At 73.7% G+C, this 57671-nt stretch carries 47 protein-coding genes and 1 pseudogene (1 of these 48 running past the window's edge); 14 read left to right on the plus strand and 34 right to left on the minus strand.

The window, feature by feature from the left end:
* A pseudogene (locus IE170_RS10375) lies at window positions 1-83 on the plus strand (ATP-binding protein); the annotation flags it as partial.
* A gap of 175 nt (window positions 84-258) precedes the next feature.
* On the opposite strand, the gene IE170_RS10380 reads toward IE170_RS10375, so the two are convergent.
* Window positions 259-462 (minus strand): acyl-CoA carboxylase subunit epsilon, encoded by a 204-nt coding sequence (locus IE170_RS10380; protein ID WP_189809035.1) that lies wholly within the window; start codon window positions 460-462, stop codon window positions 259-261.
* Window positions 463-481: 19 nt separating this feature from the next.
* The gene (locus IE170_RS10385; RefSeq protein WP_125541144.1) at window positions 482-2065 is read right to left on the minus strand and encodes an acyl-CoA carboxylase subunit beta; all 1584 of its coding nucleotides are present in this window, start codon (window positions 2063-2065) and stop codon (window positions 482-484) included.
* A 242-nt stretch (window positions 2066-2307) separates the two neighbouring features.
* Between IE170_RS10385 and IE170_RS10390 the strand changes: the two genes are divergently transcribed.
* Complete coding sequence (locus tag IE170_RS10390; RefSeq protein WP_189809036.1) at window positions 2308-2922, plus strand: YceI family protein; 615 nt, start codon at window positions 2308-2310, stop codon at window positions 2920-2922.
* 31 nt (window positions 2923-2953) lie between these two features.
* Here IE170_RS10390 and IE170_RS10395 read toward each other — a convergent pair whose 3' ends face one another.
* The 6 genes from IE170_RS10395 to ureA all read right to left on the minus strand — a co-directional run bounded on the left by IE170_RS10395 (window position 2954) and on the right by ureA (window position 10403).
* Window positions 2954-4255 (minus strand): hypothetical protein, encoded by a 1302-nt coding sequence (locus IE170_RS10395; RefSeq protein ID WP_189809037.1) that lies wholly within the window; start codon window positions 4253-4255, stop codon window positions 2954-2956.
* Window positions 4256-4324: 69 nt separating this feature from the next.
* Window positions 4325-5947: a citramalate synthase gene (gene cimA, locus IE170_RS10400; protein ID WP_189809038.1), complete on the minus strand. Its 1623-nt coding sequence runs from the start codon at window positions 5945-5947 to the stop codon at window positions 4325-4327.
* A 283-nt stretch (window positions 5948-6230) separates the two neighbouring features.
* The gene (locus tag IE170_RS10405) at window positions 6231-6839 is read right to left on the minus strand and encodes a TetR/AcrR family transcriptional regulator (protein ID WP_189809039.1); all 609 of its coding nucleotides are present in this window, start codon (window positions 6837-6839) and stop codon (window positions 6231-6233) included.
* A gap of 28 nt (window positions 6840-6867) precedes the next feature.
* Window positions 6868-7914 carry an agmatine deiminase family protein gene (locus IE170_RS10410; RefSeq protein WP_189809040.1) on the minus strand — a complete coding sequence of 349 codons (1047 nt, stop codon included), beginning with the start codon at window positions 7912-7914 and terminating at the stop codon, window positions 6868-6870.
* Window positions 7915-7944: 30 nt separating this feature from the next.
* A complete protein-coding gene (locus IE170_RS10415; RefSeq protein WP_189809041.1) occupies window positions 7945-9678 on the minus strand; it encodes an urease subunit alpha in 1734 nt (577 codons plus the stop codon).
* Window positions 9675-10403: an urease subunit gamma gene (gene ureA, locus IE170_RS10420; protein WP_189809042.1), complete on the minus strand. Its 729-nt coding sequence runs from the start codon at window positions 10401-10403 to the stop codon at window positions 9675-9677. Before ureA ends, IE170_RS10415 begins: the two co-directional genes overlap by 4 nt.
* 157 nt (window positions 10404-10560) lie before the next feature.
* Here ureA and IE170_RS10425 point away from each other — a divergent pair, with 157 nt between their 5' ends.
* Both IE170_RS10425 and IE170_RS10430 read left to right on the plus strand, forming a co-directional pair.
* On the plus strand, window positions 10561-11991 hold the full coding sequence (locus IE170_RS10425; RefSeq protein ID WP_189809043.1) for a cytosine permease: 1431 nt from the start codon (window positions 10561-10563) through the stop codon (window positions 11989-11991).
* A 43-nt stretch (window positions 11992-12034) separates the two neighbouring features.
* Window positions 12035-12187 (plus strand): hypothetical protein, encoded by a 153-nt coding sequence (locus IE170_RS10430; RefSeq protein ID WP_189809044.1) that lies wholly within the window; start codon window positions 12035-12037, stop codon window positions 12185-12187.
* Between the two features lie 78 nt (window positions 12188-12265).
* Here the strand turns inward: IE170_RS10430 and IE170_RS10435 are convergent, their stop codons facing one another.
* From IE170_RS10435 to IE170_RS10445, 4 genes are all read right to left on the minus strand, one after another.
* Complete coding sequence (locus IE170_RS10435) at window positions 12266-13351, minus strand: branched-chain amino acid aminotransferase (RefSeq protein ID WP_189809045.1); 1086 nt, start codon at window positions 13349-13351, stop codon at window positions 12266-12268.
* Window positions 13352-13585: 234 nt separating this feature from the next.
* Complete coding sequence (locus tag IE170_RS10440; protein ID WP_189809046.1) at window positions 13586-14626, minus strand: 3-isopropylmalate dehydrogenase; 1041 nt, start codon at window positions 14624-14626, stop codon at window positions 13586-13588.
* Window positions 14627-14780: 154 nt separating this feature from the next.
* Complete coding sequence (locus IE170_RS33160) at window positions 14781-14915, minus strand: hypothetical protein (protein ID WP_263407036.1); 135 nt, start codon at window positions 14913-14915, stop codon at window positions 14781-14783.
* A 260-nt stretch (window positions 14916-15175) separates the two neighbouring features.
* Entirely contained in the window at window positions 15176-16075 is a 900-nt protein-coding gene (locus tag IE170_RS10445) for a LysR family transcriptional regulator (RefSeq protein WP_189809047.1), read from the minus strand.
* Window positions 16076-16177: 102 nt separating this feature from the next.
* Here IE170_RS10445 and IE170_RS10450 point away from each other — a divergent pair, with 102 nt between their 5' ends.
* Entirely contained in the window at window positions 16178-17191 is a 1014-nt protein-coding gene (locus IE170_RS10450; protein ID WP_189809048.1) for an NADP-dependent oxidoreductase, read from the plus strand.
* Window positions 17192-17213: 22 nt separating this feature from the next.
* Here IE170_RS10450 and IE170_RS10455 read toward each other — a convergent pair whose 3' ends face one another.
* Window positions 17214-17756, minus strand: a complete 543-nt coding sequence (locus IE170_RS10455; protein WP_189809049.1) for a GNAT family N-acetyltransferase — start codon at window positions 17754-17756, stop codon at window positions 17214-17216.
* Window positions 17757-18201: 445 nt separating this feature from the next.
* Here IE170_RS10455 and IE170_RS10460 point away from each other — a divergent pair, with 445 nt between their 5' ends.
* Window positions 18202-18903, plus strand: a complete 702-nt coding sequence (locus IE170_RS10460) for a nitroreductase family protein (RefSeq protein WP_189809050.1) — start codon at window positions 18202-18204, stop codon at window positions 18901-18903.
* Between the two features lie 85 nt (window positions 18904-18988).
* Here IE170_RS10460 and pruA read toward each other — a convergent pair whose 3' ends face one another.
* Together pruA and IE170_RS10470 are read right to left on the minus strand one after the other, a co-directional pair.
* Window positions 18989-20620, minus strand: a complete 1632-nt coding sequence (gene pruA / locus IE170_RS10465) for an L-glutamate gamma-semialdehyde dehydrogenase (protein ID WP_189809051.1) — start codon at window positions 20618-20620, stop codon at window positions 18989-18991.
* A gap of 20 nt (window positions 20621-20640) precedes the next feature.
* The gene (locus IE170_RS10470; RefSeq protein WP_189809052.1) at window positions 20641-21567 is read right to left on the minus strand and encodes a proline dehydrogenase family protein; all 927 of its coding nucleotides are present in this window, start codon (window positions 21565-21567) and stop codon (window positions 20641-20643) included.
* Window positions 21568-21767: 200 nt separating this feature from the next.
* On the opposite strand from IE170_RS10470, the gene IE170_RS10475 reads away from it, so the two are divergent.
* Window positions 21768-23255, plus strand: a complete 1488-nt coding sequence (locus tag IE170_RS10475; RefSeq protein ID WP_189809053.1) for a helix-turn-helix domain-containing protein — start codon at window positions 21768-21770, stop codon at window positions 23253-23255.
* A gap of 84 nt (window positions 23256-23339) precedes the next feature.
* Here IE170_RS10475 and serA read toward each other — a convergent pair whose 3' ends face one another.
* The 6 genes from serA to IE170_RS10505 all read right to left on the minus strand — a co-directional run bounded on the left by serA (window position 23340) and on the right by IE170_RS10505 (window position 33072).
* Entirely contained in the window at window positions 23340-24932 is a 1593-nt protein-coding gene (serA, locus tag IE170_RS10480; RefSeq protein ID WP_189809054.1) for a phosphoglycerate dehydrogenase, read from the minus strand.
* A gap of 271 nt (window positions 24933-25203) precedes the next feature.
* A complete protein-coding gene (gene ilvC, locus IE170_RS10485; RefSeq protein ID WP_125543393.1) occupies window positions 25204-26205 on the minus strand; it encodes a ketol-acid reductoisomerase in 1002 nt (333 codons plus the stop codon).
* Window positions 26206-26299: 94 nt separating this feature from the next.
* Window positions 26300-26824: an acetolactate synthase small subunit gene (ilvN, locus tag IE170_RS10490; RefSeq protein WP_189809055.1), complete on the minus strand. Its 525-nt coding sequence runs from the start codon at window positions 26822-26824 to the stop codon at window positions 26300-26302.
* 31 nt (window positions 26825-26855) lie between these two features.
* Window positions 26856-28742: an acetolactate synthase large subunit gene (locus tag IE170_RS10495; RefSeq protein ID WP_189809056.1), complete on the minus strand. Its 1887-nt coding sequence runs from the start codon at window positions 28740-28742 to the stop codon at window positions 26856-26858.
* A 204-nt stretch (window positions 28743-28946) separates the two neighbouring features.
* Window positions 28947-31787 (minus strand): putative bifunctional diguanylate cyclase/phosphodiesterase, encoded by a 2841-nt coding sequence (locus IE170_RS10500; RefSeq protein ID WP_223857018.1) that lies wholly within the window; start codon window positions 31785-31787, stop codon window positions 28947-28949.
* A 337-nt stretch (window positions 31788-32124) separates the two neighbouring features.
* Window positions 32125-33072, minus strand: coding sequence for a 2-hydroxyacid dehydrogenase (locus IE170_RS10505; protein ID WP_189809058.1), 948 nt, complete (start codon window positions 33070-33072; stop codon window positions 32125-32127).
* A 72-nt stretch (window positions 33073-33144) separates the two neighbouring features.
* Here IE170_RS10505 and IE170_RS10510 point away from each other — a divergent pair, with 72 nt between their 5' ends.
* From IE170_RS10510 to IE170_RS10520, 3 genes are all read left to right on the plus strand, one after another.
* Complete coding sequence (locus IE170_RS10510; protein ID WP_189809059.1) at window positions 33145-34152, plus strand: aldo/keto reductase; 1008 nt, start codon at window positions 33145-33147, stop codon at window positions 34150-34152.
* 172 nt (window positions 34153-34324) lie between these two features.
* Complete coding sequence (locus IE170_RS10515; RefSeq protein WP_189809060.1) at window positions 34325-35566, plus strand: PQQ-dependent sugar dehydrogenase; 1242 nt, start codon at window positions 34325-34327, stop codon at window positions 35564-35566.
* Window positions 35567-35605: 39 nt separating this feature from the next.
* Window positions 35606-35785, plus strand: a complete 180-nt coding sequence (locus IE170_RS10520; RefSeq protein ID WP_189809061.1) for a DUF6191 domain-containing protein — start codon at window positions 35606-35608, stop codon at window positions 35783-35785.
* On the opposite strand, the gene IE170_RS10525 is transcribed toward IE170_RS10520, so the two are convergent.
* From IE170_RS10525 to IE170_RS10540, 4 genes are all read right to left on the minus strand, one after another.
* Window positions 35748-38804: a helix-turn-helix transcriptional regulator gene (locus tag IE170_RS10525; protein ID WP_189809062.1), complete on the minus strand. Its 3057-nt coding sequence runs from the start codon at window positions 38802-38804 to the stop codon at window positions 35748-35750. The two genes, IE170_RS10520 and IE170_RS10525, sit on opposite strands and share 38 nt — an antisense overlap.
* Before the next feature lie 47 nt (window positions 38805-38851).
* Complete coding sequence (locus IE170_RS10530; protein WP_189809063.1) at window positions 38852-39019, minus strand: hypothetical protein; 168 nt, start codon at window positions 39017-39019, stop codon at window positions 38852-38854.
* Between the two features lie 402 nt (window positions 39020-39421).
* Window positions 39422-41662 carry an MMPL family transporter gene (locus IE170_RS10535; RefSeq protein WP_189809064.1) on the minus strand — a complete coding sequence of 747 codons (2241 nt, stop codon included), beginning with the start codon at window positions 41660-41662 and terminating at the stop codon, window positions 39422-39424.
* 205 nt (window positions 41663-41867) lie between these two features.
* Window positions 41868-42263, minus strand: coding sequence for a cupin domain-containing protein (locus tag IE170_RS10540; RefSeq protein WP_189809065.1), 396 nt, complete (start codon window positions 42261-42263; stop codon window positions 41868-41870).
* Window positions 42264-42318: 55 nt separating this feature from the next.
* On the opposite strand from IE170_RS10540, the gene IE170_RS10545 reads away from it, so the two are divergent.
* The 4 genes from IE170_RS10545 (at window position 42319) to IE170_RS10560 (ending at window position 46423) form a co-directional block, all read left to right on the plus strand.
* Complete coding sequence (locus IE170_RS10545) at window positions 42319-43155, plus strand: GNAT family N-acetyltransferase (protein WP_189809066.1); 837 nt, start codon at window positions 42319-42321, stop codon at window positions 43153-43155.
* Entirely contained in the window at window positions 43152-43673 is a 522-nt protein-coding gene (locus IE170_RS10550; RefSeq protein ID WP_189809067.1) for a DinB family protein, read from the plus strand. Before IE170_RS10545 ends, IE170_RS10550 begins: the two co-directional genes overlap by 4 nt.
* A gap of 87 nt (window positions 43674-43760) precedes the next feature.
* Complete coding sequence (locus IE170_RS10555; protein ID WP_189809068.1) at window positions 43761-45824, plus strand: penicillin acylase family protein; 2064 nt, start codon at window positions 43761-43763, stop codon at window positions 45822-45824.
* A complete protein-coding gene (locus tag IE170_RS10560; protein ID WP_189809069.1) occupies window positions 45821-46423 on the plus strand; it encodes a GNAT family N-acetyltransferase in 603 nt (200 codons plus the stop codon). Before IE170_RS10555 ends, IE170_RS10560 begins: the two co-directional genes overlap by 4 nt.
* Before the next feature lie 101 nt (window positions 46424-46524).
* Here IE170_RS10560 and gatB read toward each other — a convergent pair whose 3' ends face one another.
* The 9 genes from gatB to IE170_RS10605 form a co-directional block, all read right to left on the minus strand.
* The gene (gene gatB, locus IE170_RS10565; protein WP_229884685.1) at window positions 46525-47976 is read right to left on the minus strand and encodes an Asp-tRNA(Asn)/Glu-tRNA(Gln) amidotransferase subunit GatB; all 1452 of its coding nucleotides are present in this window, start codon (window positions 47974-47976) and stop codon (window positions 46525-46527) included.
* A 72-nt stretch (window positions 47977-48048) separates the two neighbouring features.
* A complete protein-coding gene (locus tag IE170_RS10570; RefSeq protein WP_189809071.1) occupies window positions 48049-48297 on the minus strand; it encodes a hypothetical protein in 249 nt (82 codons plus the stop codon).
* Window positions 48294-49793, minus strand: coding sequence for an Asp-tRNA(Asn)/Glu-tRNA(Gln) amidotransferase subunit GatA (gene gatA, locus IE170_RS10575; RefSeq protein WP_223857022.1), 1500 nt, complete (start codon window positions 49791-49793; stop codon window positions 48294-48296). The genes IE170_RS10570 and gatA overlap by 4 nt, the downstream gene beginning before the upstream one ends.
* Before the next feature lie 5 nt (window positions 49794-49798).
* The gene (gatC, locus tag IE170_RS10580; protein ID WP_114054294.1) at window positions 49799-50095 is read right to left on the minus strand and encodes an Asp-tRNA(Asn)/Glu-tRNA(Gln) amidotransferase subunit GatC; all 297 of its coding nucleotides are present in this window, start codon (window positions 50093-50095) and stop codon (window positions 49799-49801) included.
* A gap of 161 nt (window positions 50096-50256) precedes the next feature.
* Window positions 50257-52455 (minus strand): putative bifunctional diguanylate cyclase/phosphodiesterase, encoded by a 2199-nt coding sequence (locus IE170_RS10585; RefSeq protein ID WP_189809072.1) that lies wholly within the window; start codon window positions 52453-52455, stop codon window positions 50257-50259.
* Between the two features lie 387 nt (window positions 52456-52842).
* A complete protein-coding gene (gene ligA, locus IE170_RS10590; RefSeq protein ID WP_189809073.1) occupies window positions 52843-55065 on the minus strand; it encodes an NAD-dependent DNA ligase LigA in 2223 nt (740 codons plus the stop codon).
* A gap of 31 nt (window positions 55066-55096) precedes the next feature.
* Complete coding sequence (locus IE170_RS10595; protein WP_189809074.1) at window positions 55097-56080, minus strand: methionine synthase; 984 nt, start codon at window positions 56078-56080, stop codon at window positions 55097-55099.
* A complete protein-coding gene (locus tag IE170_RS10600; RefSeq protein ID WP_189809075.1) occupies window positions 56077-56766 on the minus strand; it encodes an SDR family oxidoreductase in 690 nt (229 codons plus the stop codon). The genes IE170_RS10595 and IE170_RS10600 overlap by 4 nt, the downstream gene beginning before the upstream one ends.
* A gap of 53 nt (window positions 56767-56819) precedes the next feature.
* Window positions 56820-57671: the 3' portion of a GlxA family transcriptional regulator gene (locus tag IE170_RS10605; protein WP_189809076.1), read on the minus strand. The gene runs 180 nt beyond the window's last position; the window shows 852 of its 1032 coding nt (coding positions 181-1032); the start codon falls outside the window, past its right edge; the stop codon is at window positions 56820-56822.

Genomic DNA, 57671 nt, shown 5'->3' on the forward strand with positions numbered 1-57671 from the left:
CCACCGACGCCCGCCACCGCGCCGACGCCAAGAGCGCCCTCATCACCCTCGTCGAACACGCCCTCATGGCACGGCTGCGGTAGTCCCCGCGGAGTACGCGCACGCGAAAGGCCCCCGAGTCCACCGCCGGACCGGGGGCCTCCGCCGTATCCGGGCCGGGTGGCCCGGTGCCGCACCGCGCGCCGCGCAGCCCGGCGGGCATGCAGTCAGGCCCCGCACCCTTTGCGGGTGCGGGGCCTGACGGGGGGCTCGGCGGGGTCAGCCCTGCCAGCTGTGCGGGGCGCGGAAGCCGGGGGTGCGCTCCAGGCGGCGCCAGCCGGCCTGGGAGCGCAGGCGGCCCGGGCCGTCCTGGGCGGGCACGGAGGCGGCGCGGGCCAGCAGGATCGCGGTGATCGCGGCCAGCTCCTCGGGCTCGGCGTTGCCCTTCTCGACGCGCAGCAGGGTGTCGGCGGTCATGCTCATCGGCGGCAGATCTCCTTCGTTACTGCGGCGGGTTGCCGTGCTTGCGGGACGGCAGGTCGGCGTGCTTGCTGCGGAGCATCGCGAGGGCGCCGATCAGCGTCTCGCGGGTCTCCGCCGGGTCGATGACGTCGTCGACGAGGCCGCGCTCGGCCGCGTAGTACGGGTGCATCAGCTCGGCCTTGTACTCCTTGACCATGCGGGCGCGCATGGCCTCGGGGTCCTCGGCCTCGGCGATCTGCTTGCGGAAGATGACGTTCGCGGCGCCTTCGGCGCCCATGACGGCGATCTCGTTGGTGGGCCAGGCGTAGGTGAGGTCGGCGCCGATGGACTGGGAGTCCATGACGATGTAGGCGCCGCCGTAGGCCTTGCGCAGGATCAGCGAGATGCGCGGCACGGTGGCGTTGCAGTACGCGTACAGCAGCTTGGCGCCGTGGCGGATGATGCCGCCGTGCTCCTGGTCGACGCCGGGCAGGAAGCCGGGGACGTCGAGCAGGGTGACGATCGGGATGTTGAAGGCGTCGCACATCTGGACGAAGCGCGCGGCCTTCTCGGAGGCCTCGATGTCGAGGACGCCCGCGAGGTGGGCGGGCTGGTTCGCGACGATGCCGACGACCTGGCCGTCGAGGCGGGCGAGGGCGCAGATGATGTTGCGGGCCCAGCGCTCGTGGATCTCCAGGACGTCGCCGTCGTCGACGAGCTCCTCGATGACCTTGTGCATGTCGTACGGGCGGTTGCCGTCCGCGGGGACCAGGTCCAGCAGGACGTCCGAGCGCCGGTCGGCGGGGTCGGTGGTCTCGTGGACGGGCGGGTTCTCGCGGTTGTTCGAGGGGAGCATCGAGATGAGGTAGCGGACCTCGGAGATGCAGGTCTCCTCGTCGTCGTACGCGAAGTGCGCGACGCCGGAGGTCTCGGCGTGCACGTCCGCGCCGCCGAGGCCGTTCTGGGAGATCTCCTCGCCGGTGACGGCGCGGACGACGTCGGGGCCGGTGATGAACATCTGCGAGGTGTCGCGGACCATGAACACGAAGTCCGTCAGGGCCGGCGAGTACGCGGCGCCGCCGGCGCAGGGGCCGAGCATGACGGAGATCTGCGGGATGACGCCGGAGGCCCGCGTGTTGCGCTGGAAGATGCCGCCGTATCCGGCGAGGGCCGAGACGCCCTCCTGGATGCGGGCGCCGGCGCCGTCGTTGAGGGAGACCAGCGGGGCGCCGGCCGCGATGGCCATGTCCATGATCTTGTGGATCTTGGTGGCGTGGGCCTCGCCGAGCGCGCCGCCGAAGATGCGGAAGTCGTGGGCGTAGACGAAGACCGTTCGGCCCTCGACCGTTCCCCAGCCGGTGACGACACCGTCGGTGTAGGGCTTCTTCGCCTCAAGGCCGAAGCCGCTCGCCCGGTGGCGGCGCAGCTGCTCGACCTCCTTGAAGGAGCCCTCGTCGAGCAGGAGCGCGATGCGCTCGCGGGCCGTCAGCTTGCCCTTGGCGTGCTGGGCCTCGGTGGCGCGGTCACTGGGTCCACGCCGCGCCTGCTCGCGCAGGGAGTGCAGCTCGGCCACGCGCCCGCGGGCGTCCGTCGGCTCGCTGGGGGTCTGGTCCACAACGGTCATGTACCGACCTTACGAAGCGGGCCGGGGAAATCCTCCGTTGGTTCCGCACAGTCTCGGCCGTGTTCCGCTGTCCGGCCCGCACAGAACCACGGAAGAGTGCACGGAGACCACCATCCGAGACCCGCTCCGATTGTGGGATCTCCATAAAAGCTGCATCGACAGCCCAGAGAAGTTGAAAATTAAACGGAATGCTCCTAGGGTGGATGTCGTTGAAGGTTGAACCAACTACCGAGGAGCACACCATGGGCATCTTCACCCGCCGCACCGAGCAGGCCGTCCCCGCGACCCTCCCCGCCGCCGACCCCGCACTGGCCGCCCTGACCGGCGACTACGCCATCGACGCCGCGCACAGCAGCATCGGCTTCACCGTCCGCCACGCGATGGTGACCAACGTCCGCGGCAGCTTCGGCGACTACTCGGGCTCGCTGCACCTGGACGGCGGCGACCCGTCCCGCTCCACCGCCTCCATCGACGTCAAGATCGCCTCGGTCGACACGGGCATCGGCGACCGCGACGCCCACCTGCGGGGCGAGGACTTCTTCGCCGCGGAGCGGTTCCCGCTGATGACCTTCCGGTCCACCTCGGCGGCCCGGGTCGGCGCGGACACCTACCGGATGACCGGCGACCTGACCATCAAGGACGTGACCCGCCCGCTCTCGATCGACCTGGAGTTCGGCGGCGCCGCCACCGACCCCTACGGCAACGAGCGCGTCGGCTTCGAGGGCACCGCCGAGATCCTGCGCTCCGACTGGGGCCTGACCTGGAATGCCGCACTGGAGGCCGGCGGCGTCATGGTCAGCGACAAGGTGAAGCTGACGTTCGACATCTCGGCGGTCAAGCAGAACCCGGCCGCCTGACAAGCCCTACCACCGGACCTCCCGGGGGCGGCTAGAAGCCGCCCCCGCCGTCGAAGCCGCCGCCACCGAAGAAGTCCCCGCCTCCGCCGAAGTCAGAGGCGCCGAAGTCGCCGCCCTCGAAGCCGCCGCCGTAGTCCGAGGCGTACGCCGGGCCGGCCGTCATCGAGCCCAGCATCGTGCCCACCAGCAGGCCGGGGAGCAGCCCGCCGCCGAAGTACCCGCCGGCCCAGGGGCCGTAGACGGGGCCGGCGTCGTAGTAGGGGCGCGGCCCGTACTCGGTGTCGACCGTCCGCACCGCCGGGTCCCGGCCCTCGCGCAGCCGTACCGCGTCCGCGGCGCACACCGGAACGCTGCGTACCGTCCCGCCGGGCGGCGTCCAGTCGGCGTCCTGGGTGCTCGGCCCGTGGCGCGGGTCGAAGAAGCAGGGCGGCCTCCGCTCGGGCAGCGGGGCACCGCGCCGGCGGGCGTCCAGCCGGGCGAGTGCGAAGCGGCCGTCCTCCAGCGCCTCGGTGACGCCCCTGACCTCGTCGGGCCGGGTGACCGCGGCCATGACGCCCTTGGCCTTCTCGTACGCGTCGAGGGCGTGGGCGTAGTCGGTGCGCATGGCGTCGTCCGCGCCGTCTTCGCCGGGGTGGAAGTCCAGCCGGTCGAGTTCCTCGCCGAAGGCGGTGATGTCCTCGTCGACGACGACCCGCAGTTTCTCGACGGCCTCCCGCTCCTCTTCCTCCCGCTTGCGGCGCCGCCGCCGCGAGACCGCGTACGCCCCGCCGCCGCCCGCCAGGGCCAGGACGCCGAGGGTCATCAGCCCGCCGAGGGGGACGCCGCCGCCGGATCCGCCGTCCCAGGAGGCGGGGGCGCTGCCCCTGGCCCGGACGAGGGCCTGGTCGACGAAGTTGTCGAGCTGGGTCGCCGCGTCCACGGGTCCGCCGGCCTTCACGGCGTCGGTGAGGCCGCGTACGGCGGCCGCCGGCATGACGGCCCGGTCCGCTCCGGCGTCGAAGCCGTCGCCGAGCCGGATCGCGTAGACGCCCGCCATGCCGGTCTCGGCCCGGACGCTGCGCAGCACGCTGTCGGGCGGGAACTCGCCGGTGGCGGGCAGGACGGCGACGAACACCGGCTTGTCCGCGTCCTCGATCTTCTTCGCGAGCGCGTCGGCCTCGTCCTGGGAGAGCTGGCCGGCGGCTCTGGGGTCGACGTAGACGGGGCCCTGCTCGAAGGCCTCCGCGACCGCAGCGGGCCCGGTCGCCGCCGCGGCCTGCGGGGCGGCCGCGAGGGCGGCCGCGGACAGGGACAGCAGCAGACCGGCGAACATGGATGTCAGCCTGGTCCTCATACCCCCGAAGCTACCCGAAACGGGTGATTTCCGAACGAGTCGGGCGCATTCGAATCCAGGCCGCGGTTCCTACTCGGCCGGCTCGACCCCCGCGTGCAGGAGGCCGTACGTGATGGCGTCCTCCAGGGCCTGCCAGGAGGCGGCGATCACGTTCGGGGCGACGCCCACCGTGCTCCACTCGCGGACGCCGTCCGTCGTGGAGATCAGCACGCGGGTCGTGGACTCCGTGCCGTGCGTGCCCTCCAGGATGCGGACCTTGTAGTCGGTCAGCTCGAACTTGGCCAGCTGCGGGTAGAAGCGCTCCAGGGCCACCCGCAGCGCCCGGTCCAGGGCGTTGACGGGGCCGTTGCCCTCCGCGGTGGCGACGATCCGCTCGCCCTTGGCCCACAGCTTCACGGTGGCCTCGTTGGCGTGTGTGCCGTCCGGGCGGTCCTCGACGATCGCGCGCCAGGACTCGGTGCGGAAGTACCTGCGGGCGCGGCCCTCGGCCTCGGCGCGCAGCAGCAGCTCGAAGGAGGCGTCGGCCGCCTCGTACGTGTAGCCGGCGAGCTCCCGCTCCTTGACGCGCTCCACCACGCGGGCGATGAGGGCGCGGTCGCCGCCGAGGTCGACGCCGAGCTCCTTGCCCTTGAGCTCGATGGAGGCGCGTCCGGCCATGTCGGAGACGAGCATGCGCATGGTGTTGCCGACGCGCTCGGGGTCGATGTGCTGGTAGAGGTCGGGGTCGACCTTGATGGCGGAGGCGTGCAGGCCGGCCTTGTGCGCGAAGGCGGAGACGCCGACGTACGGCTGGTGCGTGGAGGGGGTGAGGTTGACGACCTCGGCGATGGCGTGCGAGATGCGGGTCATCTCGGCGAGGGCGCCGTCGGGCAGGACGCGCCGGCCGTACTTGATCTCCAGGGCGGCGACGACCGGGAAGAGGTTGGCGTTGCCGACGCGCTCGCCGTAGCCGTTCGCGGTGCACTGCACGTGGGTGGCGCCCGCGTCGACGGCGGCGAGGGTGTTGGCGACGGCGCAGCCGGTGTCGTCCTGGGCGTGGATGCCGAGGCGGGCGCCGGTGTCGGCGAGGACCGTGGAGACGGTGGCGGTGATCTGCGCCGGCAGCATGCCGCCGTTGGTGTCGCAGAGGATGACGACGTCGGCGCCGGCCTCGTGGGCGGTGCGGACGACGGCCTTGGCGTACTCGGCGTTGGCGCGGTAGCCGTCGAAGAAGTGCTCGCAGTCGACGAAGACCCGGCGGCCGGCGGCCACGAGGTGGGAGACGGTGTCGCGGACCATCTCCAGGTTCTCTTCGAGGGTGGTGCGCAGGGCGAGTTCCACGTGCCGGTCGTGGGACTTGGCGACGAGGGTGATCACCGGGGCGCCGGACTCCAGGAGGGCCCGGACCTGCGGGTCCTCGGCGGCGGTGCCGCCGGCCCGCCGGGTCGCGCCGAAGGCGACGAGCTGGGCGTGCCTGAAGTCGATCTCGGCGCGGGCGCGGGCGAAGAACTCGGTGTCGCGGGGGTTGGCGCCGGGCCAGCCGCCCTCGATGAAGCCCACTCCGAAGGCGTCCAGGTGCCGGGCGATGGTCAGCTTGTCCGCGACGGTGAGGTTGATGCCCTCGCGCTGGGCGCCGTCGCGCAGGGTGGTGTCGAAGACGTGGAAACCGTCGTCGGGTCCCTGCACGGGCGCGGTGGCCTGTGTCGTCGTCATGCGGGTCTGACTCCTGTCGGGTGAGTGGGTTCCGGGTGTCCGGGTTCCACTGCCCCCATCATCGCGCGCGCTGCCGTCCCGGCCCGGTGGGAGCCGGTAAACGAAAAGACCCCTCGCGGGTGCGAGAGGTCTGCGCGCGGGTCAGGGGCACGGTGGCCGCCGCCGCGAAGGTCTTCCACGGGTTCAGCGGTCACTGCGGACCGGCGCGCTGCTGCCGATAATCATGAGCTGAGCAAGCACGTCCGCAGTCTGGCACACCGTGTCACCGGACGCCCGGGGCGTCTCACGATACGAGAGACTGATCAAGGAATTCCGAGACGTGGTCGAGGATGTCGCGCCGCCCGATGCCGGGCAGCCCGACGGCGACCTGGATGCTGAACCCGTCGAGCAGGGCCCGCAGGCGGGAGGCGTGGCGGTCGGGGTCCACCGCCTTGAACTCGCCGCGCGAGATGCCCTCGGCGAGGAGGGCGACCAGGTCGCGGTGCCAGGCGCCCTCGATGGCGGCCTGCCGCTCGCGCTCGCCGGGGCCGGCGTCCTGCGAGCGGTTCCAGACCTCCAGCCACAGCGTCCAGTGCGGGTCGCGGGCCCCGTCGGGCACGTACAGGTCGACGTAGGCCTCCAGGCGCTCGCGGGCCGTGCCGCGGCGGGCGAGGAGGGCCCGCCGCTCGGCGCCGAGGGCGGCCTCGCTCCACTCCAGCGTCTGCAGCAGGAGCTCGTCCTTGCTGCCGAAGTAGTAGAGGAGGTGGCCGCTGCTCATGCCGACCTGGCGGCCCAGGCCGGCCATGGTCAGGCCGTCCAGCCCGCGGTCGGCGATGGTGGCCATCGCGGCGGCGAGGACGTCCTCGCGCGGCGGCGCGTTCTTCCGCGCCGCGCGTGCTCCACCCGCCGCCATGGGCCACTCCTCGTCGATCGGCCGCAGGTCACACCTTCGGCTGCTGCTGGGTGATGCAGTGGATGCCGCCACCCCCGGCGAAAATCGTACGTGCGTCGACGAGCGTCACGGTCCGGTCCGGGAACAGGCCGCGGAAGATCTCGGCGGCCTCCTCGTCGCGGGGGTCGTCGAAGGCGCACAGCACCACGCCGCCGTTGCAGAGGTAGTGGTTGATGTAGGAGTAGTCGACCCACTCGCCGTCCTCCTGCAGGACGGTCGGGGCGGGGACCTCGACGACCTCCAGGCGGCGGCCCTGCGCGTCGGTCGCGGCGCGCAGGAGGGCGGCGATGGTCTTGCAGCGCTCGTGGTCGGGGTGGGCCGGGTCGGGCTGGGTGTGCACGACGACCACCCCGGGGCGGACGAAGGCGGCGACGATGTCGACGTGGCCCTGCGTGCCGTAGGTGCCGTAGTCGCCGGCGAGGCCGTACGGCAGCCAGATGGCCTTGGTGGTGCCGAGGTGGGCGTGGACCTCGGCCTCGACCTGCTCGCGGGTCCAGTCGGGGTTGCGGCCCCGGCCGAGCTGGACGGTGTCGGTGAGCAGGACCGTCCCCTCGCCGTCGACGTGCAGGGCGCCGCCCTCGTTGACCAGGGGGGTGCTGTAGGTGCGGCTGCCGACCAGGTCGGAGACGTGCCGGGCGATCTTGGAGTCGTGCTCCCAGCGGGCCCACTCCTGGGCGCCCCAGCCGTTGAAGGTCCAGTCGACGGCGGCGAGGCCGCCCCGGCCGTCGGTGACGAAGGTGGGGCCGATGTCGCGCATCCATGCGTCGTCGAGCTCCCGCTCGACGACCGTGAGGGGGTGGCCCGGGCCGGCTCCGGCGATCGCCCGGGCGCCCTCGGCGTCGCCCGGGGCCGCCACGAGCGTCACCGGCTCGTGGGCGCGTACCGCCCGGGCGACGGCGCCCCAGGCCTCGCGGGCCTCCGCGAGCTCCCGCTCGTCGGTGAAGGTCGGGTTGGGGCTGGGCCAGGCCATCCAGGTCCGCTCGTGGGGCGTCCACTCGGCGGGCATCCGGAAACCGTCGGCGACAGGGTGGGTCATGGCAGGGAAGTCCTTAGGGGGTGGGCCGGCTCAGAGGAAGTACAGGCGGTTGAGGACGACCGAGTCGGCCGCCGCGGAGTGCAGCGGGTCGCCGTCGAGGGTGACGAGCCCGGTGCGGGCGTCTACGTCGACCGCGCCGGTCCGGGAGTTGAGCAGGAGGTCGGCGGGGCCGATGCCGCGGGTGCCGCGGACGGCGACGCGGCGGCGGCGCGTGGGCATGGCGTCCCCGCCGAGGGCCGCGGCGGCCGCCGAGACGAACGCGACGGAGATGTCGGCCGCGGTGGCCCCGTACGCCCCGAACTGCGGCCCCAGGACGAGCGGTTCGCAGGTGTCGGTGGCGGCGTTGGGGTCGCCGGTGACGCCGTACGCGGGGAAGCCGGACTTGAGGACGAGCTGCGGCTTGGCGCCGAAGAACTGCGGGCGCCACAGCACGATGTCGGCCAGCTTGCCGACCTCGATGGAGCCGATCTCGTGGGCCAGGCCGTGGGCGATCGCAGGGTTGATGGTGAGCTTGGCGATGTAGCGCAGGACGCGGGCGTTGTCGTCGCCCTCGCCGTCGCCGTCCATCGGGCCGAGCTCGGCCTTCATCTTGGCGGCCATGGCGAAGGTGCGGCGCACGGTCTCGCCGGCCCGGCCCATGCCCTGGGCGTCGGAGGAGGTGATGCCGATGGCGCCCAGGTCGTGGAGGACGTCCTCGGCGCCCATCGTGCCGGCGCGGATCCGGTCGCGGGCCATCGCGGCGTCGCCGGGCAGGTCCGGCTTGAGGTCGTGGACGGAGACGATCATGCCGTAGTGCTCGGCGACGGCGTCCCGGCCGAAGGGCAGCGTGGGGTTGGTGGAGGAGCCGATGACGTTCGGCACGCCCGCCATCTTCAGCACATTGGGGACGTGCCCGCCGCCGCAGCCCTCGATGTGGAAGGCATGGATGGTGCGGCCGTCCAGGACGCGCAGGGTGTCCTCGACGGAGAGGCACTCGTTCAGGCCGTCCGAGTGCAGGGCGACCTGGACGTCGTGCTCCTCTGCGACGCGCAGGGCGGTGTCGAGGGCGCGGGTGTGGGCGCCCATGTCCTCGTGGACCTTGAACCCGCTCGCGCCGCCCTCGGCGAGGGCTTCCACCAGGGGGGCCGGGTCGGAGGAGGAGCCGCGGGCGAGGAAGCCGATGTTGACGGGCCAGGCGTCGAAGGCGTTGAAGGCGTGCTTCAGCGCCCAGGGCGAGTTGACGCCGACGCCCCAGACGGGGCCGAACTCCTGGCCGATGACGGTGGTGACGCCGGCCGCGAGCGAGGCCTCCATGACGCGCGGGGACAGCAGGTGGACGTGGGTGTCGATGGCGCCGGCGGTGGCGATCAGGCCCTCGCCGGAGACGATGCTGGTCCCGGTTCCGACGACGACGTCGACACCGTCGAGGGTGTCGGGGTTCCCGGCCCGGCCGACGGCGTGGATGCGGCCCTCGCGGATGCCGATCGACACCTTGCGGATGCCGAGGACGGCGTCGATGACGAGGACGTTGCTGATGACGACGTCGCAGGTCTCGCGGACGGCGGCGGCCTTCAGGTGCAGTCCGTCGCGGGCGGTCTTGCCGAAGCCGGCGAGGAACTCGTCGCCGGGCTTCTGGGCGTCGTGCTCGACGCGGACGGTCAGCCCGGAGTCGCCGAGGCGGACGCGGTCGCCCGCGCGGGGGCCGAAGACGGCGGCGTACTCGTGCGGGTCGATGTGCCGGCTGCCCGGCGCGCAGTGGTCGCTGTGCCTGGTCTGCCTGCTCATGCCCGCTCTCCTTCCCCTGCGCCCGCCGGGCGGCCGGCTGCCGGCTCCGCGCCCAGGTAGCCGCAGGCCGCGGCCCGGCACAGGGCCTCCTCCCTGGCCCCCGGGGCGTCGAGCGGCCCGTCGACGAGCCCTGCGAAGCCGACGGCGATGCGGTCCCCGCCGAGGGGGACGAGGCCGACCTCGCCCTCGCCGTGCGGGTCGAACCGGACGGACGAGCCGGCGGGGACGCACAGGCGCATGCCGTAGGCGGCGGCCCGGTCGAAGTCGAGGCGCGGGTTGGCCTCGAAGAAGTGGAAGTGGCTGGTGACGCTCACCGGCACGGCGGCGGTGTTGCGCACCCGCAGCGTGAGGGCCGGCTCCGGCTGGGGCGCGCCGGGGCCGGGTACGACGGCGCCGGGGGCGCCGTCGCCGAGGAGGGCGGCGCCGCGGATGGGCGAGGGGACCACGGCTAGGCGGGAGCCGTCGTCGAAGACGGCCTCGACGTGCACCTCGGTGACCACGTCGGCGACGCCGGGCAGGACGTCGTCCGGGCCGAGGACGGAACAGGCCTCCTCGATGGCCTCCGCGAGGCGCTTCCCGTCGCGGGCGGCCTCGCACACGGTGTCCGCGACGAGCGCGGTGGCCTCGGGGACGTTCAGGCGGAGTCCGCGGGCCCGCCGGGCCCGGGCCAGTTCCGCGGCGCTGCGCAACAGCAGGCGGTCGCGTTCCGTAGGGGTCAGCCGCACGCCGATCCACCACCTTTTGACTCGATGGGTTAGAGCATCACTCTAACTCTGGAACGCATGGCACGGAACCATTGACCGAAGAGCAAGGCCTGGGTCACATTGAATGTCGCTCAAACAAAGTGCCACCACCCCCCGCCCTGCCCAAGGGAGTCCCCCCATGCCCATAGAACAGCGCGGAGTCGACACCATCCCGGAGGAGGAGCGGACCAGCAGCCCCCGCGACCTCGTCTCGATCCTGCTCGGCTCCAATCTGTGCCTCGGTGTGATCGTGTTCGGCTGGCTGCCCCCGTCCTTCGGGCTGGGCCTGGTCCCGTCCGTCACCGCCATCGTGGCCGGAACCCTCGCCGGCATCGCCTTCACCGCGCCGCTCGCCCTGGTCTCCCTGCGCACGGCCACCAACCTCTCCACCTCCAGCGGCGCCCAGTTCGGGGTCCGCGGCCGGCTCGTCGGCTCGGTGGTGGGGCTGCTGCTCTCCCTCGGCTACACGGCCCTGACGCTGTGGATCGGCGGCGACGTCATGGCCGCCGCCCTCGCCCGGCTGACCGGCCTGCCGGACACCGGGGCGGTGCGGGCCGCGATGTACGGCGGACTCGCGGTGTTCACCGTGGCCGCCGCCGTCTTCGGCTACCGGCTGCTGCTGCGGATGAGCAAGCTGCTCTCCGTCGCCATGCTCTTCCTGCTGGCCCTCGGCGTCGCCGCCTACGCGCCCGGCTTCACCGCCGCCGCCCCGCCCGGGACCGACTACCTGCTCGGCTCCTTCTGGCCGACGTGGCTGCTGGCCGCCGTCGCGGCCGGGCTCAGCGGCCCCGTCGCGTTCATCACCCTGCTGGGCGACTACACCCGCTACGTCTCGCCGCGCCGGCACAGCCCCCGCAAGGTGCTGCGGGCCACCTGCCTCGGGCTGCTCGCCGGCCTGCTCGTGCCGCAGCTGTTCGGCACGTACACCGCGCTCGCCGCCCGCGCGGGCGCCGACTACGCGGGACCGCTGGTCGCCGCCGCACCGCTGTGGTACCTGGTGCCGCTGCTGGCCGCCGCGGCCGCCGGCTCGGTCGGCAACGCCGGTCTGATGCTCTACTCGATGGGCCTCGACCTCGACGCCATCGTGCCGCGGGCCTCGCGCGCGACGGCCACGCTGGCCGCGGCCGCCGTCGCCACCGCCTTCGTGTTCGTCGGCTCCTTCGAGTGGGACGTGCAGTCCGCCATGACCTCGTTCGTGCTGCTGCTGACCGCGATCGGCACCCCGTGGGCCGTGATCACCCTCATCGGCCACCGCCGCTGCCGCGGGGAGTACGACGCCGAATCCCTCCAGGTGCTCAACCGCCGGGCCCGCGGCGGCGTCTACTGGTACAGCGGCGGGTGGAACCTGCGCGCCACCGCCTCCTGGGCGGCGGGTGCCGGGGTCGGCCTGGCCGCCGTGTCGACACCGCTGTACGAGGGCCCCCTGCTGGCCCTCACCGGCGGGGTGGACTGCAGTTTCGTCCTGTCGGGGCTGATCGGCGGCGCGGTGTACGCGGCGCCGGCGCTCCGGCCGCGGCACTCCGCGGCCGCGGACTCGGCGGGAGCGGTCGCCGCCGCGGCGGCCGAGTAGACGACGAGGGAACGACCGGAGAGCACAGCCCAGGGGAGGCGCCGTGGAAGAGCTGGTGTACGTGGCGGGGAAGGTCGCCAAGGGGGTCGCCGGCCTGGCCTACGCCTTCGGGGACTTCCTGGTGGGCGCCGTCCCCGACGGCAGTGAGCGCCGCAAGGACGAGCGGCGGCAGGACGGTTCGGAGGGCGAGCGCTGACCCCGCTCCCCCTCCGGGTCCGAATACGGCGGAGGCCCCCCGCGCGGCGCGCGGGGGGCCTCCGTGGCGTCGGGACCGTCAGCCGAGGGGGTGCATCCAGCCGTGGGTGTCGGCGCGGTGGCCGGTCTGGAGGTCGAGCAGCGCCTTGCGGAGCTTCATGGTGACCTCGCCGGGCTCGCCGTCGCCCTGCGTCCAGGACGCCTTGTCGGACTTGACGGACCCGACGGGCGTGATGACGGCGGCGGTGCCGCAGGCGAACACCTCGGTCAGGGTGCCGTTCTCGTTGTCGCGCTTCCAGTCCTCGGTGGAGATGCGGCCCTCCTCGGCGGTGTAGCCGAGGTCGCGGGCGATGGTGAGGAGCGAGTCGCGGGTGATGCCGGGCAGGAGCGAGCCGGTCAGCTCCGGGGTGACGATGCGGTCGCCGTACACGAAGTACAGGTTCATGCCGCCCATCTCCTCGATCCAGCGGTGCTCGACGGCGTCGAGCCACACCACCTGGTCGCAGCCGTGCGCGGCGGCCTGCGCCTGGGCGACCAGGGAGGCCGCGTAGTTGCCGCCGGTCTTGGCCGCGCCGGTGCCGCCCTTGACCGCGCGCACGTACTCCTCGGAGAGCCAGACGGAGACGGGCTTGACGCCGCCCGCGAAGTAGGCGCCGGCCGGGGAGGCGATGACCATGAACAGGAACTCGTTGGCCGGGCGGACGCCGAGGCCGACCTCGGTGGCGAACATGAACGGGCGCAGGTACAGGGAGGCCTCGCCGGAGGAGGGCACCCAGGCGCTGTCCTGCTTGATGAGGGCGTCGCAGGCCTCGATGAAGAGCTCGGTCGGCAGCTCGGGCATGGCCATGCGGCGGGCGGAGGCCTGGAAGCGCTCGGCGTTGGCCTCGGGGCGGAAGGTGGCGACGGTGCCGTCGGGCTGGCGGTAGGCCTTCAGCCCCTCGAAGATCGTCTGGGCGTAGTGCAGCGTCATGTTCGCCGGGTCGATCGACAGCGGCGCGTACGGGACGAGCTCCGCGTCGTGCCAGCCGCGCCCCTCGGTCCACTTGATCGTCACCATGTGGTCGGTGAAGTGGCGGCCGAAGCCGGGGCTGGCCAGGATCGCCTCGCGCTCCGCATCGGACAGCGGGTTCGAGGAGGGCTTGAGCTCGATCGTGGGCGTCGTCATGAGTGCTTGTCCTTCACCGGTTGGGTAGGGCGGACCGCGCTCACGGCGTACAGGACGTCCGAGCTTTCCCCGCATTCCGCGGTCTCGCGTTCGATTATCGCCCGCGAGGCGGCTTCGGTGAAGCGGGGAGGTGTGCGGCCCAGGGGAGATGGTGGCACCCGGGGCCGCGCAGGAAAAGCCGCCGGGTGCGGTGGTCGCGCGACCCGGCGGCTTCCTGGGGCGGTGGCAGCCGGGTCAGCCGGCTACTCGTGCGGCGAGCGCGTCGCCGATCCGGTCCGTGCTGCGGAAGGCGCCGTCGCGCTCCGCGAGGTCGGCGGCGACCGCGTCCTCGATGCGGACGGCCTGGTCCGCGTACCCGAGGTGGCGCAGCATCAGGGCGACGGACAGGACGGTCGCGGTGGGGTCGGCCTTGCCGGTGCCCGCGATGTCGGGGGCCGAGCCGTGGACGGGCTCGAACATGGAGGGGAAGGCGCCGGTCGGGTTGATGTTCCCGGACGCGGCGAGGCCGATGCCGCCGGTGACGGCCGCGGCGAGGTCGGTGAGGATGTCGCCGAAGAGGTTGTCGGTGACGATGACGTCGAAGCGCTCGGGCTGGGTGACGAAGAAGATCGTCGCGGCGTCGACGTGCAGGTAGTCGGTGGTGACCTGCGGGTACTCGCGGCCCACCTTGTCGAAGATGTTCTTCCACATGTGGCCGGCGTACACGAGGACGTTGTTCTTGTGCACGAGCGTCAGCTTCTTGCGGGGGCGGGCGGCGGCCCGCTCGTACGCGTCGCGGACGACGCGCTCTACGCCGTAGGCGGTGTTGACGCTGACCTCCGTGGCGACCTCCGCGGGGGTGCCGGTGCGCAGGCTGCCGCCGTTGCCGGTGTACGGACCCTCGGTGCCCTCGCGGACCACGACGAAGTCGATCTCCGGGCGGCCGGCGAGCGGGGTGGCCGTGTTCGGGAAGAGCTTCGACGGGCGCAGGTTGACGTAGTGGTCGAAGGCGAAGCGGAGCTTCAGCAGCAGGCCGCGCTCCAGGACGCCGGACGGGACCGAGGGGTCGCCGATGGCGCCCAGCAGGATCGCGTCGTGGTCCTTCAGCGCCTCCAGCTCCGCGTCCGGCAGGGTCTCGCCGGTGCGGTGCCAGCGCTGGGCGCCGAGGTCGTACTCCCTGGTCTCCAGCTTCACGTCCTGGGGCAGGACGGCGGCGAGGACCTTGAGGCCCTGGGCCACGACTTCCTGGCCGATGCCGTCACCGGGGATCACTGCGAGATTGATGCTGGTCGACATGTCGGAACCGTACTCCGTGTCCCAGCCCTCAGACATATTGCGTCCATTATCTGGACAGTGCGTGTCGTGGGCGATCGGTGCGGCGGGTGGCCGGGGGGAAGGGGGCGGGGCGGGCCGGGGCGCCGCCGGGAGGACGGCGCCCGGCCCCGGCCGGTCAGTGCCCGGTCTCGCCGCCGTTGTCGCGGCGGTCCAGGGCGCGCTGCAGGGCGGCGGCGGCGTTCCTGCGGTCGGCGTCGGCGGCGGAGGAGCGGCGGACGCGGCGGGGGGCGGCGGGGGTGGTCTTGGTCATGGTGATCGACTCCTTGAGATCACGGCGCGGCACGGCCGCGGATGAGGGGTTCCTTCAAGGCGCCGGAAGGGGCGGGGGCACTGCGCCACAGGGGTTGCCTGTTCGGGGCGCGCGCCGCGGGCCGCCATTCGCCGGATCGGCGAGACGTTCGGCTCCTACAAAACTAGGACAGGTGCCGCTGTATGTCTCCGCAATTACTCGGACTTCCTACTATCTGAGACGGCCAATCCTCCGGACCACCCTGGCCCAGGCCTCCGTTTTCAGCCCTTCTGCTGGCGAAGTTCCCTGATCAGAGCCCTGACTGCGACTGTGGAGGCGGATTCCGGGGTGGTGACGTATCCCACGTTCCGGACGGGCCCGGAGGGGCCCAGACCGGTGACGGCGACCGCCTCCCCCGCCTCCCGCAGCGACAGCTCGGGCATGATCGCCATGCCGAGCCCGCGGCCCACCATGGTGAGCACCATCCCGTCGTCCTCGGCCTTGACGGTGGCACGCGGGATCCAGTCCTGGGAGCGCCACCACTCCCGGGTGTAGGAGCCGCAGTTCTCGTCCCAGTCGAGCAGGGGCAGCGACCTGGGGTCGGCGTGCCCGGCCGGGTGCACCAGCGCGTACGCCTCCTGTACGAGCACCCCGCCCAGCAGCCCCGGCGGCAGCCCGGCGGCGGGGTCCAGGGTGGCGATCCCGAGGTCGGCCCGGCCCGCGGCCACCTCCCCCGCGGTCCCCTCCCCCACCTCCCGCACCACGCGCACCTCCGCGCGGATCCCGGGGTGCCGGGCGGCGAGCCGCTCCAGCGCCGGCGGCAGCAGGTGCAGGGCCGCACTGCGGAACGCGGCGATCCGCAGCACCCCCCGCAGAGCGCCGTCGGCGCCGGGGCCGCCGGCCGCGGCCGCGCGCACCTCCGAGCCGAGGAACTCGTACAGGCGCAGGATCCGCCGGGCGAGGGCCGCGGCCCGCTCCCCCGCCGCGGTGGGCACGGCGCCGGCCCGCCCGCGCTCGAAGAGCACGGCCCCGACCTTGGCCTCGCTGCCGCGCACCGAGTGGGAGACCGCGGACTGGGTCAGGCCGAGCCGCGCCGCGGCTGCGGAGAAGCCGCCGGTCTCGGCGACGGCGAGGAGGATCCGCAGTTCGTGCGGGGCGAGTTCGGCCTGTCGGGCTGCCATGGGCGGCTTCCACCTCGTGCTATGAGCGGTGTTCATGGGTCGGGTGCTTCCATGAGCCCAACCCCCTGCCCGGCCCGGGGATTCCTTCCTAACGTCCTCGCCATGACCGAGAACACCGCGTACGCCGTGCACCAGACCGCCCGCCCCTCCGGCTTCCCCTCCGCCTCCGACTTCGCCCTGGCCCGCATGCCGGTGCCGGAGCCGGCCCCGGGGACGGCGCTGGTACGGAACCTCCTGCTGTCCGTGGACCCCTACCACCGCGGGATGATGGACGGCGGCGAGGGCGGTTTCGCGCTCGGCGCCCCGCTGGAGGGCCGCGCCCTGGGCAGGGTGGTCGCCTCCCGCGACCCGGGCCTCGCGGAGGGCGACCTCGTCTTCCACCGCCAGGGCTGGCGCACGCACGCGCTGGTGTCGCCCGGCGCGGACGGCACGCGCAGGATCCGCCGCCACGAGGGCGTCCCCCTGGAGGCCCACCTCGGCATCCTCGGCGGCACCGGCCTGACCGCGTACGCCGCGCTCACCCGGACCGCGGGCCTGCGCGCGGGCGAGGACCTGTACGTGTCGGCCGCGGCCGGCGGGGTCGGCACCGCCGTCGGGCACATCGCCCGGCTGCTGGGCGCCCGCCGCATCATCGGCAGCGCGGGCACCCCGGCCAAGGTCCGCCACCTCACCGGCGTCCTCGGCTTCGACGCGGCGTTCGACTACCACGACGGCCCGGTCGGCGAGCTGCTCGCGCAGGCTGCGCCGGACGGCATCGACGTGTACGTGGACAACGTCGGCGGGGACCACCTGGAGGGGGCCATCGGCGCGCTGCGGGAGTTCGGCCGGATCGCCTGGGTCGGCGCCGTCTCGACGTACAACGGCGACCGCTCGCCGGCCGCGCCGCGCAACCTCTTCGAGGTGGTGCACAAGTCGCTGCGCCTGGAGGGGGTCCTGGTACGCCACCACACGGACCTGCAGGAGGAGTTGGAGGAGTTCCTCGTCCCGCACCTGCGCAGCGGGCGCGTGGGCACCGACACGACCGTCGTGGAGGGGATCGACGGCACGGTGGAGGCGTTCCTCGGCGTCCTGCGCGGTGACAACACCGGCAAGATGCTGGTCCGCCTGCCGGAGTGAACGGGCCGGCGGGGCCGGGGTGCTACAGGACGTCCCCGTCGCGCCAGTCGAACCACAGGCCCCCGGCGGGGGCGGGCAGGGCCCCGTCCGGCGCCCACACGTACGTCGAGCCCTCCTCCTCCGGCAGGCGGACCGGGCCGCCGGGCGACAGGGCGCCGATGCGGCCTCGCCACACCGACCAGCCGCGGCCCCCGTACAGGGCGGCGCCCTCGTCGGAGGCGGAGAGCGCGCCGAGCACGTAGGCCCGGCCGATGACGTCCTCCAGGGCGGCCATCACGGCGCCGCCGAGGCCGCGCCGCCGCGCGTCCGCCCGGACCGCGACGGCCTCCACGTAACCGCAGCGCAGGGCGCGGCCCGCGTGGACGACCCGCCGCTGGACCACGCTGCCGTGCGCGAGGAGTTCGCCGCCGCGGTACACCAGGGCGTGCATGCCGCCGAGGGCGTGCTCGAAGTCGTCCTCGCCGAAGTCGCCGTCGAAGGCGCCGTCGAGGAGCCCCCGTACGGCGGAGAGCTCCTCGGCCTCCAGTTGCGAGGTGTGCGCGAGGCGCGTGCGGGTGCCGGTCATGCCCCCAGTGTGCCGCGCGGGCGTCCCGCTGCCGCCGGGCCGGCGCGAACCGGCCGCCGGGCCCCGCCGGGAAGGGCCGGAAACAGGCGGACCATCCGGAATGCGGAAACCGCAGCCGCCCGCCGCCCGCAGGGGCGCCCCGGCCCCGCGGGAGCGCCCGTACGGCTGCAATACCCCCCCGGGCCGTGCACGCTCCGGGTCCGTACGGGCCGTTCCCACTGGTCAGCGGGGCATCCGCATGCCGGGCCGGAGCGGCCGGCGCCCTCCCGGAGCGGCCGGGCGGGTGCCGGCGCGGCCACTGACCGCCGGCGCGCCGGAGCCGGACCACCCTGCGGCGAATCGGCCGGTGCTCGCCGCTGCCATTCCCGCCCCGTCCCCGCAGAACGGGACAAACAGCCGGGAGGCGGCACTGGCCCGCACGGGGCCCCCTCGGCACACTCGGCCCATGTCACCTACCGCCCAGCAGTGGACCCCCGTGCACGGGGAGCCGTACCGTCCCGTCGCCTACCGGCCCGAGCGGATGCCGGCCGGCCGGACCCTCGAGCACGCCGCCGAGCTGCGCGAGCGCATGGCGCAGCGGCGCACCGTCCGCGCGTTCTCCCCCGACCCGGTGCCGGAGCAGGCCGTCCGCGACGCCATCGCCTGCGCGGCGACCGCGCCGTCCGGGGCGCACCAGCAGCCGTGGACCTTCGTCCTGGTCAAGGACCCGGAGGTGCGCCGGCAGATCCGCGCCGCCGCTGAGCAGGAGGAGCAGCTCTCGTACGAGGGCCGGCTCGGCGACGAGTGGCTGGCGGCCCTGCGCCCGCTCGGCACGGACGCCGTCAAGACGCACCTGACGGACGCCCCCGCCCTGATCGTCGTATTCCAGCAGCGCTACTGGCTCGGCGGGGACGGCAGCAAGCGCAAGCACTACTACGTCGACGAGTCGGTCGGCATCGCCGTCGGCATGCTGCTGACCGCCCTGCACCTGTCCGGGCTGGCTGCGCTGGTGCACACGCCGAGCCCGATGCGGTTCCTCGCGCACGTGCTGGGCCGGCCGGAGAACGAGAAGGCGTTCGCAGTCATCCCGGTCGGCTACCCGGCCGACGACTGCGAGGTCCCGGACCTGGTCCGCAAGACGCTGGAGCAGGTGCTGGTGGAGGTCTGAGCCGCGCGGCGGCCCCGGCAATGGAGACCGCCCCCGCTCCGGACTTGGGGGTACCGGAGCGGGGGCGGGGTCGGGCGGGCCGGGATCAGCCCATGTGCGGGTAGCCGTACTCGGTCGGCGGGACCAGCGTCTCCTTGATGGAGCGGGTCGAGACCCAGCGCTGGAGGTTGCTGGCGGCGCCCGCCTTGTCGTTGGTGCCGGAGGCGCGGCCGCCGCCGAAGGGCTGCTGGCCGACGACGGCGCCGGTCGACTTGTCGTTGATGTAGAAGTTGCCCGCGGCGAAGCGGAGCTTGTCCATCGCGTGGGCGGCGGCGTAGCGGTCGCCGGCGATGATCGAGCCGGTCAGCGCGTAGGCGGAGACCGCCTCCATCTGCTCCAGCATCTCGTCGAACCGGTCGTCCTCGTAGACGTGGACGGCGAGGATCGGGCCGAAGTACTCGGTCGTGAAGACCTCGTTCTCCGGGTCGGTGCACTCGATGACCGTCGGGCGGACGAAGTAGCCCTCGGAGTCGTCGTAGCTGCCGCCCGCGACGATGGTGCAGGTCGGGTCGGCCTTGGCGCGGTCGATCGCAGCCTTGTTCTTCGCGAAGGAGCGCTCGTCGATGACGGCGCCGATGAAGTTCGACAGGTCGCGGACGTCACCCATGGCGATGCCGTCGACCTCGGCGGCGAACTGCTCCTTGAAGCCGTCGTTCCAGATGGACGCCGGGATGTAGGCGCGGGAGGACGCCGAGCACTTCTGGCCCTGGAACTCGAAGGAGCCGCGGGTCAGGGCGGTCTTCAGGACGGCGCGGTCCGCGGAGGGGTGCGCGACGACGAAGTCCTTGCCGCCGGTCTCGCCGACCAGGCGCGGGTAGGAGCGGTACTTCTCGATGTTGTTGCCGACCGTCTTCCACAGGTACTGGAAGGTCTTGGTCGAGCCGGTGAAGTGGATGCCGGCGAGCTCCGGGTGGTTCAGGGCCACCTCGGAGACGGCGATGCCGTCGCCGGTGACGAGGTTGATGACGCCCTTGGGGAGGCCGGCCTCCTCCAGGAGCTCCATCAGCAGGACCGCGGAGTGCGTCTGCGTCGGGGACGGCTTCCAGACGACCACGTTGCCCATCAGGGCGGGGGCGGTCGGCAGGTTGCCGGCGATCGCCGTGAAGTTGAACGGCGTGATCGCGTAGACGAAGCCCTCCAGCGGGCGGTGGTCGCTGCGGTTCCACACGCCGGCGGAGTTCGCGACCGGCTGCTCGGCCAGGATCTGGCGGGCGAAGTGGACGTTGAAGCGCCAGAAGTCGACGAGCTCGCACGGGGTGTCGATCTCGGCCTGCTGGGCGGTCTTGGACTGGCCGAGCATCGTGGAGGCGGCCAGCTTCTCGCGCCACGGGCCGGCGAGCAGCTCGGCGGCGCGCAGGATGATCGCGGCGCGGTCGTCGAAGGACATGGCGCGCCACGCCGGGGCGGCGGCCAGGGCGGCGTCGACGGCGTCCTGCGCGTCGGCCGCGGTGGCGTTGGCGTAGGTGCCGATCACCGACTTGTGGTCGTGCGGCTGGACCACGTCGAAGCGCTCTCCGCCGCCCATCCGCTTGACGCCGTTGATCGTCATCGGCAGCTCGATCGGGTTCTCGGAGAGCAGCTTCAGCTGCTCCTCGAGGCGCGCGCGCTCGGGGCTGCCGGGAGCGTACGAGTGGACCGGCTCGTTGACCGGGGCGGGGACCTGGGTCACAGCATCCATGGGTCTGAAAACTCCTTGACCTAGTTCTTGGTGATCATCGAGCGGAGGAAGAAGAGCAGGTTCGCGGGCTTCTCGGCGAGGCGGCGCATGAAGTAGCCGTACCAGTCGGTGCCGTAGGCGGTGTAGACCCGCATGCGGTGGCCCTCGGCGGCGAGCCGCAGGTGCTCCTCGCTGCGGATGCCGTAGAGCATCTGGAACTCGTACTCGTCCGGCTTGCGGCCGGCCTGGCGGGCCAGTTCCTGCCCGATGGCGATCAGGCGGGGGTCGTGGGACCCGATCATCGGGTAGCCCTTGCCCTCCATGAGCGTCTTCAGGATGCGGACGTACGCCTTGTCGATCTCGCCCTTGTCCTGGTAGGCGACCTCGGCGGGCTCCTTGTAGGCGCCCTTCACGATGCGGACGCGGCTGCCGGCATCGGCCAGGCGGCGGGCGTCGGCCTCGGTGCGGAAGAGGTACGCCTGGATGACGCAGCCGGTCTGCGGGAAGTCCTTGCGCAGCTCCTCGTGGATGGCGAACATCGAGTCGAGGGTGGTGTGGTCCTCGGCGTCGAGGGTGACCGTGGTGCCGATCGCGGCGGCGGCCTCGACGACCGGGCGGACGTTGGCGAGGGCGAGCTCGTGGCCGCCCTCCAGCGCCTGTCCGAACATCGACAGCTTCACCGACATCTCGGCCTTCTCGCCCAGGCCCAGGTCCTTCAGGCGGCCGATGAGCTCCAGGTAGGCGTCGCGGGCGGCGTACGACTGCTCCACCGTGGTGATGTCCTCGCCGACGACGTCCAGCGTGACCTCGAGGCCCTTGCGGGTGAGCTCCTCGACGATCGGGATGACCTGGTCGACCGTCTCGCCGGGGATGAAGCGGGTCACCACGGGCTTGGTCACCGGGGCGGCAGAGACGATTCGGCGCATCTTGTCGCTGCGCGAGGCGGCGAGGATCGCGGGACCCAGCACGGGGCACCTCCAACAGGTGGCAGAAGCAGTCACGGACCCCCCTCGGGGGGTGGGCGGGGACCGCAGGGAAAACGCAAGTGAAACCACCGTGAAACCTAAGGATGGACCGGATCCTCTGCCATCGACAGCTGTCACGCATCCGTGTCCGCGATCTCATACACCTGTCTGAAAGACGGGTTTGCGGGTGGGAGAATGGCCGGGTGAAAGGCGATTACCAGGACCTGGTGGACGAGATCTCCACACTGCTCGGCGCCCCCGCGACACTGGAGAACCGGGACTTCCGCCTGATCGCCTTCGGCGCGCACGACAGCGACGACGACCTCGCCATGGACCCGGTCCGGACCCGGTCGATCCTGACCCGCGGCTCGACGGCTGCCGTGCGGTCCTGGTTCGAGGGCTTCGGCATCGCCCGCGCCACCGGCCCCGTCCGGATCCCGGCAGCACCGGAGGCGGGCGTCTTCCGGGGCCGGATCTGCCTGCCGGTGCGCTACCGCGGGATCGTCCAGGGCTACGTGTGGCTGCTGGACCGGGAGCCGGGACCGGCACCGGAGGCGCTGGCCGCCGCGATGGAGGTGGCGGACCGGATCGGCGTCCTCCTCGCCGAGGAGGCCAAAGCGGGCGCCGACTTGTCCCGGGAGTTCCTCGCGGTGCTGACCGCGGGCCGCGGCTGGCAGCAGGACATGGCCGTCTCGGCGCTCCGGGCGGCGCTCGGCCCGGCCGCCGCGGACGAGCTGCACACGGTGGTGTGCGTGGCCCCCTGGACCGCGGAGGCACCGGCGACCGTGCCGGGGGCCGCGGCAGTGTGCGTGGTGCCGGGGCGCGGGGCGGACGCGGGCCCCGGGCAGGGCGCACCGGACACCCCGGGCGGAGCCGGCTCGGGGCCGCGCGACGCGGCCGGCGGCAGCCCTGGAGGCTCCGGCGGGCGCGGTCCCGGCACGGGCCGGGCACTGGCCGTCCTGGTCAGGCTGCGCTCGGCGGACGTCCTCGGCCCGGCGGAGGCGGTGGCGACCCGCCTGCTCGGATCGGGCCCCGGGGCCGGCGCAGCCGCCCGTACGGCGGCCGGTGCAGCGGCGGCCGGTGGCGGCCGCACCGCGGCGGGCGCGGCGGTGCCGGCAGCGGCGGCCGGGACGGCCCGTACGGCGGCGGCCGGACGGCCCGGCAATGCCTCCGCAGCCGGCCCGGGGGCGGGCGGACGGGCGGGCGGCGCGCCCGCAGCCGGCGGGCGGACCGGCGCCGCCGTGGCGCTCGCGCCTGGCGGCGCTCCGGGCGGCCCGGCCGCGGGGATCGCGGAGCCCGGCCGGGGCCTCGGCGGGCTCGCGGACGCCTGGGCGCAGGCTTCGGCGGCAGCCCGGGCGGCTGCCGCGCAGCCGCGGCTCGGCCCGGTGGCCCGCTGGTCGGCGATCGGCCCGTACCGGATGCTGTCGGCGCTCGCCTCCGCCGCCCCGGCGGACGACCCGGCGGCCCGCCCCCTGCTCGGCCCGGCCCAGCGGGAGCTGGCCCGGACGGCGGAGGTGTTCCTGGACTGCGCGGGCCAGGCGGGCCGGGCGGCGGCGGCCCTGGGCATCCACCGCCAGACCCTGTACTACCGGCTGGCCCGGGTGGAGCAGCTGACCGGGCTCGACCTCGACGAGGGCGAGGACCGCCTGCTCCTCCACATGGCCCTGAAGACGGCCCGGCTTCACGCCTGACGGCCGGCGCGCCCGCGCGAAGGGCCCGGGGACTGCTCCCCGGGCCCTTCGGCGGCGTACGGCGACGCGGGGTCGCGTACGCGGTCAGTCGGCCAGGTTCACCGTGCGGGCCGACGTCGCGCCGATCGCCTCCGCGATCTCGGCCAGCACGGCCGCCGGGACGGTGTCGTCCACGGTGAGGACGGCGAGCGCCTCGCCGTGCTCCTCCGCACGCGCCACCTGCATGCCCGCGATGTTCAGGCCGCCCTCGCCGAGGATCCGGCCGACGGTGCCGACGACGCCGGGCCGGTCGGTGTAGCGCAGCACGACCATGTGGTCGGCGAGGGCCAGGTCCACGTCGTACTCGCCGACGCCGACGATCTTCTGGAGGTGCTTGGGGCCGGCGAGGGTGCCGGAGACCGCCACCTCCTGCCCGTCCGACAGGGTGCCGCGGACGGTCACCACGTTGCGGTGGTCCGGGGACTCCGAGCTGGTGGTCAGGCGGACCTCGACGCCGCGCTCCTGCGCGAACAGCGGGGCGTTGACGTAGGAGACGGTCTCGTCGACGACGTCCTCGAAGACGCCCTTGAGAGCGGAGAGCTCCAGCACCTTGACGTCGTGCTGGGTGATCTCGCCGCAGACCTCGACGTCGAGGCGGACCGCGACCTCGCCCGCGAGCGCGGTGAAGATCCGGCCGAGCTTCTCGGCGAGCGGCAGGCCCGGGCGGACGTCCTCGGCGATCACGCCGCCCTGGACGTTGACCGCGTCCGGCACGAGCTCGCCGGCCAGGGCCAGGCGCACCGACTTGGCGACGGCGATGCCGGCCTTCTCCTGGGCCTCGTCCGTGGACGCGCCGAGGTGCGGGGTGCAGACGACCTGGTCGAGCTCGAAGAGCGGGGAGTCCGTGCAGGGCTCCTTCGCGTACACGTCGAGGCCGGCGCCGGCGACGCGGCCCTCCTTGAGCGCGGAGTACAGCGCGGCCTCGTCCACGATGCCGCCGCGCGCCGCGTTGACGATACGGACCGACGGCTTCACCTTGTGCAGGGCCTCGTTGCCGATGAGGCCGATCGTCTCCGGCGTCTTCGGCAGGTGGACGGTGATGAAGTCGGCGACCTCCAGCAGCTCGTCCAGCGCGAGCATCTTGACGCCCATCTGGGCGGCGCGCGCGGGCTGCACGTACGGGTCGTAGGCGACGACCTTCATGCCGAAGGCGGACATCCGCTGGGCGACGAGCACGCCGATCCGGCCGAGGCCGACGACGCCGAGGGTCTTCTCGCTGAGCTCGACACCGGTGTACTTGCTGCGCTTCCACTCGCCGTTCTTCAGGGCCGTGTTGGCCTGCGGGATGTGGCGGGCGGTGGCGATCAGCAGGCCGCACGCGAGCTCGGCGGCGGTGACGATGTTGGAGGTCGGCGCGTTCACGACCATCACGCCGGCCTTGGTGGCGGCGGAGACGTCGACGTTGTCGAGGCCGACACCGGCGCGGGCGACGACCTTCAGCTTGCGGGCGGCGGCGATGGCCTCCGCGTCGACCTTCGTCGCCGAGCGCACCAGGACCGCGTCGACGTCGGCGATGGCGGGGATCAGCTCGGCGCGGTCGGCGCCGTTGCAGTGCCGGATCTCGAAGTCCGGGCCGAGCGCCTCGACGGTGGCGGGCGACAGCTCTTCGGCGATGAGTACGACAGGTTTCGAGCTCACGTGGGTCCTCACAAGTCCAGTGCGGACGGCCGTCCCGACGGCCGCAGGCGGTGGAGGGGCTAGCCGCGTGGAAGACGCACGACACTGTGGGCCTGACGCGTTGTGTTGAGCAGTGTAGTGGCGGATCCGGGCCCGGTTTCCGCCTGTCCGTAAGGATCACCCGTCCGGGGTTGGCCGGGGTGGACAAGCCACGCTGCCGGGGGTCTGCGCTCCTGGCTGCCCGGGGTGCGGCGCGGGGCCGGGGCGGTGTGCGCCCCGGCCCCGCCGCGGATCAGTTCTCTTCGCTGTCGACCCAGCTCATCAGCTTGCGCAGCTTCTTGCCGGTGGTCTCCAGCAGGTGCTCCTCGTCGGCCTTCTTGTACTCGTTGTACTTCGGCAGGCCGGCCTTGTACTCGGCCATCCAGGTGTTGGCGAACTCGCCGCTCTGGATCTCGGCGAGGACCTTCTTCATCTCGGCCTTGGTGGCGTCGGTGATGATGCGGGGACCGGTGACGTAGTCGCCCCACTCGGCGGTCTCGGAGACCGACCAGCGCATCTTCTCCAGGCCGCCCTCGTACATGAGGTCCACGATGAGCTTCAGCTCGTGCAGGCACTCGAAGTAGGCGATCTCCGGCTGGTAGCCGGCCTCGGTCAGCGTCTCGAAACCGGCCTTGACCAGGGCGGAGGCACCACCGCAGAGGACGGCCTGCTCACCGAACAGGTCGGTCTCGGTCTCCTCCTTGAAGGTGGTCTTGATGACGCCGGCGCGGGTGCCGCCGATGCCGGCCGCGTAGGAGAGCGCGAGGTCGAAGGCCTTGCCGGTGGCGTCCTGCTCGACGGCGGCGATGCACGGGACGCCGCGGCCCTCCTCGTACTGGCGGCGGACCAGGTGGCCCGGGCCCTTCGGGGCGACGAGGGCGACGTCCACGTTGGACGGGGGCTTGATGAAGCCGTACCGGACGTTGAAGCCGTGGCCGAAGAAGAGCGCGTCGCCCTCCTTCAGGTGGTCCTTGACGGACTCCTCGTAGATCTCGGCCTGGAGCGGGTCCGGCGCCAGGATCATGATGACGTTCGCCCACTCGGCGGCCTCCGCCACCGGCAGGACCTTCAGCCCCTGCTCCTCGGCCTTCGCCTTGGACTTGGAGCCCTCCTTCAGGCCGACGACGACGTCGACGCCGGAGTCACGCAGCGACAGCGCGTGGGCGTGGCCCTGGCTGCCGTAGCCGATGACCGCGACCTTGCGGCCCTGGATGATGGACAGGTCGGCGTCGTTCTCGTAGAACAGCTCGGCCACTGGGATATCTCCTTGGTGCGCTGGTGTTGCTCCCACCGTACGGCGGGGAACGTGGACGAAGTTTCCTGGTCTCGCGATGCGAGAGCCAAACGGGTCAGGCGCTGCGCTCGAGCGCGCGCAGGCTGCGGTCCGTGATGGACCGTCCGCCGCGCCCGATGGCGATCGTGCCGGACTGGACGAGCTCCTTGATGCCGAACGGCTCCAGCATCTTCAGCATGGCCCCGAGCTTGTCGGCGCCGCCGGTGGCCTCGATGGTGACGGCCTCCGGGGAGACGTCGACGGTCTTGGCGCGGAAGAGCTGCACGATCTCGATGATCTGCGAGCGGGTCTCGTTGTCGGCGCGGACCTTCACCAGGACGAGTTCGCGCTCGATGGCGTTGGACGGCTCCAGCTCGACGATCTTGAGCACGTTGACCAGCTTGTTCAGCTGCTTGGTCACCTGCTCCAGCGGGAGGTCCTCGACGTTCACGACGATCGTGATGCGGGAGATGTCGGGGTGCTCGGTGACGCCGACCGCGAGGGAGTCGATGTTGAACCCGCGGCGGGAGAACAGCGCGGCGATCCGGGCCAGGATGCCGGGGGTGTTCTCGACCAGGACGGAGAGCGTGTGCTTGGACATGTGGGGCGTTCTCTCTCTCGGCTCTTCCGGCTCAGTCGTCTTCGTTGTCGCCGAAGTCGGGACGGACGCCCCGGGCGGCCATGACCTCGTCGTTGGAGGTGCCGGCGGCGACCATCGGCCACACCATGGCGTCCTCGTGGACGATGAAGTCGATGACGACGGGGCGGTCGTTGATGGCGTTGGCCTCGGCGATGACCTTGTCGAGGTCGGCCGGGTCCTCGCAGCGCAGCGCCACGCAGCCCATCGCCTCGGACAGCTTGACGAAGTCCGGGACGCGGGTGCCCTTGCGGGGCGCGGTCGACTCGCCGAGCTGGGAGCCGACGGTGTCGTGGCCGGTGTCGTCGGCGTGCAGCACGGTGTTGGAGTACCGCTGGTTGTAGAACAGGGTCTGCCACTGGCGGACCATGCCCAGTGCGCCGTTGTTGATGATCGCGACCTTGATCGGGATGTTGTTCAGGGCGCAGGTGACGAGCTCCTGATTGGTCATCTGGAAGCAGCCGTCGCCGTCGATCGCCCAGACCGTGCGGTCCGGGGCGCCGACCTTGGCGCCCATCGCGGCGGGAACCGCGTAGCCCATGGTCCCGGCGCCGCCGGAGTTGAGCCAGGTGCGGGGCTCCTCGTACTGGATGAAGTGCGAGGCCCACATCTGGTGCTGGCCGACGCCGGCCGCGAAGACGGTGTGCGGCGGGGCGAGTTCGCCGATGCGCTGGATGACCTGCTGCGGCGAGAGCATGCCGTCGTCGGGGGTGTCGTAGCCCAGCGGGTAGGTCTCGCGCCAGCGGTTGAGGTCCCGCCACCAGGCGGAGTAGTCGCCGGCGTTGCCGTCGCTGTGCTCGGCCTGGATCGCCTGGATCAGGTCGGCGATGACCTCGCGGGCGTCGCCGACGATCGGGACGTCGACCTCGCGGTTCTTGCCGATCTCGGCCGGGTCGATGTCCGCGTGGATGACCTTGGCGTAGGGGGCGAAGCTGTCGAGCTTGCCGGTGACCCGGTCGTCGAAGCGGGTGCCGAGCGCGATCAGCAGGTCGGACTTCTGCAGGGCGGTGACGGCGGTGACCGCGCCGTGCATGCCCGGCATGCCGATGTGCAGCGGGTGGCTGTCGGGGAAGGAGCCCAGCGCCATCAGGGTGGTGGTGACCGGGACGCCTGACAGCTCGGCCAGGACCTTCAGCTCGGCGGTCGCGCCGGACTTCATGACGCCGCCGCCGACGTACAGGACGGGGCGCTTGGCCTGGCAGATGAGTTTGGCGGCCTCGCGGATCTGCTTGGCGTGCGGCTTGGTGACCGGGCGGTAGCCGGGCAGGTCCTGGCTGGGCGGCCAGGAGAAGGCGGTGCGGGCCTGCAGGGCGTCCTTGGCGATGTCGACGAGGACCGGGCCCGGGCGGCCGGTGGACGCGATGTGGAAGGCCTCGGCGATGGTCTTGGGGATGTCCTCGGCCTTGGTGACCAGGAAGTTGTGCTTGGTGATCGGCATGGTGATGCCGACGATGTCCGCCTCCTGGAAGGCGTCGGTGCCGATCGCCTTGGAGGAGACCTGGCCGGTGATCGCGACGAGCGGGACGGAGTCCATGTGCGCGTCGGCGATGGGGGTGACGAGGTTGGTGGCGCCGGGGCCGGAGGTGGCCATGCACACGCCGACCTTGCCGGTGGCCTGCGCATAGCCAGTGGCCGCGTGGCCGGCGCCCTGCTCGTGCCGGACCAGGATGTGGCGGACCTTGGTGCTGTCCATCATCGGGTCGTACGCCGGGAGGATCGCGCCGCCCGGAATGCCGAAGACGGTGTCGCACCCCACCTCTTCGAGAGAGCGGATGAGGGACTGCGCACCCGTGACGTGCTCAACGGCGGCGGGCTGCTGTCCGCCGGAACGGGGCCGCGGCTGCGGATGCTGGGCCCCGGAGGCCTGCTCGGTCATCGGCATTCTCTTCTCGAAGCTGAGGGTTTTACGACGGTTCGAAGGTGTGCCAGTGCAACAAAAAACCCCTCGTGCCGGATGGCAAGCGAGGGGAGCGCGTCGGGTGCACGGAGCGGGGACATGCAGGTCCCGGCTTCAGCCGACGCGCTTTCCAAGTACGAGAATTCGGGTGCGCATGGCACTGACCCTCCCTCCGCCGGGAGGGGGATGTCAAGTAGGTGGGACGGGCGTCTCATTATGTGAGCCTCTCCGGACGGCCATCGCGCCCCCGGACGCACCACCGGCCAGGGCGGGCTCGACCGCCCCGCCCGGTACTGGGAACGTACCGCGCACCAGCGCCCGCCGCAGCCTGTACTCGTCGAGCGGGCCGGAAAACGCCAGTCCCTGGCCGTGCGTGCACCCCATGGACCGCAGGGCCAGCACCTGCTCCGGGAGGTCGACCCCCTCGGCCGTCGACTGCATGCCCAGATCGTTTGCGATGCGCAAGAGGCCCGCGGTGATCTTGCGGAGGCGGGAGGACTCGACGACGCCCGCGACCAGCGCGGGGTCCAGCTTGAGGATGTCCACCGGCAGCCGTCGCAGGGCCCCGATGCCGGCGTAGCCGCTGCCGAAGCCGTCCAGGGCGACCAGGACGCCGAGCCGGCGCAGGGCGGCCAGGCGTCGCTCCAGCTCGTCGAAGGGGACCCGGGGGTCGCTCTCGGCCAGCTCGACGACCAGCGCCCCGGGCGGCAGCCCGTGGCGGCGCAGCAGCGCCTCCAGGGAGCCGGGCGGTCCGGCCCGGTCCAGCAGCCGGTCGGCGCCCATCCGCACGCACACCGGTACGCCGTGCCCCGCCGCGTGCCGCTCGGCCGCCTCGCGGACGGCCTGCTCCAGCAGCCAGCGGGCGATCTCCGCGGGCCGGCCCCGGCCCGCGGCGGACGCACCGTCCGGCCGGTGCGCGGCGGCGGCCGCCTCTGCGGCCGGGGCTCCCTCGCCCTGCTCGGCGACCCTCAGGAACTCGGCCGGGGTGAAGAGGATCCCCTGTCCCGAGCGCCAGCGGGCCTGCGCCGCTACGGCGCTGACCTCGCCCGTCTCCAGGGAGACGACCGGCTGGTGCAGCAGGGCGAACTCGCCGCCTCGCAGCGCCGTCCGCAGCCGTCCCGCCGCTTCCGCCCGCCGTACGGCCTCGGCCTGCATCTGCGGGGCGTACAGCTCGACCCGGTCCTTGCCGCCCGCCTTCGCCCGGTACATCGCGAGGTCTGCGTTCCGCATGAGGTCGGTCGGGGTGATCCCCGGTTCGGCGAAAGCCACGCCGATGCTCGCGGCCACCCGCACCTCGGTCCCGCCGACCCGGTAGGGCCGGGAGAGGGTGGCACGCAGCCGGTCCGCGATCTCGCGGACCTGGTGCTCGCGGGCGCCCCGGTCGCGGCCCGCGTCGCCGGCGATCAGTGCGGCGAACTCGTCGCCGCCGAGGCGGGCTGCGGTGTCCCCGGCGCGCACCGATTCCTGGAGCCGGCGCGCGGCCTCGACGAGCAGCTCGTCCCCGGCGTGGTGGCCGATGGTGTCGTTGACGGCCTTGAAGCCGTCGAGGTCGATGAAGAGGACCGCGGCGCCGCGGTCGCCTGCGCGCCGCCCGGTGAGGGCCCGGCGGACCCGGCGGGTGAACAGGGCCCGGTTCGGGAGGTCGGTGAGCGGGTCGTGCTCGGCGCTGTGCTGGAGCTGGGCCTGGAGCCGGACCCGTTCGGTGACGTCGCGGCTGTTGAGGATGAGGCCGCCCTGGTGGCGGTTGACGGTGGACTCGACGTTGAGCCATTCGCCGCCGCCGGACCGGAAGCGGCACTCGATGCGGGTGGTGGGCTCGTCGGCAGGCTGGGCGGCGAGGAAGCGCCGCACCTCGTGGACGACGCGGCCCAGGTCGTGCGGGTGGATCAGGGCGGCGAGCTCGGTGCCGACGAGCTCCTCCGCCTCGCGGCCGTACACCCCCGCGGCGGCCGGGCTGACGTAGCGGAGCGTTCCGGCCGGGTCGGCGATCATGATGACGTCGCTGGAGCCCTGGACCAGGGAGCGGAAGTGGTTCTCCTTCTGCGCCAGCTCCTGCGTGAGCGCGATGTTGTCGAGGAGCATGATGCCCTGGCGGATGACGAGGGCGAGGACGACGGTGCAGCCGGTGAAGACGACCACGCGGTCGACCTTCCGCCCGTCGACGACGTTGTAGAGGATCCCCAGGGTGCAGACGGCGGCCGCGAGGTACGGCGTCAGCGCGGGCAGCGAGCCGGTGATGGGCCGGCCGGCCTGGCGGTCGGGGAGCCGCCCGGCGGGGCCGGACGGCAGCCGGCGGGCGCCCCAGGGCGCGTACGCGAGGAGGAGCGAGCCGGCGAACCATCCCGCGTCGAGCAGCTGGCCGGACTGGTAGCCCGCGCCCAGCAGCGGCGAGGTGAACAGGGCGTCGCTCAGCACGGTCAGGGCCAGCGCCGCGATGGCGGTGTTGACGGCGGACCGGTTGGCCTCGGAGCGCCGGAAGTGCAGGACGAGCACCATCGAGACGAGGGCGATGTCGAGCAGGGGGTAGGCGAGCGAGAAGGCGGCGCGCGGGACGCTGCCGGCGACGCCCTCCTGCGCGGTCCGCGCGGCGTTGGCGAGGGCGAGGCTCCACGAGAGGGTGAGCAGCGAGCCGCCGATGAGCCAGGAGTCGAGCGCGAGGCACACCCAGCCGGCCCGCGTGACGGGGCGCTTGGCGAGGACGAGCAGGCCGACGATGGCCGGCGGGGCGAAGCAGAGGAAGGCGAAGTCGGCCAGTGACGGCTTGGGCACGGACTCGCCGAGGACGACCTCGTACCAGCCCCAGACGGCGTTGCCGCAGGCTCCCATGAGGGAGGAGAACGCGAAGAGCAGCCAGGCGGGGCGCTCGCGGCTGTCGATGGTCCGCGCGTACGCGTAGCAGGAGACGGCCGCGAGCAGGGCTGCGGCGCTGAGGCCGAAGTCGCCCATGACCTCGGCGAGGTCCTGGGAGCCCCAGCCGAGGGCGGCGCCGACCGCGTAGCCGCCGCTGACGACAGCGAGGAGAAGCTGCATGGCGAGGCTCCTGCCGCCCCCGCAGGCGTGCGGCCGGCCGACCGCGGCCGCGCCCCGGGGGTTCACCGGTCCCCCTCGCAGGCCGGCTCCGGCGCGCCCCTTCGTCGTTTCCGGCGGCTGTGCCGCAGCGGATCCCTGGTCCATTGGCCGTGCATCGCCCGTCGCCCCCCAAAGTGTCCGATCACCCCAGCGCCAGACGTTCGTGGCGCAGCCCCTTGTTCCGGACGATACACCACTTTCGTCACTCAGCGATATAGATGCTTTACGCTGAGTTACCATATGGGGAATTGTGGCCACTGAGCGCGTCCGGACGGATGCGGAGCGTGCGCAACGGGCGTCAGCTGGTGATCAGCACGGTGTTCTCCAGCGGCTCCCCCGCCGCGAACCGGCCGAGCTGGCGGGCCACCAGCCGCTTGGCGCGGGGCTCGAAGGCGGAGCTGCTGCCGCCGACGTGCGGCGTGATGAGGACGTTCGGAGCGTGCCACAGCGGGTGCCCGGCGGGCAGCGGTTCGGGGTCGGTCACGTCGAGGGCCGCGCTCAGCCGGCCCGACTCCAGCTCGGCGAGCAGCGCCCCGGTGTCGACGACCGGCCCGCGGGCGACGTTCACCAGCAGGGCGCCGTCCGCCATGCGCGCCAGGAAGTCCCTGCCCGCGAGGCCGCGCGTCGCGTCGGTGAGCGGGGTGCACAGGATCACGACGTCGGCCTCCGGGAGGAGGCGGGGAAGGTCGTCGAGGGCGTGCACGGGACCGCGCGCGGTGGTGCGCGCCGAGCGCGCGACGCGCATGACCCGCGCGCACTCGAACGCCGCGAGCCGGTCTTCGACGGCCGAGCCGACGGATCCGTGGCCGACGATGAGCACGGACTTGTCGGCGAGGGCGGAGTAGAAGCCGCCGAGCCACTCCTCGCGGTCCTGGCCGCGGACCATGCGGGGGATGCCGCGCAGCGAGGCGAGGACGAGGGTCAGGGCGAGCTCGGCCGTGCTGGCCTCGTGCACGCCGCGGGCGTTGCACAGCCGGACCCCGGCCGGAAGGCGGTCAAGGCCCCCGAGGACGTGGTCGACGCCGGCGGTGAGGGTCTGCACCACCTCGATGTCCGGCATGCCCGCCAGCGGCCGCAGGGTCACCTCGGGCGACTTCATGTACGGGGTGACGTAGAAGGTGCAGTCGGCCGGATCGGCGGGGAAGTCGTCCTCGCCGTCCCAGCGCCGGTAGCGGAAGCAGTCGGGGAGGCCCTCGACCTCCTCCGCCGGGAACGGTAGCCAGACGTCCGGGGTCTTTGCAGTCATGATCACGAGGCTATGCCAAGGGATCGGGATCAAGCCGTTAGGTTGTTGGCGGACGCGGAGGGGGACGCACGGGTGGAGCGCAGGTCGATCGGGGCGGGGGCGCTGGCGGTGGGCGCCGTCGGGCTCGGGTGCATGCCGATGAGCTGGGCCTACGCGCCCTCGCGGCGGCGCGGCGACGAGTCGCTGGCGGCGGTGCACACAGCGCTCGACCTCGGCTGCACCCTGCTCGACACGGCCGACGTGTACGGGCCGTTCACGAACGAGCTGCTGCTCGGCCGGGTGCTGCGCGAGCGGCGCGCGGAGGCGTTCGTCTCCGCCAAGGTGGGACTGCGCGCGGGCGAGCAGCACGTGGTCGCGTGCGGGCGGCCGGAGTACCTCAGGCGGGCCTGCGACGCCTCGCTGCGCCGGCTGCGCACCGACGTCATCGACCTCTACCAGCTGCACCGGGTGGACCCGGAGGTTCCGGTGGAGGAGACCTGGGGCGCGATGGCCGAGCTGGTGGGCGCGGGGAAGGTGCGCGCGCTGGGGTTCTGCGCGCTCGGCGCGGGCGCCGGGCCGGGCGCGGGGCGCCGCGGGGACCCGGCGTACGGGGCGGTGCTGCGGCATCTGGACCGCGTCCAGCAGGTGTTCCCCGTCAGCGCGGTGCAGGCTGAGCTGTCGGTGTGGTCGCAGGAGGCGCTTCGGCGGCTGCTGCCGTGGTGCGCGGCGCGCGGGGTGGGGTTCCTGGCGGCGATGCCGCTGGGCAGCGGGTTCCTGACGGGGACGCTGACCCCGGGGCAGGGCTTCGAGTGGGAGGACGTGCGTGCCAGGCACCCGCGGTTCACCGCGGAGGCGATGGCGACGAACCAGGTGCTGGTCGCGGGCCTGCGGCGGGTGGCCCGGCGGCACGGTCCGCGGGTGACGGCGGCGCAGGTGGCGCTGGCGTGGGTGCTGGCGCAGGGCCCGCAGGTGGTGCCGGTGCCGGGTGCGGACCGGGCGGGCTGGGCTGCGGAGAACGCGCAGGCGGCGGAGGTGCGGCTGACGGCGGCCGACCTGGCGGAGATCGCGGCGCTGCCGGCGGCGGTGGGGGCCTGGGACTGACCCGGGGGGAGCCCGGCACAGGCGCCCTGTCCGGGGAGCCCGCCCGGAGCCCCGACCCAGGACCACTCGATCGGGTGTACGAGTGACGGAACTTCGGGGGGTGTCCGAGTGGTTTGACGGGTGACGGGCACGATCGCGTCGGGCGGTCGAGGGGACCCGAGGGGAGCAGACCATGCGATCAGTTGTTCGGACGGGGCGTCGGGGCGGCGGGGCGGGCGCGGGCCGGCCCGCGGGGCACGGGCGGGCGCGCGGCGTGCTGGCCGCCGTGGCGCTCGCGGGGTGCGGGGCGCTGCTGGCCGGGTGCTCGCCGGAGGGCGGGCCGGCGGGGCCCGCGGGCGCGTCGCCGCCGCGCGGTGCGCCCAGCGGATCGGCGTCGGCGTCGGCGTCGTCCGCGGCGTCGGCGTCGTCCGCGGCGCCGGCGAAGGGCTCGGTGGAGGTCACGGGGGAGATTGCGAGGGACCTGGAGTCCCCGTGGGGTGTGGCCCCCCTGCCCGACGGGGACCTGCTGGTCGCCTCCCGGGACAAGGGCACGATCAGCCGGGTCTCGGCCGCGTCGGGGAAGGCGGTCGTCATCGGGAAGGTGCCCGGTGTCGCGCCCGGCGGTGAGGGCGGGCTGCTGGGGCTGGCCCTGTCCCCGTCGTTCGCGTCCGACCGGATGGTGTACGCCTACTTCACGACGGAGTCCGACAACCGCATCGCCCGCATGCGGTACGACGAGAAGCGCGAGCCGGGCCAGCAGCTGGGCGCGCCCGACACGGTCCTGCGGGGCATCCCGAAGGGGGTCGTGCACAACGGCGGCCGGATCGCGTTCGGCCCGGACCGCATGCTCTACGCGGGGACGGGCGAGACCGGGGAGACGGGCCTCGCGCAGGACCGGAAGTCGCTCGGCGGCAAGATCCTGCGGATGACGCCGGACGGGCAGCCGGTGCACGGCAATCCCGAGCCCGACTCGGTCGTCTACTCCCACGGACACCGCAATGTTCAGGGCCTCGCCTGGGACCAGGACAAGCGGCTGTGGGCGGCGGAGTTCGGCCAGAACACGTGGGACGAGCTGAACCTGATCGAGCCGGGCGCCAACTACGGCTGGCCGCAGGCGGAGGGCAAGGCGGGCCTGGCGGGCATGCGCGACCCGGTCGCCGTGTGGCGGACGGACGAGGCCTCCCCCAGCGGCATCGCCGTCGCCCGGGGTTCGGTGTGGATGGCCGGGCTGAAGGGCGAGCGGCTGTGGCGGATCCCGCTGGCCGGGGACAGACCGGCGGCCGAGCCCGAGGCGTTCCTGCAGGGCAGGTACGGCCGGCTGCGGTCGGTGGTGGCCCTCGGCGGGGACAGGCTGCTGCTGGTGACGAGCGAGACGGACCGCCGCGGATCCCCCGAGGCGGGCGACGACAGGATCCTGACCCTGACGGTCAGGTGACCGGTGTGCCCCGGCGGGGGCGGAAGGTGCGGTGGCGCGGTGTTCAACCTGATCGAGGAACTGTTCAACCCGGGGCGCAGGCACACGGACGAGGAGCGCAAGCGGCTGGAGCTGTCCCGGACGGACGTCGCGGACGGTGATCCGGGGCGCGGGCCGATAGACCTGGAATCCGGGAAGGTCCTCATACGCCGCGGGGAGCAGGCCCCTCCGGCGGAGTGAGGCCCGGCAGCAGCCGCAGCCGGTGGGCGAGGGCCGCTGCCTCGCCGCGGCCGGACACGCCCAGCTTGGCCAGGATGTTGGAGACGTGGACGCTGGCCGTCTTCGGGGAGATGAAGAGCTCCTCGGCGATCCGCCGGTTGGTGTTCCCCGCCGCCACCAGGAGCAGGACGTCGCGTTCGCGGCTGGTCAGGCCGAAGGCGTCGGCCGGGTCGGTGTCCACGGCCGGCGGGGCGGCCGGGGCGGGGGGCGGTGCGGGCGACAGGCGTGCGCGCTGCGCGAGCAGCGCCAGGTCCTCGCGCAGGCGGCGGGAGCCGAGCCGCTCGGCGGTGGCGTGGGCCTGGCGCAGCAGCAGGGCGGCGGCCTCCCGGTCGGCGCCGGCGGAGAGGAGGGCTTCGGCGAGCCGGTGGCGGGCGCGGGCCAGCAGGTGGGGGCGGTCCAGCGGCCGCAGGGCCGACTCCACTTCGGTCCAGTCCGCGGCGGTGTCGCGGGCCTCGGCGCGCGCTGCCTCGGCCCGGAAGAACGCGGCGTAAGCGGCCCACACGGGGACCGGGGCGATCAGGTTGCGGGCGGCGCCGCGCAGCAGGGCGAGGGCGTCGGCGCGGCCGGCGTCGGCGGCGGGCAGTCCGCGGGCATCCGCCTCGGCGGAGGCGGCGGCGAGCAGCAGCGGCCAGGCGTAGCGGTGCTGTCCGAGGGGGAAGCCGCGGGTGATCGCGGCTGCGGCCTCGGTGCGGACGTCGGCGAGGCGGCCCTCGCCCGCGGCGACGCCGACCGCGAGGCGGCTCAGCGGGATCCGGTGCTGGGGCTGGTTGTCGTGGGTGCCGAAGTGGGCGCGGGCGTCGGCGAGCCGCGCGGCGGCCTCGGTGAGTTCGCCGCGGGCGAGGGCGAGGTGGGCGAGCCGGGCCGCCGCCGAGCCGCGGGGGGCCGCACTCTGCCCGATCAGCAGGGCCCGGTGGGCGGCCTCGGCGGCCTCTTCCCAGCGGCCGAGGCTGTAGAGGCTCTCGGCCATGTTGCCGCGGACCCAGGCCTCGGTGTCCATCATGCGGGCGGCCCGCACCAGTTCGACGCCCCGTTCGGCCAGTTCCACGGCCTCGCGGGAGCGTCCCAGTGATTCGAGTTGGGAGGTGAGGTTGATGTGGGCGCGACCCGCGATCGGGACCAGGCCCAGTTCGGTGGCCCGTTCCCGGACCGCGTGCATCTCGGCGAGGCCGCGTTCCGGGTCGCCGGAGTCGGTGAGCAGGCAGCCGACGGTGATGCGGGCGCTGAGTTCGATGTCCTCGGCGCCGACCATCCGCGCGTACTCGACGGCGCGTTCGGCGGCGGTGATGTTGCCGGGGCCCGGGTCGTGGAGCATGCCCCAGCCGGCGGCCCGGACGAGGACCTCGGCGTGCACCTGGGAGGGCGGCAGGCCCTGGACGAGCTTGCGGGCCTTGGCGATCTCGTCCCAGCCGTCGCCGCGGCCGACGCCGGCGACGAGGCGGGAGCGCTCGGTCCAGAACCATGCCGCGCGCAGGGGGTCCTCGTCCTCCTCCAGCAGGCGCAGGGCCGTCTTGGAGATCTTCAGGCCGCGTTCGCGGTCGCCGCCGTAGCGTGCGGCGACGGTCGCCTCGGCCAGCAGGTCGAGCCGCTGGAGGGGAGCCGAGGCGGGGTCGCATCCGCAGGGCGGGTAGATCTCGGTGTAGTCGGCGGGGCGCAGTGACTCGCGGACCTCCGGGGGTGCGGCGTCCCACAGGTCGACGGCCCGCTCCAGCAGCCGGAGCTGTTCGGAGTAGGCGTGCCGGCGGCGGGCGGCGACGGACGCCGCGAGCACCGCGGGCAGCGCCTTGGCGGGGTCGTTCGCGTAGTACCAGTGGCTGGCGAGGCGGATGACGCGTTCGTCGGCGCGGGCGAGGGTGTCGTCGGCCTCCATGGCCTCGGCGTAGCGGCGGTTGACGCGGGCGCGCTCGCCGGGCAGGAGGTCGTCGCTGACGGCCTCGCGGACGAGGGAGTGGCGGAAGCGGTAGCCGTCCCCGTCGGAGGTCGCGGCGAGGATGTTCGCTCCAACCGCGGCGCGGAGGGCCTCGATGAGCTCGTCCTCGGTGAGCCCGGCGACGGCGCGCAGCAGCGGGTACTCGACGGTGGAGCCGCCCTCGGCGACGATCCGCAGGACGCGCTGGGCGGCCTCGGGGAGGACCTCGACCCGGACGAGGAGGAGGTCGCGCAGGGACTCGGTGAGCCCGGTACGGCAGCCGTTCGCCCGGGAGGCGACGAGTTCCTCGACGAAGAAGGCGTTGCCGTCGGAGCGGTCGAAGACGGAGTCGACGAAGGCTTCGTCGGGCTGGGCGGCGAGGATCCCGGCGAGCTGGCGGCGTACTTCGGCCCGGTTGAAGCGGGGCAGCTCGATGCGCTGGACGGTGCGCATCCGGTCGAGTTCGGCGAGGAGGGGGCGCAGGGGGTGGCGGCGGTGGACGTCGTCGGCGCGGTAGGTCGCGATGAGGACGAGCCGGCCGCCGGCGAGGGTGCGGAAGAGGTAGGCGAGGAGGTGGCGGGTGGAGGTGTCGGCCCAGTGCAGGTCTTCCAGGACCAGGACGAGGGTGCGTTCGGCGGCGAGGCGCTCCAGCATCCGGGCGGTCAGCTCGAAGAGGCGGGCGGTGCTCTCCTCGTCGTGCGGGCCGCGGGGCGTCTCGCCGAGCTCGGGGAGGATGCGCGCGAGTTCGCCCTCCTGGCCGGCGGCCGCGGCGGCCAGCTCGCCGGGGAGGGCGCGGTGGAGGCTGCGCAGGGCCGTGGAGAAGGGGGCGAAGGGAAGTCCCTCCGCCCCGATCTCGACGCAGCCGCCGACGGCGACGACGGCGCCCCCGCGGGCGGCCTCGTCGAGGAACTCCTCGGTGAGGCGGGTCTTGCCGACGCCTGCCTCGCCGCCGATCAGCAGGGCCTGGGGTTCGCCGCCGGCGGCCCGCGCCAATGCTCCGGTGAGCACGGCGAGTTCGTCGGCCCGGCCGACGAACACCGGGCTGCTGGATCTTGTCTCCACGCCGCCGAGCATCGCACAGGCTTCCGGGCCGGCGGCACCCCGTCCCGCTGCGCCGGGCGTCATGCGGCGCGTGCGAAGCGGCCCCGCTGTCCCCTCACCCCGCTTTCGGGTTCCCGGCGGCGAGAGGAGGCGCGGCGCGCGGCCTCGGCCTCGCGGGCCCGGCGGTAGTCGTCGGCCTCGCGGATCAGGTCGGCGCGGCGGAGGGCGGCCATCTCGTACTCGAACATGCGGTGCTCCCTGGTTGCGGTCTGCGGTCACCTCGGTCGGTGTGGTCCGAGTGTCGCGTTCCGGGGGGTGCGGGCACATCGGGCGGATGCCGCATGTGCGGGGGCGGGACCGCCTTAGATCCCGCGCGCCCCTCCCCTAGACCGCCGCCGGCCCGCCCCGGCGCCGGGGTTCGGGTCGCCTCTTTCGGATTGCCGGTCGAGCCCGCTTCGTCCGGTGCCGGCGTATCGCGAGGCGGAGGGTCGTCCGCGTGACGGGGTGCGCGGACGACCCGACGACGCGGCGAGGCGCGGCGCCGGACGACGCGGATCCGGGGGCACCCCCCGGGGGGGGAGCCGGCAGAGCAGGAGCCGAAAGGGCCGCCCTGGAGCCGCCGCGGCGGCGTACGGGCCGGGGAGCCGGGGTCAGCGGGAGGGGGCGGTGGGTTCGGCGCCGTCCTCGGCCGGGGCGGTCGTGCGCTGGGCGGGGAGGGCCGCGGCGGGGGCGGTCTCCGGCGGTTCGATGCTGATGCGCGGCAGGCGGCGCTCCAGCCAGGCCGGCAGCCACCAGTTCGCACCGCCGAGCAGGTGCATGAGCGCGGGGACGAGGAGGGTGCGCAGGACGAAGGCGTCGAGGGCGACGGCGGCGGCGAGGGCGATGCCGAACATGGCGATGATCCGGTCGCCGCTGAGCACGAAGGCCAGGAACACGGAGATCATGATGACGGCGGCCGAGTTGATCACCCGGCTGGTCTCGGCGAGGCCGACGCGGACGGCGCGGCGGTTGTCGCCGGTCTCCAGCCACTCCTCGTACATCCGGCTGACGAGGAAGACCTGGTAGTCCATGGAGAGCCCGAAGAGGACCGACACCATGATCACGGGGAGGAAGGGCTCGATCGGGCCGGCGCTGCCCAGCCCCATCGCCTCGCTGCCCCAGCCCCACTGGAAGATCGCGACGACGACGCCGAAGGAGGAGGCGACCGCGGCGACGTTCATGGCCGCGGCCTTGAGGGGGATGCCGATCGACCGGAAGGCGAGCAGGAGCAGGACGCAGCCGAGGACGATGACGACGCCGACGAAGAGGGGGAGCTTGCCGACGATGACGTCCGCGAAGTCGTCGTAGCCGGCGGTCACGCCGCCGACGCGGACCTCCATGCCGGTGCCCTCGCGGGCGGCGGGGACGACGTCCTCGCGCAGGTGGGCGACGAGCTCGCTGGTGGCCCGGGACTGCGGTGCCGACTCGGGCACGACGGTGACGACGGCGGTGTCGCCGCTGCGGTTGAGGACGGCGGGGCCGGCCGAGGCGACGCCCTCGGCGCCGCGCAGTGCCTCGGCGAGGCGTTCGGCGGCGATCCGGTCGCCGGCGCCGTCGAGGCGGGCGACGACCGTGAGGGGGCCGTTGACGCCGGGGCCGAAGCCGTCGGCGAGAAGGTCGTAGGCCTGCCGGGTGGTGCTGGTGCCCGGGTTGTTGCCCTGGTCCGAGGTGCCCAGGTGGAGGGAGAACGTCGGCAGGGCGAGCACCGCCATGGCGGCGGCGGCCAGGAGGCCCAGCTTCTTGGGGTGCCGCTCGACGAAGGCGGACCAGCGGGCGGCGAACCCGGTGGGCAGCTCCGGCTGCGGGCCGTCGGCGGCGAGGCGGCGGCGCTCGCGCCGCGAGAGGGCGCTCATCCCGATGTACGACAGGAGGGCGGGCAGCAGGGTGACCGAGGCGGCGACGGTGAGGACGACGGTCAGCGAGGCGGCTATCGCGACGCCGTTCAGGAAGCTCAGCCGCAGCACGAGCATGCCCAGCAGGGCGATGCAGACGGTGGCGCCGGCGAAGACGACGGCCCTGCCCGTGGTGGCGACGGCCTGCTCGGCTGCCTCGGCGACGCCCGCTCCGCGCCGCAGGGCCTTGCGGTGCCGGGTGACGATGAACAGCGCGTAGTCGATGCCGACGCCCAGTCCGACGAGGGTGCCGAGCATGGGGGCGAAGTCCGCGACGGCCATGGCGTGACCGAGCAGCGCGATGCCGAAGTAGGCGGTGCCGACGGAGACCAGGGCCGTCGCTATGGGGAGGAGGCTGGCCGCGAGCGAGCCGAAGGCGAGGAAGAGGACGAGGGCGGCGACGGCCACGCCGATGGCCTCGGCGAGGTGGGCCTTGGGCGCCTCGGTCAGGCCGATCGCCCGGCCGCCGAGCTCGACCTGGACGCCGTCCGCCTCGGTGGCGGCGTTCTTGGCGGCGGCGACGACCGCCTCGGCCTGCGCCATGGGGACGGCGTCCGCCTGCCGGTCGAAGGTCACCACGGCGTAGGCGGTACGCCCGTCGGCGCTGATCTGCGCGGCGCTCTCGGGCCCGGGCCCGTACGGTCCGGCGACGGAGCCGACGCCGGGCAGCTCCGCGATGGTGTCGAGGGCCCGGGTCATGCGCTGCTCGACGCCGGGTGAGCGGGCCGTCAGGTGCGCGGGGGTCCGCCACACGACGGTGTCGGTGTCGCCGCCCTGGCCGGGGAAGCCCTCGCGGAGGAGGGCGTGGGCCCGGCTGGACTCGGTGCCGGGGACCTCGTAGTCGGTGGAGAAGGCCGTTCCTGCGGCCACGGCGGCCGCGGCGGTCCCGCCGAGGGCGAGCAGCCAGATCAGGACGGTGGCCAGCCGGTGCCGCATGCACCACCGAGCTATTGCTGCCAACGGACGTGCTCCCTGGTGGGTCGGATCTTCACCGGGAGGCAGCCCGATGCGAAGAACACTGGAACGCGTGAAGGCCGGGCCGGGCTCCCGGGAGGGTCGCTCCTGGGGCGGCCGGGATGGTGCGCACGCATACGATCGCAGCCATCGGTGATCGTTGGTCCGTTTCGTGTGCATCGTCACAGATGCGCACGCCTCGGCAGACGGGTCAGCCCTGCCGCTCCGGCGGCGGCGCCGGCTCGTCGATGCGGTAGCCGGGGACTGACGGCCAGCGGACCGTGAGGACCACCGACTCCTCCTCCGCGTACCAGGAGTGGTCGACACCGCGGCCCCACACCACGTAGTCGCCCTGTTCGGCGAGGACGACGTCCCGGTGGGGGAACTCCATCCGGAAGCGGCCGCTGATCAGGACCAGCAGGGCGGTGCGCTCCTCCCCCGTCGTCCACTGCGCCCGCGCGTCCCCCTTGGGGTGGACGCCCCACTTGATCTCCACGTCCGCGCTGTGGCGCGGATCGCCGGGGTCCTTGAAGTGCCCGAGGAGCCAGCCGCGGTCGGCGGCGGCGTCGGGGGCGGCCTTGCCGGTGTGGATGCAGAGGTCGTTCACGGGGGTGAGGCTAATGCAGTTGCGCGGACCGGTGCTCCGGTGGTCGGCTGCCGCCATGCGAAGCGATCACGAGGGCCGGGCGCGCCTCCTGGCGGCGTACGACCGCCATGTGCGCGAGGGCGCGCCCCCCGACATGCCCGGGGCCCGGGTCGAGCGGGCGGGGCGGGTGGTCCGGCAGACCTCGCCGGGCAGCGGCTGGAACGGGGTGCTCTGGTCGGACCTCGACGACGACACGGCGGACGCGGCGATCGCCGCGCAGGTGGCGTACTACGCGGGCCGCGGCTGCGGCTTCGAGTGGAAGCTGTACGGTCACGACCGCCCGGCCGGTCTGGAAGCACGGCTGCGCGCAGCGGGCTTCACCCCCGAGCCGGCCGAGACGGTGCTGGTGGGGCGGACGGAGGAGCTCGCCGCGCTGCCGGTGGAGCCGCCCGCCGGCATCACGCTGCACGCGGTGGCCGACGAGGCCGGCGCGGATCTGATGGAGCGCGTCCACACGGAGGCCTTCGGCCGGCACCGTCCCGGCATCCGCGAGCTGGTGGTGGAACGGCTGCGCGGGGCGCCGGAGACGATCGCCGCCGTGGTGGCCGTGGCCGGCGGCGACCCGGTGAGCGCGGCCCGGATGGAAATGCAGCCGGGCAGCCCGTTCGCCGGCCTGTGGGGCGGGGGCACGGTGCCCGCATGGCGCGGCCGGGGCGTCTACCGCCTGCTGGTGGCCCACCGCGCGCGGATCGCCGCGGCGCGCGGGATCCCGTACCTGCACGTGGACGCCTCCGCCCAGAGCCGGCCGATCCTGGAGCGGCTGGGCTTCGACGTCCTCGGCACGACGGTGCCGTACGTGTGGGAACCCGCCACCGCCGCCACCGGCCCCGCACCCGACCCCGACCCGTCATGAGAAAGGGCCACCCGCCCGTGGAACGCATCGACCCGCCCCTGACCGGCGGTGAGCGCGAGACCCTGCGCGCCTACCTCGACTACCACCGCGCCACCCTGGCCCTGAAGTGCGAGGGCCTCACCGACGAGCAGCTGCGGCGCCGTTCGATGCCGCCGTCGACCCTGTCGCTGATGGGCCTGGTCCGCCACATGGCCGAGGTGGAGCGCCACTGGTTCCGCCGCACGCTGGGCGGTGCCGACGTGCCCCACCTGTGGTCGGACAGCGGTGACTTCCAGGCCGCCTACGACCCGGAGGGCTGCGGCCGCGAGGAGGCGTTCGCCGCGTGGCACGCGGAGGTCGCGCACGCGCGGCGCGTGGAGGAGGCTGCCGAGTCGCTCGATGTCACGGTGTTCGTGCGCAGTTGGGGGCAGGAGGCCTCGCTGCGGCTGCTCATGCTGCACATGGTCCACGAGTACGCCCGGCACAACGGCCACGCCGACTTCCTGCGGGAGGCCGTCGACGGCGCCACCGGGGCCTGACCGGCCGACCCGGGCGTCCGCCTCCACACCCGCCCCCCCTACACTTAGGCGAGCCTAACCTAACGCCTTGGGGAAGAGTGTGAGCCTGTGAGCGACGCGGACGACTTCGAGCTGTACCGGGACGACTGGGGCATCCCGCACCTGCGCGCCCCCGACCCGCTCCGCCTGGCCTACGCCCAGGGCCGGGCCACCGCCCTGGACCGGGCCTGGCAGCTGGAGGTCGAACGCCACCGCTCGCAGGGCGCCAGCGCGGCGTTCCTCGGCCCGGAGTCCCTCGCCTGGGACCGCTTCGCCCGCCAGAGCCGCCTCGACGACACCGCCCGCCGCTGCCACGAGGCGCTCGACCCGGAGACCGCCGCCTGGGTCGGGGCGTACGTCGACGGCGTCAACGACGGCCTGGCCCGGGGCGCCGCCCGCGACGAGCGCTTCAACCGCGCCGGCCACACCCCCGCCCCGTGGGAGCCGTGGGTGCCCCTCGGCATCTGGATCGCGACGCACATCCTGTTCGCCGGGTTCGCCACCAAGCTGTGGCGCGAGCGCGCCGCCCGCGCCCTCGGCGACGAGGCCGCCACCCTGTTCGCCACCGACGGCCCCGGAGCGGCCGGCAGCAACGGCTGGATGGTCCCCGGCGACCGGACCGCCACCGGCTCGGCGATCATCGCCGGCGACCCGCACCGGATCATCGAGGAGCCGGGCGTCTACCAGCAGATACGGCTGGCCTGCCCGGAGTACGACGTCGTCGGCATCGCCGTCCCCGGTATCCCCGGCCTCGCCCACTTCGGCCACACCGGGACCGCCGCCTGGGCCATCACCAACGCCATGTCCGACTACCAGGACCTCTACGTGGAGCGCCTCCGCACCACCGCCGACGGCTCCGGCTTCGAGGCGCTGGGGCCCGACGGTGCCTGGGAGCCCGTCCACCGGCACACCGAGACCATCGCCGTCGCGGGCGCCGACCCCGTCGAGGTGGAGGTCCTGGAGACCGCCCGCGGCCCCGTCATCACCCGCGAGGAGGGCGGGGACCAGACGCTCTCGCTGCGCTACCCGCCCCGCGTCCGCCGCGACCTCGGCTTCGCCGTGCTGCCCGCCCTGCTGCGCGCCCGCACGGTGGCCGACATCGACCGCGCCCTCGACGGCTGGGCCGAGCCGGTCAACGTCGTCCACGCCGCCGACTCCGAGGGCGGCCTGCTGCACCGCGTCGCCGGCGCCGTCCCGCTGCGCGACCCCGCGAACCGGCTGCGCCCCGTACCCGCCTGGGACGCCCGCCACGCCTGGCAGGGCTGGGCGCAGACCCCCTCCGAGCCGGTGCAGGACTTCGCCGTCATGGCCAACGCCCGCGGCATCGCCTCGCCCCTCGGCGTGGAGTTCGCTCCCCCGCACCGCGCCGACCGCATCCGCGAGCTGCTCTCCGGCGCGGCCGACTGGTCCCCGAAGGCCATGGCCGCCATCCACGCCGACACGCACCTGGCCTCCGCGGAGCCGCTGCTCGCCCTGCTGCCCGAACCGGAGGACCTCTCCCCCGCGGCGCAGTCGCTGCGAACCCGGCTGCTGGCCTGGGACCGGCGCATGGACGCCGGCAGCACGGACGCCACCCTGTTCGCCGCCCTGCGCGCCGCCGTCGTACGCCGCTTCGCCGCCGACCCGGCCCTGGAGGGCCTGGCGGGGCCGCCGTCCGGCCCCGAGGTGTTCCACCCCTGGCTGTACCTGCTGCCGCGCATCGGCTACGCCCTGGAGGGCCTGCTGCGCTCGCCGCTCCTCCCCGGCCTGGACCGGGCCGCGCACGTCCGCGCCGCCCTGGAGGAGACCGCCGCGGCCGGCGCGCCCGAGACCCCCTGGTCCGAGGTGCACCGCCTCGCACCGTGGTCGGCGCTCCCGGACCCGGACGCCGCGTGGCCGGGCCTCGGCGGGGACCACGACTGCGTCAACGCCACCTCCACCGTGCCCGGTTTCACCGACCTGTGCGGCCGTGCGTCGGCCGCCCGCTACGTGTGGGACCTCGGCCGCCGCGAGGACAGCCTGTGGGCCGTCCCCCTGGGCGCCGACGGCGTCGCCGGAGCGCCCCACCACCGCGACCAGCTGACGCTGTGGGCGCGCTGCGAACTCGTCCCCGTCACCACCGACTGGGCCCGCCTCACCAAGGAAGACGCATGACCGCCACCGCCACCCGCGGGCCCGTCCACACGGAGGCCGTCGACGGCTTCGGGACGGTCACCCTCACCCCCGTCGACCCGGCCGCCGACGCCCCGCTGATCCACCGCTGGGTCAGCGAGGACCGCGCCCGCTTCTGGGGCATGACGGACGCGAGCCCCGACCTCGTCCGCGAGGTCTACGAGGACCTGGACCGCCGCACCACGCACCACGCGTTCCTGGCGCGCCGCGACGGGGTGCCCGTCGCCCTGTTCCAGACGTACGAGTGCACGGCGGACCGGGTCTCCGAGTGCTACGAGGCCCGGCCCGGCGACACCGGCGTGCACCTGCTCCTGGCCCCGGCCGCGGGCGCCGCCGAGCCCGGCTTCAGCGGGCGGCTGATCGAGGCGTTCACGGCGTTCGTCTTCTCCGACGGGACCACGCGCCGCCTCGTCGCCGACCCCGACGCCCGCAACGCGAAGGCCATCGCCCGCCTGGAGCGCTCCGGGTTCGCCGTCGGCCCGGAGGTCGAGCTGCCCGAGATCGTGCTGCCGGAGATCCACATCCCGGCGAAGCGCGCCCGCCTGGCGTTCTACGAGGCCCCCGGCCTCCCGGCGCGCTGACGGGCCGCCACGCGGAACGGCCCGCACCCCGAGGGGGTGCGGGCCGTTCCGCGTGCAGCGGGCCGGAGCCGCCGGCTCCGACTGGCTCCGACTGGCTGCGACTAGGCGGAGACGCCGAGCTTCTCCAGGATGAGCTCCTTGACGCGGGCCGCGTCGGCCTGGCCGCGGGTGGTCTTCATGACCGCGCCGACCAGCGCGCCGACTGCGGCGACCTTGCCACCGCGGATCTTGTCGGCGATGGCCGGGTTGCCCGCGATCGCCTCGTCGACGGCCGCGCCGAGCGCGCCCTCGTCCGAGACGACCTTCAGGCCGCGCTTCTCGACGACCTCGTCGGGGGTTCCCTCGCCGGCGAGGACGCCCTCGATGACCTGGCGGGCCAGCTTGTCGTTCAGGTCGCCGGCCGCGACCAGCGCCGCGACCCGAGCCACCTGCGCCGGGGTGATCGGCAGCTCGTCGACGGAGACGCCCTGCTCGTTGGCGTTGCGGGCGAGCTCGCCCATCCACCACTTGCGGGCGGCGGCGGAGTCGGCGCCCTCCTCGATCGTGGCGACGATGGAGTCCACCGCGCCCGCGTTGAGGATCGACTGCATGTCGTGCTCGCTGACGCCCCACTCCTCGCGGAGCCGGTTGCGCCGCACGCGCGGCATCTCCGGCAGGCCGGCGCGGAGCTCCTCGACCCACTCGCGGGACGGGGCGACCGGGACGAGGTCGGGCTCCGGGAAGTACCGGTAGTCCTCGGCGTTGTCCTTGATGCGGCCGGAGGTGGTGGAGCCGTCGTCCTCGTGGAAGTGGCGGGTCTCCTGGACGATCGTGCCGCCGCTGCTCAGGACGGCCGCGTGGCGCTGGATCTCGAAGCGCGCCGCGCGCTCGACGGAGCGCAGCGAGTTGACGTTCTTCGTCTCCGAGCGGGTGCCGAACTCCTCGGTGCCGTTCGGGCGGAGCGACAGGTTCACGTCGCAGCGCATCTGGCCCTTGTCCATGCGGGCCTCGGACACGCCGAGCGCCTTGATGACCTCGCGCAGCTCGGCGACGTAGGCCTTGGCGACCTCGGGGGCGCGGGAGCCGGCGCCGACGATCGGCTTGGTGACGATCTCGATCAGCGGGATGCCGGCGCGGTTGTAGTCCAGCAGGGAGTGGGAGGCGCCGTGGATGCGGCCGGTGGCACCGCCGACGTGCAGCGACTTGCCGGTGTCCTCCTCCATGTGGGCGCGCTCGATCTCCACGCGGAAGACCTCGCCGTCCTCCAACTGCACGTCGAGGTAGCCGTTGAAGGCGATCGGCTCGTCGTACTGGGAGGTCTGGAAGTTCTTCGGCATGTCCGGATAGAAGTAGTTCTTCCGGGCGAAGCGGCACCATTCGGCGATCTCGCAGTTCAGCGCGAGGCCGATCTTGATGGCGGACTCGACGCCGATCGCGTTGACGACGGGCAGCGAGCCGGGCAGGCCGAGACAGGTGGGGCAGGTCTGCGAGTTGGGCTCGGCGCCCAGCTCGGTCGAGCAGCCGCAGAACATCTTGGTCTTCGTGCCGAGCTCGACATGGACCTCCAGGCCCATGACGGGGTCGTACGACGCGAGGGCGTCCTCGTACGACAGCAGTTCGGTGACGGTCACAGTGAAACTTCCCTCTCAGCCCATCAGGACGTCGTCGTCGCCGAGGCGCTTGAGCTCGCGGTACAGGATGGCGAGGCCGGTGACGATGGCGGCGGCCGACACGACGGCGTCGACCAGCTTGAGCATGTCCTGCTCGGAGCGGGCCTTGCGGGCCTGCTTGATCACGCCGATGGCACCGAAGGCGGTGGTGCCGATCGACAGGTACGTACCGGACCTGGACTTCTTGAAGCCCTTGGCCTTGGAAAGAGCGCTACTACCGGTCACAGCGACGGAGCCTCCTCAAGCAGCGGGTGGCCCCAGCGCTCGACGAAGGCGGCCTCGACGGCGGCACCGACCTTGTACAGGCGGTCGTCCTTCATCGCCGGGGCGATGATCTGCAGTCCGACCGGCAGGCCGTCCTCCGGCGCCAGGCCGCAGGGCAGCGACATGGCGGCGTTGCCGGCCAGGTTGGTCGGGATGGTGCACAGGTCGGCGAGGTACATCGCCAGCGGGTCGTCGGTGCGCTCGCCGATCGCGAAGGCGGTGGTCGGGGTCGTCGGGGAGACGATCACGTCGACCTGCTCGAAGGACTTCTCGAAGTCCCGGGTGATCAGCGTGCGGACCTTCTGGGCCGAGCCGTAGTACGCGTCGTAGTAGCCGGAGCTCAGCGCGTACGTGCCGAGGATGACGCGGCGCTTGACCTCGTCGCCGAAGCCGGCGTCGCGGGTCAGCGCGGTGACCTCCTCGGCGGACTTCGTGCCGTCGTCGCCGACGCGCAGGCCGTAGCGCATGGCGTCGAAGCGGGCCAGGTTGGAGGAGCACTCGGACGGCGCGATCAGGTAGTACGCGGCCATCGCGAGGTCGAAGGACGGGCAGTCCAGCTCGACGATCTCGGCGCCCAGCTCGCGCAGCAGCTCGACGGACTCCTCGAAGCGCTGCACGACGCCGGCCTGGTAGCCCTCGCCGCGGAACTGCTTGACGACGCCGACGCGCATGCCGGCGACGGAGCCGTTGCGGGCGGCCTCGACGACCGGCGGGACCGGCGCGTCGATGGAGGTGGAGTCCAGCGGGTCGTGCCCGGCGATCACCTCGTGCAGCAGGGCCGCGTCCAGGACCGTGCGGGCGCACGGGCCGCCCTGGTCGAGGGAGGAGGAGAAGGCGACCATGCCGTAGCGGGAGACCGCGCCGTACGTGGGCTTCACGCCGACGGTGCCGGTGACGGCGGCGGGCTGGCGGATGGAGCCGCCGGTGTCCGTGCCGATGGCGAGGGGCGCCTGGTAGGCGGCCAGCGCGGCCGCGGAGCCGCCGCCGGAGCCGCCGGGGATGCGGGTGAGGTCCCACGGGTTGCCGGTGGGGCCGTAGGCGCTGTTCTCGGTGGAGGAGCCCATGGCGAACTCGTCCATGTTGGTCTTGCCGAGGATGACGACGCCGGCTTCCTTCAGCTTGCGCGTCAGGGTGGCGTCGTACGGCGGGATCCATCCTTCGAGGATCTTCGAGCCGACGGTGGTCGGGACCCCGGCGGTGGTGAAGATGTCCTTGAGGGCGAGCGGGACGCCGGCCAGCGGGCCGAGCTCCTCGCCGCGCTCGCGCTTGGCGTCGACGGCGCGGGCCTGCGCGAGGGCGCCCTCGCGGTCGACGTGGAGGAAGGCGTGGACCTTCTCGTCGGTCGCCTCGATGCGGGCCAGGTGGGCCTCGGTGACCTCGACGGCCGTCAGCTCGCCGGAGGCGATCTTCTCGGCGGTCTCGGCGGCCGTGAGCTTGATGATGTGCGTGTCAGCCATGGTGATTAGTCCTCCCCCAGGATCTGCGGCACCTTGAAACGCTGCTGCTCCTGGGCGGGGGCGCCGGAGAGCGCCTGCGCGGGGGTGAGCGACGGTCGGACCTCGTCCGCGCGCATGACGTTCGTCAGCGGCAGCGGGTGGGAGGTCGGCGGGACGTCTTGGTCGGCGACCTCGGACACGCGGGCGACCGCGCCGATGATGTCGTCGAGCTGTCCGGCGAAGTGATCGAGCTCTTCACCGGACAGTTCCATACGCGCCAGCCGAGCGAGGTGGGCGACCTCCTCGCGCGAAATGCCAGGCATGCAGCGATCCTCTGGGGGTGGTGAGTGAGTGTTTTCCCACCAATCCTATGGGGCGGGGCCCCGGGGCCACGACACCCTTTGCCCCCGGGGCGGCCGCCGGCCCCGGCGGGCGGACCGCACCGCGGGCGGCCCGCCGGGCCCGGGGGCCCGGTCGGGGCACGCTACGGCGCCGGCGACTCCGCGGGCGCGGGGGCCGGCGAGAGCTCGCGGGTGATGTCCGCCGGCCGGCGCCAGCCGCGCTCGCCGCGGGCCAGCAGCCACGCGGTGGCCTCCTGCGGCGGCATGGCGGCCGCGACGAGCCACCCCTGGACGGCGTCGCAGCCGAGGTCGCGCAGCCGCTCCCAGGTCTCGTCGTCCTCCACGCCCTCGGCGACGACGAGCAGGCCGAGCGAGTGCGCCAGGTCGACGGTGCAGCGGACGATCTCCGCGTCCTGCGCGTCGACCGCGAGCCGTGCCACGAACGAGCGGTCGATCTTCAGCTCGCTGACCGGCAGCCGGCGCAGGTGGACGAGCGAGGAGTAGCCGGTGCCGAAGTCGTCCAGCGACATCTTCACGCCGTGCCCGGTCAGGCCGGCCATCGTGTCGGCGGCCCGCTGCGGGTCCTCCAGCAGGACGTGCTCCGTTATCTCCAGCTGCAGGCCGCTCGCGGGGACGCCGTGCCGGGCGAGGCGGGCCGCGACGGCGCCGGCGAAGCCGGGGGTGTGGACGTCGCGGGGCGAGACGTTGACGGCGACCGGGACCTTCAGGCCCTGCGCCCGCCAGCGGGCCACCTGGGCCAGGGCGGTCTCCAGGACGTACTCGGTCAGGTGGGGCATCAGCCCGGAGGTCTCGGCGATCGCGATGAACTCGTCGGGAGGGACCCGCCCGCGCTCCGGGTGCACCCAGCGCACCAGGGCCTCCAGGCCGGCCACCTGGCCGTCGAAGCGGACCTTCGGCTGGTAGTGCAGCTCGACCTCGCCCGCGTCGAGGGCGCGGCGCAGATCGCCGAGGAGGCCGAGGCGGTCGGGCGTGTTGCTGTCCCGCTTCGACTCGTACACCTCCACCCCGGTGCGGTCCCGCTTGGCCTGGTACATGGCCACGTCGGCGCGCCGCAGCAGCCCCTCGGCGTCGAGCGCGTGGTCGGGGAAGACGGCGAGGCCGGCGCTGGCCTCCAGGACGAGGGTGAGGCCGTCCAGGTCCAGGGGGGAGCTGAGCTCGGCGACGAGGTGCCGGGCGACGCGCTGGGCGCTGGTGGCGGAGTCGGCGACGGGCAGGAGGACGGCGAACTCGTCGCCCCCGAGCCGGGCGGCCTCCGCCTCCCCGGGCAGGGCCTGGTGGAGCCGCTCGGCGATCTGGAGCAGCAGGCGATCACCGGCCAGGTGGCCGAGGGTGTCGTTGACGGCGCGGAAGCGGTCCAGGTCGATCAGCACGAGGGCCGAGCGGGTGCCCAAACGTTCAGCCTCGTCCAGCGCGGACCAGGTGCGCTCCAGCAGCCACTGCCGGTTCGGCAGCCCGGTCAGCGGGTCGCGCAGCTGCTCCTCGGCGCGGGCGCGGGCGATCCGCAGGGTGGAGTCCAGGGCGATCAGCGGCACGGCGAACAGCGGCAGCAGGACGGGCTGCGCGACGGCGACGACGCAGATCAGCGGGGCGATGCCGAGCAGGGCGACCGCGACTAAGGCCTGCCGCAGCAGGGCCGTGCGGGCGGCGGTGCGCAGGCCCCCGCCGCGCCGCCCCAGCGCGAACCACAGCAGGAGGCGGGTGACCAGCAGGTAGGCGACGGCGACCAGGACCACCTCGGGCGCGGCCTGGAGGCCCCAGGTGTCCGGCGTCCACGGGGACTCGACCGTGGGCGCCTCCCCGAAAGCGGCGAGGACGAGGGCGCCGGCGCCGATGCCGAGGATGTCCGCGGCGCCGTGCAGCAGCCCCTGGCGCCAGCGGTGCCGGCGCGCGGCCCACACCAGCGAGACGACGGAGAGCGAGACGAGCCCGGCGGGCAGCCAGCCGTAGAGGATGAGCACGCCGAGGGTCAGGGCCGCGCCAGATCCGGTGCCGCCCCACCAGCGGTCGCGGCCGAGGGCGACCAGGTGGCCGACGATGATGCCCGTGAGCAGGGCGAGGGCCCAGCCGACCGCGCCGCCGGGGAACAGCGCCTGACGGTCGATCAGCGCTGCGGCGATGCCCGCCGCGAGGAGGACGGCGGCCAGGCCGACCACCGCGACCGGCAGCACGGTGCGCCGCGCGGTCCCCTGCTGCCCGGTCCCCGTGTCGAGCGGGCGGGTGTCGGGCGTCCTGGCGCGCCGGACGCCCGGCCGTCCCGTCCGCATGGGCGGGATCTCCCCGCCGACATCAGGTGACGGGTCGGCGCTATCGGTGGGTTTCATGCCCGTCCCTCTCACAGCCGGCTGTGCCGATGTCACGCGATGGCCCCGATGTCATGCCATCACGGCTGGCATCGCACCGCGCAGCCGTGCACGACAGGCGCACCCCTCAACAGTAGGACGCGAGAGGCTCCCAGGGGCAGCGGTCGGCGGCGGTTGCCCGATCGCGACCCAGCCATCCTCATCAGTACGGTATCCGCCGAACAGGTGAGTTGGGACCAGACCCCCCGGCTTACCCGTCCGATGATCCGACAGGTCACCGCCCTGCCAACAGCCCTGTACCGGCCGTTTGGCACCGGCTGCCGCGCCGGGCGTGCGCCCGCCCGCACGGCCGCACGCCACGCATCCGTCCACCGGCGCCGCCTGCGGTGTGCGGACGGCCCGGGGGTGCTATTCGGCCTGTTCGGCCGCCGGGGCCGCCGCGGCACCGCCCTCGGCCGGGAGCGCGGCCTCGCGCGCCGCGTCCGGTCCCTGCTCCAGCAGGACGGCGAAGCCCGCTTCGTCGAGGACGGGCAGCTTCAACTGCACGGCCTTGTCGTACTTCGAGCCGGGGTTCTCGCCGACGACGACGAAGGAGGTCTTCTTCGAGACCGAGCCGGTGACCTTGGCGCCGCGGCTCTGGAGGGCTTCCTTGGCGCCGTCGCGGGTGTGGTGCTGCAGGGTGCCGGTGACGACGACGGTGAGGCCTTCGAGCGGGCGCGGGCCCTCGTCCTCGCCGGAGCCCTCGTCCTCCATCCGCACGCCGGCGGCCCGCCACTTGCGCAGGATCTCCTGGTGCCAGTCGACCGCGAACCACTCCTTGACGGCGGCCGCGATGATGGGCCCGACGCCCTCGGTGGCGGCCAGCTCCTCCTCGCTCGCCTGCTCGATCCGGTCGATCGACCGGAAGGCGCGCGCCAGCGTCTCCGCGGCGACGGGGCCGACGTGCCGGATGGAGAGGCCGTTGATGAAGCGGGCCAGCGGCCGGTCCTTGGCCGCGGCGATGTTCTCCAGCATCGCGAGGGCGTTCTTCTTCGGTTCGCCCTTCTGGTTGGCGAAGACCGTGACGATCTTCTCCTCGCCGGTCTTCGGGTCGCGCTTGGGCAGCCCGCTGTCGGCGTCGAGGACGTACGCCTTGATCGGCAGCAGCTGCTCGATCGTGAGGTCGAACAGGTCGCCCTCGTCGCGCATCGGCGGCTCGGCCGGCTCCAGCGGGTTGGTGAGCGCGGCCGCGGCGACGGCCCCGAAGTTCTCGATGTCGAGGCACTGCCGGCCCGCGAGGTAGTACAGCCGCTCGCGCAACTGGGCGGGGCACGTCTGCGCGTTGGGGCAGCGCAGGTCGATGTCGCCTTCCTTCATGGCGCGCAGCGGCGTGCCGCACTCGGGGCACTCGGCGGGCATCACGAACTCCCGCTCGGTGCCGTCGCGCAGGTCCACGACGGGGCCGAGGATCTCGGGGATGACGTCCCCGGCCTTGCGCAGGACCACGGTGTCGCCGATGAGGACGCCCTTGGCCTTGACGACCTCCTGGTTGTGCAGGGTCGCGAACTCCACCTCGGATCCCGCCACCGTCACGGGCTCCACCTGCGCGTACGGGGTGACGCGCCCGGTGCGGCCGACGCCGACCTTGATGTCGACGAGCTTGGTGTTGACCTCCTCGGGGGCGTACTTCCACGCGATGGCCCAGCGCGGGGCGCGCGCCGTGGAGCCGAGCCGGCCCTGGAGCGGGATCTCGTCGAGCTTGACGACGACGCCGTCGATCTCGTGCTCCACGGAGTGGCGGTGCTCGCCGAAGTGGGCGATGAACTCGCGGACCTCGGCCAGGGAGGACACGACCCGGTTGTGCCGCGCGGTGGGCAGGCCCCACTCGCGCAGCAGCCCGTACGCCTGCGACAGGGTGGCGATCTCGAAGCCCTCGCGGGCGCCGATGCCGTGCACCACCATGTGCAGCGGGCGGGTCGCGGTGACCTTGGGGTCCTTCTGGCGCAGCGAACCGGCCGCCGCGTTGCGCGGGTTGGCGAACGGCTTGTCGCCGACGGCGACGAGGCGGGCGTTGAGCTCCTCGAACTTCTCCATCGGGAAGAAGACCTCGCCGCGGATCTCGACGACGTCGGGGATCCGGTCGCCGGAGAGGCGGTCGGGAACCTCCGCGATGGTGCGGACGTTGGGCGTGATGTCCTCGCCGGTGCGGCCGTCGCCGCGGGTGGCGGCGCGGGTCAGCCGGCCCTTCTCGTAGGTGAGGTTGACCGCGAGGCCGTCCACCTTGAGCTCGCACAGGTAGTGGAAGTCGGGGGTGCCCACGTCCCGGGCGACGCGGTCCGCCCAGGCGGACAGCTCCTCGTCGTCGAAGGCGTTGTCGAGGGAGAGCATGCGCTCGCGGTGCACGACGGAGGCGAAGTCCGTCTCGTACGCACCGGCGACCTTCTGGGTCGGCGAATCGGGCGTGCGCAGCTCCGGGTACTGCTCCTCGAGCGCCTCCAGCGAGCGCAGCAGCCGGTCGAACTCGGCGTCGCTGACGACCGGCTGGTCGTTCACGTAGTACCGGAAGCGGTGCTCCTCGACCTGCTCGGCCAGCAGCGCGTGCTGCTCGCGCACCGCCGCCGGTACCGCCGTGTCCTGCTGTTCGGCTGCCATGCCGTGTCCTCCCGTGGCCCGTCTCGGTCCGTCACTCAGGGTTGTCGGCGAGTGACCTCGCCGCGCGGGCGCAGTGGGCCTGCACCGCGCGGGCGTAGGCGGGCGAGGCGCCCGCGAGGCCGCACGACGGGGTGACCGTGACGGACTCCGCGAGGGTGCCCGGGGCCAGCCCCAGCCTGCGCCAAAGCTTCCTGACACCCATGACGCTACCGCCCGGGTCCGACAACGGGGCATCGGTGCCCGGCACCACTCCGGCGAAGAGCCGCACACCGCTTTCGACGGCCTCGCCGACGGCCTCGTCCTCGCGCTCCGTGAGCAGCGAGAAATCGAACGAGACCGCGTTGGCGCCGGCGCGGCGGAGCAGGTCGAAGGGGACGCCGGGGGCGCAGGAGTGGACGACGACGTCCCCGTCGTGGACGGCGAACAGCTCGCGCAGGGTCCCCTCGACGACCTGCCGGTCCACGGCCCGGTAGGTGCGGTAGCCGCTGGCGGTGCGGACCCGGCCGGTGAGGACGGCGGTGAGCGACGGCTCGTCGAACTGGAGGACGATCTCGGCGCCGGGAATCCGCCTGCGGACGTCGGCGAGGTGTCCGCGCAGCCCCTCGGCGAGGGAGGCGGCCAGGTCGCGGCAGGCGCCGGGGTCCTGGAGGGCGGCCTCGCCGCCGTGCAGCTCCAGCGCGGCGGCGAGCGTCCACGGGCCGACGGCCTGCACCTTGAGGCGCCCCTCGTAGCCCTGGGTGAACTCCTCGAGGGCGTCGAGGTCCTCGCCGAGCCAGGACCGGGCGCGCCGGGTGTCGCGGCCGGGGCGGTCGCTGACGCGCCAGCCGCTGGGCTCGACGTGCGCGTACAGGTCGACGAGCAGGCCGAGCGAGCGGCCGATCATGTCGGCGCCGGGGCCGCGGGCGGGCAGCTCGGGCAGGTAGGGGAAGTCCTCGAAGGAGCCGGTGGCGGTCTTGGCGGCCTCGCGGGCGTCGCCGCCGGGAAGGGAGCCGACCCCGGTGGCGTTCGCGGTCACCGGCCCGGCCTCACGGTCAGGTCGTTCACCTCGGCGTCGCGCGGCAGGTCGAGGGCCATCAGGATGGTGGTGGCCACGGACTCCGGGTCGATCCAGGCGGAGGGGTCGTACTCCCTGCCCTCCTGGGAGTGCACCTTGGCCTGCATGGCGGTGGCGGTGCGGCCGGGGTAGACGGAGGTGACGCGGATGCCGTTGGCGCGCTCCTCGGCCCGCAGCGCATCGGCGAGCGCCTTCAGCCCGTGCTTGGAGGCGGCGTACGCGCTCCAGTCGGCGTGGGCGTTCAGGCCGGCGCCGGAGTTGACGAAGACGACGGTCGCCTTGGAGGCGCGCAGGGTCGGCAGGAGGAGCCGGGTGACCTCGGCAGGGGCGATCAGGTTGACGTTGAGCTGCTGGTGCCAGGTCTTGGGGCGCAGCTCGCCGACGGGCCCGAGGTCGACGATCCCGGCGATGTGCAGGAGGGAGTCGAGCCGCTCGGGCAGCGCCTGCTTGTCGAAGGCCCAGGAGAGCCGGTCGGGGTCGGCGAGGTCGCCGACGAGGGTGCGGGCCCCGGGGTAGCGCTCGACGAGCTGCCGGGCGCGGGCGGCGTCGCGGGCGAGGAGGATCAGGTCGTCGCCCCGCGCGTGCAGGCGGGCGGCGACGGCGGCGCCGATGCCGGCCCCGGCTCCGGTGATCAGGTGTGTAGGCATACCGCCCATGCTCGCAGGTCCGGGGCGCGGCTCCCGCCGGACCGGGGCATCGGTCAGCCGGCGGGGGCGGGCTCGGCGGCCCCGGCGCGGGCACCGCGGGGGCGGGCCTGTCCGGCGGCCGGGCCGTCGGCCGGCCGGAAGGTGCGGCGGTAGGCGGTCGGGGAGACGCCGAGGGCGCTGCGCATGTGCTGGCGCAGCGAGTTGGCGGAGCCGAAGCCGGCGCGGTGGGCGACCAGGTCGACGGGGAGGTCGCTGGACTCCAGCAGGTGGCGGGCGACCTCCAGGCGCTGGCCGGTGAGCCACTGGACGGGGGTCATGCCGGCCTCCTCGCGGAAGCGGCGGGTGAAGGTGCGCAGGCTCATCCGCGCGTGGGCGGCGAGCCGGTCGAGGGTCAGCGGCTCGGCGAGCCGCTCCAGGGCCCAGGCCCGGGTGGCGGTGGTCGTGGCGGCGGTCGGCTCCGGCACGGGCCGCTCGATGTACTGGGCCTGCCCGCCGTCGCGCCAGGGCGGTACGACGCACAGCCGGGCGGCGAGGTTGGCGACGGCGGTGCCGTGGTCCGCGCGGATGAGGTGGAGGCACAGGTCGATGCCGGCGGCGACGCCGGCGGAGGTGAGGACGTCGCCGTCGTCGACGAAGAGGACGTCCTCGTCGAGCCGGACGCGCGGGAAGGCGCGGCGGAAGGCGGGGGCGTGCACCCAGTGGGTGGTGGCGGTGCGGCCGTCGAGCAGTCCGGCGGCGGCGAGCACCTCGGAGCCGGTGCAGATGGAGACGGTGCGGGTGCCGGGGCGGATCGCGGCCAGGGCGTCGGCGAGGACGGCCGGGAGGGGCTCGCCGCGCAGCAGGCCGGGCATGGCGTGGGTCGGCGGGATGATCACGGTGTCGGCGGCGGCGAGCGCCTCGGGGCC

This window comes from Streptomyces toxytricini (genome assembly GCF_014649915.1).
In the GTDB taxonomy this organism is placed as follows: Bacteria; Actinomycetota; Actinomycetes; order Streptomycetales; family Streptomycetaceae; genus Streptomyces; species Streptomyces toxytricini.

Bases quoted from the DNA above. Each gene is read 5' to 3' on its own strand.
- gatB (WP_229884685.1), bottom strand. From the start codon at position 47,976: ATGGGCCTGGAGGTCCATGTCGAGCTCGGCACGAAGACCAAGATGTTC.
- IE170_RS10440 (WP_189809046.1), bottom strand. From the start codon at position 14,626: ATGTCGACCAGCATCAATCTCGCAGTGATCCCCGGTGACGGCATCGGC.
- IE170_RS10415 (WP_189809041.1), bottom strand. From the start codon at position 9,678: ATGAGCAGGCAGACCAGGCACAGCGACCACTGCGCGCCGGGCAGCCGG.
- IE170_RS10560 (WP_189809069.1), top strand. From the start codon at position 45,821: ATGACCGCCACCGCCACCCGCGGGCCCGTCCACACGGAGGCCGTCGAC.
- IE170_RS10380 (WP_189809035.1), bottom strand. From the start codon at position 462: ATGAGCATGACCGCCGACACCCTGCTGCGCGTCGAGAAGGGCAACGCC.
- IE170_RS10495 (WP_189809056.1), bottom strand. From the start codon at position 28,742: ATGCCGATGACCGAGCAGGCCTCCGGGGCCCAGCATCCGCAGCCGCGG.
- IE170_RS10530 (WP_189809063.1), bottom strand. From the start codon at position 39,019: ATGTTCGAGTACGAGATGGCCGCCCTCCGCCGCGCCGACCTGATCCGC.
- IE170_RS10390 (WP_189809036.1), top strand. From the start codon at position 2,308: ATGGGCATCTTCACCCGCCGCACCGAGCAGGCCGTCCCCGCGACCCTC.
- IE170_RS10450 (WP_189809048.1), top strand. From the start codon at position 16,178: ATGACCGAGAACACCGCGTACGCCGTGCACCAGACCGCCCGCCCCTCC.
- IE170_RS10410 (WP_189809040.1), bottom strand. From the start codon at position 7,914: ATGACCCACCCTGTCGCCGACGGTTTCCGGATGCCCGCCGAGTGGACG.
- IE170_RS10460 (WP_189809050.1), top strand. From the start codon at position 18,202: ATGTCACCTACCGCCCAGCAGTGGACCCCCGTGCACGGGGAGCCGTAC.
- IE170_RS10525 (WP_189809062.1), bottom strand. From the start codon at position 38,804: ATGCTCGGCGGCGTGGAGACAAGATCCAGCAGCCCGGTGTTCGTCGGC.
- IE170_RS10425 (WP_189809043.1), top strand. From the start codon at position 10,561: ATGCCCATAGAACAGCGCGGAGTCGACACCATCCCGGAGGAGGAGCGG.
- pruA (WP_189809051.1), bottom strand. From the start codon at position 20,620: ATGGATGCTGTGACCCAGGTCCCCGCCCCGGTCAACGAGCCGGTCCAC.
- IE170_RS10515 (WP_189809060.1), top strand. From the start codon at position 34,325: ATGCGATCAGTTGTTCGGACGGGGCGTCGGGGCGGCGGGGCGGGCGCG.
- IE170_RS10385 (WP_125541144.1), bottom strand. From the start codon at position 2,065: ATGACCGTTGTGGACCAGACCCCCAGCGAGCCGACGGACGCCCGCGGG.
- gatC (WP_114054294.1), bottom strand. From the start codon at position 50,095: ATGCCTGGCATTTCGCGCGAGGAGGTCGCCCACCTCGCTCGGCTGGCG.
- IE170_RS10600 (WP_189809075.1), bottom strand. From the start codon at position 56,766: ATGCCTACACACCTGATCACCGGAGCCGGGGCCGGCATCGGCGCCGCC.
- gatA (WP_223857022.1), bottom strand. From the start codon at position 49,793: ATGGCTGACACGCACATCATCAAGCTCACGGCCGCCGAGACCGCCGAG.
- IE170_RS10550 (WP_189809067.1), top strand. From the start codon at position 43,152: ATGAGAAAGGGCCACCCGCCCGTGGAACGCATCGACCCGCCCCTGACC.
- IE170_RS10505 (WP_189809058.1), bottom strand. From the start codon at position 33,072: ATGACTGCAAAGACCCCGGACGTCTGGCTACCGTTCCCGGCGGAGGAG.
- IE170_RS10445 (WP_189809047.1), bottom strand. From the start codon at position 16,075: ATGGCAGCCCGACAGGCCGAACTCGCCCCGCACGAACTGCGGATCCTC.
- IE170_RS33160 (WP_263407036.1), bottom strand. From the start codon at position 14,915: ATGACCAAGACCACCCCCGCCGCCCCCCGCCGCGTCCGCCGCTCCTCC.
- IE170_RS10435 (WP_189809045.1), bottom strand. From the start codon at position 13,351: ATGACGACGCCCACGATCGAGCTCAAGCCCTCCTCGAACCCGCTGTCC.
- ligA (WP_189809073.1), bottom strand. From the start codon at position 55,065: ATGGCAGCCGAACAGCAGGACACGGCGGTACCGGCGGCGGTGCGCGAG.
- IE170_RS10500 (WP_223857018.1), bottom strand. From the start codon at position 31,787: ATGCAGCTTCTCCTCGCTGTCGTCAGCGGCGGCTACGCGGTCGGCGCC.
- IE170_RS10395 (WP_189809037.1), bottom strand. From the start codon at position 4,255: ATGAGGACCAGGCTGACATCCATGTTCGCCGGTCTGCTGCTGTCCCTG.
- IE170_RS10585 (WP_189809072.1), bottom strand. From the start codon at position 52,455: ATGAAACCCACCGATAGCGCCGACCCGTCACCTGATGTCGGCGGGGAG.
- IE170_RS10455 (WP_189809049.1), bottom strand. From the start codon at position 17,756: ATGACCGGCACCCGCACGCGCCTCGCGCACACCTCGCAACTGGAGGCC.
- cimA (WP_189809038.1), bottom strand. From the start codon at position 5,947: ATGACGACGACACAGGCCACCGCGCCCGTGCAGGGACCCGACGACGGT.
- ilvN (WP_189809055.1), bottom strand. From the start codon at position 26,824: ATGTCCAAGCACACGCTCTCCGTCCTGGTCGAGAACACCCCCGGCATC.
- IE170_RS10405 (WP_189809039.1), bottom strand. From the start codon at position 6,839: ATGGCGGCGGGTGGAGCACGCGCGGCGCGGAAGAACGCGCCGCCGCGC.
- IE170_RS10545 (WP_189809066.1), top strand. From the start codon at position 42,319: ATGCGAAGCGATCACGAGGGCCGGGCGCGCCTCCTGGCGGCGTACGAC.